General features: G+C 66.7%; 45 protein-coding genes, 1 tRNA gene and 1 other RNA gene (1 of these 47 only partly in view). 21 read left to right on the top strand and 26 right to left on the bottom strand.

Features of this window, described 5'->3' with window-relative positions:
• Positions 1-165: 165 nt before the first annotated feature.
• Positions 166-816 (top strand): TetR/AcrR family transcriptional regulator, encoded by a 651-nt coding sequence (locus tag ACFRAH_RS04950; RefSeq protein WP_377989801.1) that lies wholly within the window; start codon positions 166-168, stop codon positions 814-816.
• A 30-nt stretch (positions 817-846) separates the two neighbouring features.
• Here ACFRAH_RS04950 and ACFRAH_RS04945 read toward each other — a convergent pair whose 3' ends face one another.
• Complete coding sequence (locus ACFRAH_RS04945; protein WP_377989800.1) at positions 847-1,521, bottom strand: LytR C-terminal domain-containing protein; 675 nt, start codon at positions 1,519-1,521, stop codon at positions 847-849.
• On the bottom strand, positions 1,514-1,813 hold the full coding sequence (locus ACFRAH_RS04940; protein WP_377965349.1) for a type II toxin-antitoxin system VapB family antitoxin: 300 nt from the start codon (positions 1,811-1,813) through the stop codon (positions 1,514-1,516). The genes ACFRAH_RS04945 and ACFRAH_RS04940 overlap by 8 nt, the downstream gene beginning before the upstream one ends.
• A gap of 149 nt (positions 1,814-1,962) precedes the next feature.
• On the opposite strand from ACFRAH_RS04940, the gene ACFRAH_RS04935 reads away from it, so the two are divergent.
• Positions 1,963-2,892: a hypothetical protein gene (locus tag ACFRAH_RS04935; protein ID WP_377989799.1), complete on the top strand. Its 930-nt coding sequence runs from the start codon at positions 1,963-1,965 to the stop codon at positions 2,890-2,892.
• 98 nt (positions 2,893-2,990) lie between these two features.
• Complete coding sequence (locus ACFRAH_RS04930) at positions 2,991-4,577, top strand: stealth conserved region 3 domain-containing protein (RefSeq protein ID WP_377989798.1); 1,587 nt, start codon at positions 2,991-2,993, stop codon at positions 4,575-4,577.
• Positions 4,578-4,640: 63 nt separating this feature from the next.
• On the opposite strand, the gene ACFRAH_RS04925 is transcribed toward ACFRAH_RS04930, so the two are convergent.
• On the bottom strand, positions 4,641-5,552 hold the full coding sequence (locus ACFRAH_RS04925; RefSeq protein ID WP_377989797.1) for a phosphodiesterase: 912 nt from the start codon (positions 5,550-5,552) through the stop codon (positions 4,641-4,643).
• 614 nt (positions 5,553-6,166) lie between these two features.
• Complete coding sequence (locus ACFRAH_RS04920) at positions 6,167-7,666, bottom strand: M23 family metallopeptidase (RefSeq protein ID WP_377989796.1); 1,500 nt, start codon at positions 7,664-7,666, stop codon at positions 6,167-6,169.
• Positions 7,667-7,825: 159 nt separating this feature from the next.
• Between ACFRAH_RS04920 and ACFRAH_RS04915 the strand changes: the two genes are divergently transcribed.
• The gene (locus tag ACFRAH_RS04915; protein WP_377989795.1) at positions 7,826-8,734 is read left to right on the top strand and encodes an oxygenase MpaB family protein; all 909 of its coding nucleotides are present in this window, start codon (positions 7,826-7,828) and stop codon (positions 8,732-8,734) included.
• A 79-nt stretch (positions 8,735-8,813) separates the two neighbouring features.
• On the opposite strand, the gene ACFRAH_RS04910 is transcribed toward ACFRAH_RS04915, so the two are convergent.
• A tRNA-Ser gene (locus ACFRAH_RS04910) sits at positions 8,814-8,901 on the bottom strand.
• A 157-nt stretch (positions 8,902-9,058) separates the two neighbouring features.
• Between ACFRAH_RS04910 and ACFRAH_RS04905 the strand changes: the two genes are divergently transcribed.
• The 5 genes from ACFRAH_RS04905 to ACFRAH_RS04885 all read left to right on the top strand — a co-directional run bounded on the left by ACFRAH_RS04905 (position 9,059) and on the right by ACFRAH_RS04885 (position 15,244).
• Complete coding sequence (locus tag ACFRAH_RS04905; protein ID WP_377989794.1) at positions 9,059-9,382, top strand: hypothetical protein; 324 nt, start codon at positions 9,059-9,061, stop codon at positions 9,380-9,382.
• Between the two features lie 72 nt (positions 9,383-9,454).
• An RNA gene (gene ffs, locus ACFRAH_RS04900) (signal recognition particle sRNA small type) lies at positions 9,455-9,551 on the top strand.
• Positions 9,552-9,583: 32 nt separating this feature from the next.
• The gene (locus tag ACFRAH_RS04895; protein WP_377989793.1) at positions 9,584-13,102 is read left to right on the top strand and encodes a DNA polymerase III subunit gamma and tau; all 3,519 of its coding nucleotides are present in this window, start codon (positions 9,584-9,586) and stop codon (positions 13,100-13,102) included.
• A gap of 61 nt (positions 13,103-13,163) precedes the next feature.
• Positions 13,164-13,763: a recombination mediator RecR gene (gene recR / locus ACFRAH_RS04890; RefSeq protein ID WP_377989792.1), complete on the top strand. Its 600-nt coding sequence runs from the start codon at positions 13,164-13,166 to the stop codon at positions 13,761-13,763.
• Positions 13,764-13,885: 122 nt separating this feature from the next.
• A complete protein-coding gene (locus tag ACFRAH_RS04885) occupies positions 13,886-15,244 on the top strand; it encodes an aspartate kinase (protein WP_377989791.1) in 1,359 nt (452 codons plus the stop codon).
• An 83-nt stretch (positions 15,245-15,327) separates the two neighbouring features.
• On the opposite strand, the gene ACFRAH_RS04880 is transcribed toward ACFRAH_RS04885, so the two are convergent.
• The 3 genes from ACFRAH_RS04880 to ACFRAH_RS04870 form a co-directional block, all read right to left on the bottom strand.
• Positions 15,328-15,513: a hypothetical protein gene (locus ACFRAH_RS04880; protein WP_377989790.1), complete on the bottom strand. Its 186-nt coding sequence runs from the start codon at positions 15,511-15,513 to the stop codon at positions 15,328-15,330.
• A gap of 171 nt (positions 15,514-15,684) precedes the next feature.
• Positions 15,685-15,879: a hypothetical protein gene (locus tag ACFRAH_RS04875; RefSeq protein ID WP_194718022.1), complete on the bottom strand. Its 195-nt coding sequence runs from the start codon at positions 15,877-15,879 to the stop codon at positions 15,685-15,687.
• A 200-nt stretch (positions 15,880-16,079) separates the two neighbouring features.
• Positions 16,080-18,521, bottom strand: coding sequence for a S8 family peptidase (locus ACFRAH_RS04870; protein ID WP_377989789.1), 2,442 nt, complete (start codon positions 18,519-18,521; stop codon positions 16,080-16,082).
• Between the two features lie 241 nt (positions 18,522-18,762).
• Here ACFRAH_RS04870 and ACFRAH_RS04865 point away from each other — a divergent pair, with 241 nt between their 5' ends.
• Genes ACFRAH_RS04865 through ACFRAH_RS04855 form a run of 3 tightly spaced genes read left to right on the top strand, consistent with a single transcriptional unit; the run spans position 18,763 to position 20,718 of the window.
• On the top strand, positions 18,763-19,380 hold the full coding sequence (locus ACFRAH_RS04865) for an SSI family serine proteinase inhibitor (protein ID WP_377989788.1): 618 nt from the start codon (positions 18,763-18,765) through the stop codon (positions 19,378-19,380).
• 4 nt (positions 19,381-19,384) lie between these two features.
• Positions 19,385-20,341, top strand: a complete 957-nt coding sequence (locus ACFRAH_RS04860) for a 3-methyladenine DNA glycosylase (RefSeq protein ID WP_377989787.1) — start codon at positions 19,385-19,387, stop codon at positions 20,339-20,341.
• The gene (locus ACFRAH_RS04855) at positions 20,338-20,718 is read left to right on the top strand and encodes a serine protease inhibitor (protein WP_377989786.1); all 381 of its coding nucleotides are present in this window, start codon (positions 20,338-20,340) and stop codon (positions 20,716-20,718) included. Before ACFRAH_RS04860 ends, ACFRAH_RS04855 begins: the two co-directional genes overlap by 4 nt.
• A 227-nt stretch (positions 20,719-20,945) precedes the next feature.
• Here ACFRAH_RS04855 and ACFRAH_RS04850 read toward each other — a convergent pair whose 3' ends face one another.
• Complete coding sequence (locus ACFRAH_RS04850; RefSeq protein WP_377989811.1) at positions 20,946-24,026, bottom strand: S8 family serine peptidase; 3,081 nt, start codon at positions 24,024-24,026, stop codon at positions 20,946-20,948.
• 344 nt (positions 24,027-24,370) lie between these two features.
• Positions 24,371-24,586 (bottom strand): hypothetical protein, encoded by a 216-nt coding sequence (locus tag ACFRAH_RS04845; protein WP_377989785.1) that lies wholly within the window; start codon positions 24,584-24,586, stop codon positions 24,371-24,373.
• Positions 24,587-24,842: 256 nt separating this feature from the next.
• Between ACFRAH_RS04845 and purS the strand changes: the two genes are divergently transcribed.
• Genes purS through purL form a run of 3 tightly spaced genes read left to right on the top strand, consistent with a single transcriptional unit; the run spans position 24,843 to position 28,193 of the window.
• On the top strand, positions 24,843-25,094 hold the full coding sequence (gene purS, locus ACFRAH_RS04840) for a phosphoribosylformylglycinamidine synthase subunit PurS (RefSeq protein WP_003798434.1): 252 nt from the start codon (positions 24,843-24,845) through the stop codon (positions 25,092-25,094).
• Position 25,095: 1 nt separating this feature from the next.
• The gene (gene purQ / locus ACFRAH_RS04835; RefSeq protein WP_377989784.1) at positions 25,096-25,869 is read left to right on the top strand and encodes a phosphoribosylformylglycinamidine synthase subunit PurQ; all 774 of its coding nucleotides are present in this window, start codon (positions 25,096-25,098) and stop codon (positions 25,867-25,869) included.
• Positions 25,866-28,193 carry a phosphoribosylformylglycinamidine synthase subunit PurL gene (purL, locus tag ACFRAH_RS04830; protein ID WP_377989783.1) on the top strand — a complete coding sequence of 776 codons (2,328 nt, stop codon included), beginning with the start codon at positions 25,866-25,868 and terminating at the stop codon, positions 28,191-28,193. The genes purQ and purL overlap by 4 nt, the downstream gene beginning before the upstream one ends.
• Before the next feature lie 82 nt (positions 28,194-28,275).
• Here the strand turns inward: purL and ACFRAH_RS04825 are convergent, their stop codons facing one another.
• From ACFRAH_RS04825 to ACFRAH_RS04805, 5 genes are read right to left on the bottom strand one after another with little or no spacing between them, the layout of a single operon-like run.
• On the bottom strand, positions 28,276-28,569 hold the full coding sequence (locus ACFRAH_RS04825) for a DUF503 domain-containing protein (RefSeq protein WP_377989782.1): 294 nt from the start codon (positions 28,567-28,569) through the stop codon (positions 28,276-28,278).
• A 23-nt stretch (positions 28,570-28,592) separates the two neighbouring features.
• A complete protein-coding gene (locus ACFRAH_RS04820; RefSeq protein WP_377989781.1) occupies positions 28,593-28,910 on the bottom strand; it encodes a putative quinol monooxygenase in 318 nt (105 codons plus the stop codon).
• 31 nt (positions 28,911-28,941) lie between these two features.
• On the bottom strand, positions 28,942-29,565 hold the full coding sequence (locus ACFRAH_RS04815; protein WP_377989780.1) for a hypothetical protein: 624 nt from the start codon (positions 29,563-29,565) through the stop codon (positions 28,942-28,944).
• Between the two features lie 13 nt (positions 29,566-29,578).
• Positions 29,579-30,127, bottom strand: coding sequence for a DUF1990 family protein (locus tag ACFRAH_RS04810; RefSeq protein ID WP_377989779.1), 549 nt, complete (start codon positions 30,125-30,127; stop codon positions 29,579-29,581).
• On the bottom strand, positions 30,120-30,572 hold the full coding sequence (locus ACFRAH_RS04805; protein ID WP_377989778.1) for an MmcQ/YjbR family DNA-binding protein: 453 nt from the start codon (positions 30,570-30,572) through the stop codon (positions 30,120-30,122). Before ACFRAH_RS04805 ends, ACFRAH_RS04810 begins: the two co-directional genes overlap by 8 nt.
• Positions 30,573-30,617: 45 nt before the next feature.
• On the opposite strand from ACFRAH_RS04805, the gene ACFRAH_RS04800 reads away from it, so the two are divergent.
• Entirely contained in the window at positions 30,618-31,643 is a 1,026-nt protein-coding gene (locus ACFRAH_RS04800) for an isopenicillin N synthase family dioxygenase (RefSeq protein ID WP_377989777.1), read from the top strand.
• A 44-nt stretch (positions 31,644-31,687) separates the two neighbouring features.
• Here ACFRAH_RS04800 and ACFRAH_RS04795 read toward each other — a convergent pair whose 3' ends face one another.
• The gene (locus tag ACFRAH_RS04795; RefSeq protein ID WP_377989776.1) at positions 31,688-32,113 is read right to left on the bottom strand and encodes a CoA-binding protein; all 426 of its coding nucleotides are present in this window, start codon (positions 32,111-32,113) and stop codon (positions 31,688-31,690) included.
• A gap of 284 nt (positions 32,114-32,397) precedes the next feature.
• Between ACFRAH_RS04795 and acs the strand changes: the two genes are divergently transcribed.
• Genes acs through ACFRAH_RS04775 form a run of 4 tightly spaced genes read left to right on the top strand, consistent with a single transcriptional unit; the run spans position 32,398 to position 37,664 of the window.
• Positions 32,398-34,617: an acetate--CoA ligase gene (acs, locus tag ACFRAH_RS04790; RefSeq protein WP_377989775.1), complete on the top strand. Its 2,220-nt coding sequence runs from the start codon at positions 32,398-32,400 to the stop codon at positions 34,615-34,617.
• 10 nt (positions 34,618-34,627) lie between these two features.
• Positions 34,628-35,821: a dimethylsulfone monooxygenase SfnG gene (sfnG, locus tag ACFRAH_RS04785; protein WP_377989774.1), complete on the top strand. Its 1,194-nt coding sequence runs from the start codon at positions 34,628-34,630 to the stop codon at positions 35,819-35,821.
• Positions 35,821-37,173, top strand: coding sequence for an O-acetylhomoserine aminocarboxypropyltransferase/cysteine synthase family protein (locus tag ACFRAH_RS04780; protein WP_377989773.1), 1,353 nt, complete (start codon positions 35,821-35,823; stop codon positions 37,171-37,173). Before sfnG ends, ACFRAH_RS04780 begins: the two co-directional genes overlap by 1 nt.
• Positions 37,170-37,664 (top strand): CoA-binding protein, encoded by a 495-nt coding sequence (locus ACFRAH_RS04775; protein WP_377989772.1) that lies wholly within the window; start codon positions 37,170-37,172, stop codon positions 37,662-37,664. The genes ACFRAH_RS04780 and ACFRAH_RS04775 overlap by 4 nt, the downstream gene beginning before the upstream one ends.
• Positions 37,665-37,982: 318 nt before the next feature.
• On the opposite strand, the gene ACFRAH_RS04770 is transcribed toward ACFRAH_RS04775, so the two are convergent.
• From ACFRAH_RS04770 to ACFRAH_RS04735, 8 genes are all read right to left on the bottom strand, one after another.
• Positions 37,983-38,735 (bottom strand): hypothetical protein, encoded by a 753-nt coding sequence (locus tag ACFRAH_RS04770; protein ID WP_377989771.1) that lies wholly within the window; start codon positions 38,733-38,735, stop codon positions 37,983-37,985.
• Complete coding sequence (locus ACFRAH_RS04765) at positions 38,732-39,280, bottom strand: RNA polymerase sigma factor (protein ID WP_377989770.1); 549 nt, start codon at positions 39,278-39,280, stop codon at positions 38,732-38,734. Before ACFRAH_RS04765 ends, ACFRAH_RS04770 begins: the two co-directional genes overlap by 4 nt.
• A 103-nt stretch (positions 39,281-39,383) precedes the next feature.
• Positions 39,384-39,923 carry a hypothetical protein gene (locus tag ACFRAH_RS04760; protein ID WP_377989769.1) on the bottom strand — a complete coding sequence of 180 codons (540 nt, stop codon included), beginning with the start codon at positions 39,921-39,923 and terminating at the stop codon, positions 39,384-39,386.
• A gap of 273 nt (positions 39,924-40,196) precedes the next feature.
• A complete protein-coding gene (locus ACFRAH_RS04755; RefSeq protein WP_377989768.1) occupies positions 40,197-41,486 on the bottom strand; it encodes an adenylosuccinate synthase in 1,290 nt (429 codons plus the stop codon).
• A gap of 199 nt (positions 41,487-41,685) precedes the next feature.
• The gene (locus ACFRAH_RS04750; RefSeq protein WP_377989767.1) at positions 41,686-43,425 is read right to left on the bottom strand and encodes a choice-of-anchor G family protein; all 1,740 of its coding nucleotides are present in this window, start codon (positions 43,423-43,425) and stop codon (positions 41,686-41,688) included.
• The gene (locus ACFRAH_RS04745; RefSeq protein WP_377989766.1) at positions 43,422-44,159 is read right to left on the bottom strand and encodes a hypothetical protein; all 738 of its coding nucleotides are present in this window, start codon (positions 44,157-44,159) and stop codon (positions 43,422-43,424) included. Before ACFRAH_RS04745 ends, ACFRAH_RS04750 begins: the two co-directional genes overlap by 4 nt.
• Before the next feature lie 168 nt (positions 44,160-44,327).
• The gene (locus ACFRAH_RS04740; RefSeq protein WP_377989765.1) at positions 44,328-44,915 is read right to left on the bottom strand and encodes a signal peptidase I; all 588 of its coding nucleotides are present in this window, start codon (positions 44,913-44,915) and stop codon (positions 44,328-44,330) included.
• Positions 44,916-44,924: 9 nt separating this feature from the next.
• The gene (locus tag ACFRAH_RS04735; RefSeq protein ID WP_377989764.1) at positions 44,925-45,614 is read right to left on the bottom strand and encodes a SipW-dependent-type signal peptide-containing protein; all 690 of its coding nucleotides are present in this window, start codon (positions 45,612-45,614) and stop codon (positions 44,925-44,927) included.
• 446 nt (positions 45,615-46,060) lie between these two features.
• Here ACFRAH_RS04735 and ACFRAH_RS04730 point away from each other — a divergent pair, with 446 nt between their 5' ends.
• Positions 46,061-46,696 (top strand): uracil-DNA glycosylase, encoded by a 636-nt coding sequence (locus tag ACFRAH_RS04730; RefSeq protein WP_377989763.1) that lies wholly within the window; start codon positions 46,061-46,063, stop codon positions 46,694-46,696.
• A gap of 81 nt (positions 46,697-46,777) precedes the next feature.
• On the opposite strand, the gene ACFRAH_RS04725 is transcribed toward ACFRAH_RS04730, so the two are convergent.
• Together ACFRAH_RS04725 and fbaA are read right to left on the bottom strand one after the other, a co-directional pair.
• A complete protein-coding gene (locus ACFRAH_RS04725) occupies positions 46,778-47,209 on the bottom strand; it encodes a DUF3151 domain-containing protein (protein ID WP_377989762.1) in 432 nt (143 codons plus the stop codon).
• A gap of 2 nt (positions 47,210-47,211) precedes the next feature.
• Positions 47,212-47,830, bottom strand: the 3' portion of a protein-coding gene (fbaA, locus tag ACFRAH_RS04720) for a class II fructose-bisphosphate aldolase (RefSeq protein ID WP_377989761.1). The gene runs 401 nt beyond the window's last position; the window shows 619 of its 1,020 coding nt (coding positions 402-1,020); its start codon lies off the right edge, out of view; its stop codon occupies positions 47,212-47,214.

Raw genomic sequence — 47,830 nt, 5'->3', positions numbered from 1 at the left:
AAATCGAGGAAATCACCACGGGCATCGCGGGCAAACAACTTGGGCATCGCACGCTCCATCTGTCAGAGCGTTGCTACGACCATATGACTTTGCCGGCGTTTAGCGGCCATTATCTGTACAAAAACTCGGAAGCGGTTTGGTGACAGATCACGGTAAAGTGTCCCTATGCCCCGGATTTCGGCCCCCAGCAACGCTGCACAACGCGCCGAGACCCAGCGCCGCATCCTGAACGCCTTCGGTGAGCTTCTCTTCTCGCACGGGCTGCCCGGTCTCACCATGACGGACGTTGCCCGGCATGCAGGGATCGGCCGCACGGCTGTCTACAACTACTACGCCGATATCGAAGAGCTCCTGATCGCCTACGCGCTCGTGGAGACGGAACGGTTCATGACGGGGCTGCGCGAATCGCTGTCCCGGCTGGACAATCCGGTGGACCGGCTGGCCCTGTACGTGCGGGCCCAGGTGGAGGACCTCAGCCGCCGCCACCTGCCGCCCGGGCCGGCCATGGGCGCCGTTCTCTCGCCGGCGTCATTCGCCAAACTGGCCGATCATGTGGACGGGCTCAGCGACATGCTGCAGGAGATTCTCCGCGACGGCATGGACCAGGGCTACTTCCCGTCGGCTGATCCGCTCCAGCAGGCGCAGCTGATCCACGGCACGCTCTCCTCCAGCGCCGCCCGCGGCGGCGACGCCTCCGGGGACCTGGAGGAAAGGATTTCCCGGACGGTCCGCTTTATCCAGCTGGGTGCCGGGGCAAGGTTCGACGACGGCGGCCGCCCCGTACGCCTGCAGCCGCCGGCCGCTGCGGCCGGCTAAGGATCATCCGGCCGGCTAAGAGGCAAAGGGTCAGCGCTTGGTGCCCTGGGTGGGCATGACCGGCCACTGCGAATCGTCGGCGACACGCCGGCTTTCCCGCGGGCAGCTGAGCTGGCCCGGCGTCTGGTCTACCAGCTGCGGCTTGACCAGGCCGCGGTAGTCGCTGGTCAGGATCACATCCACGCTGGCGTCTTTGCGCCCGTCCTGGAAGTAGTCGGAGCCCGGCAGATTCCGCTGGACGGTGAAGGCCGCCGACTGTCCGGCAGCACCCGAGACGATAGCCGCCACGCCGCGGTACCCGGTCTCCGTGTTGGCCACGTTGCCAACAACAAATTTCCGGGCCTTGAATTCGTTGGCTGCCGCCTTGGCCAGGCCGTTGCGGCTCGTGGCGTTGAGGACGTTTACCTTCACTTTGGCGGGCGGCGTGTAGTCGAAGGTGGTGGCGGGGCAGACGGAGGAGTTTTCCTGGGCCTGGATGGCGGACGGAAACTTGATCTGCCCGCTCATCACGCCCATTGCCCCCATGATTCCCGCGACAATGAGGCCCAGCAGCAGCACGAGGACCACGCCGTGCAGGATCCGGCGGCGCAGCCGGCCGGGGTTTTCCGCGTTCTCGTCGTCGTCGACGAACGTTGCCCTGAGCTCCGGGCCCGTAATCACGCGGTGACCGTGCAGGACGGTCAGGTCCTTGGGTTTTCTAGCCATCGATCACGAGCACCCTTGCATGTATAGCGGTGCGCTGGTGCAGTGCCGTCCTTACCGCCCGGTGCAGGCCGTCCTCCAGGTAGAGGGTGCCCTGGTACTGCACCACATGGGGAAAAAGGTCGCCAAAGAAAGTGGAGTCCTCGGCAAGGAGCGCTTCAAGGTCCAGGGTCCGCTTGGTGGTCACAAGTTCATCCAGCCGCACGGGACGGGGCGGAAGCGCCGCCCAGTCTTTGGGGCTACTGAAACCATGGTCGGGGTAAGGGCGTCCCTCGCCCACAGCTTTGAATATCACCCTGCAAGCGTAAGCAACCGGCCGGTTCAAGGGAATGTGGAATCAGCGCGCCGTGGGAGGTTGTGGCCAAACAGTAACTATGTGTCACATCCGGGCGGCCACCCCCGGACCGGAGCGGGTTCGCCGTGGCCGGCTGACAGAATGGGACCATGACTGCACCCTCTGCGAACGCTGCCCCGCGCTTCGGCACCCACAGGCCGTCGGAACCGGCGCTGGCCCTCCTCCTGGACGTTGACGGACCGATCGCCAGCCCGGTGACCAGGGATGTGAAACCGGAGATCATTGCCGATCTGGTGGCGCTCGCGGACGCCGGAGTGCCGGTCATCTTCAACACCGGACGCTCGGACGCGTTCATCCGCGAGCAGGTCATGGAGCCCATGATCGCGGCCGGCATGCCGGGCGGTACGCTGATCCACGCCATCTGCGAAAAGGGCGCCGTGTGGTTCAGCTACACCGCGGCCGGTCCGGGGCCCGTCCACGTGGACCGCGAGCTCGCCATGCCCGCGGCATTCGGCGATGACGTCCGGCGCATGGTGGCTGAGGACTATTCCTCCCACATGTTCTTCGATGAAACCAAGCGCGCCATGGTGTCCGTGGAGCAGCACATTGAAGTGCCCAACAGTGAATACCTCGCCGAGCAGAAGCTGTTTGATGCCGAGGCCATGGGACTGATGGAGCGCCACGGCCTGGGCGTCGTGCGGCTGGATCACCACGCCCCGAATTCCGACGACGAGATCGACTACCGGGTGGATCCCACCATCATCTCCACGGACATTGAATCTGTCCGGCTGGGCAAGGACCTCGGCGCCAGCCGCGCGGTGGAGATGCTGGCGGCCCAGGGCATCACGCCGCAGGCCTGGCGGACGGTCGGGGACTCCCGCACGGACTACGCCATGGCGGACTGGCTGCACCACAACGACCACGCCGTGAAGCACGTCGACGTCCGGCCCGCGGATGGTGTGCCGGCCAAGCCTTACGACGTTCTCACCGCAGCTGACCTGGGCCTGCCGGAAACGGTGATCCACGACGACGCCGGGGCGGCGTTCCTGTCCAGCTGGCGGCAGGCGCTGCTCGGCTAGGCCCGCTGCCGCGGCCTGCCCTGTATGTTTTCCGGGCAGGACTATCATGCAAGTAAGACTTCCCCCCCAACCAGCATGGGAGAAACACCATTACGGACGTGACGGTTCAGGACGATATCTACTACGGCGCCCAGGCATCCGAGGACGCACCAGCACTCGCGGAAGCAACGTCGCCGGCGGCTGTGGCGCGCCTCAAGCACCGCCCCGACGTCATTCGCCGATCGGGCCGGTATGCGCTCATCAACGACACCCGGACGCCCTACCAGGCCATGGTGGAGGACCTGCTCTTCCTGCGGAACGTGCTGGACGGGGCCGGGCTGGATTACCTGCTGGTCCGGGGCAACAACGACCGCCCGGTGATCGCCCTTGACTGGAAGGACCGGAAGAAGCTGCGGTCCGCCCTCGTGGACGCCTGCCGGAACGAGCCGTTCTACTCCATGACCGTGGACGCGAAGAAGAAAACGTCCGTCCTGGTTGCCGACGGCGAACTGTCCGTCAACCGGCAGGCCCGCATCTTCCGGCTGTACCGCCCGCGCGTCGAGCCCGAGGGCGGCTTCGAATTCGGCGCCTCCGCCGGCGTCCAGGTGGAGCTGTGGAGCTTCCTGGGCAACGAAGTGATCCTGCCCATCGAAAACTCCCTCACCCGGCGCACCATGATGGCCCACGAGGCCGTCCGCGGAACGGTTGAGCGCTACGGCCACACCTGGCCCACCATCGAGAACATGTTCGCTGACCACGCCAGCGACATCAGCTTCGACATCGACATCGTCTTCTCCTGGGTGGACGGCACCTCCCCGGAGTACATCGCCGCCCGCCGGGCCCGCCAGGCGGGGGCTGTCCTGGGCTCGGGCGACGACCACGAGGCGCGCTACCGGCAGATCAATGAGCTCAAGTACGCGCTCCGGTCGGTGTACATGTTCGCACCCTGGATCCGCCGCATCTTCATCGCCACGGACTCCCCCGCGCCGGAATGGCTGAACGACCACCCGTCGGTCACCATCGTCCGCAGCGAGGAGTTCTTCGCCGACCCGTCGGTGCTGCCCACCCACAACTCACAGGCCGTGGAGTGCCAGCTGCATCACATCGAGGGGCTCTCCGAGCATTTCCTCTACTCCAACGATGACATGTTCCTGGGCCGGCCCGTGGGCCCGGACATGTTCTTCACACCGGGCGGGATCACCAAGTTCATCGAGGCGGAAACCCGCATCGGCCTCGGCGAGAACGACGCCGAACGCAGCGGCTTTGAGAACGCGGCCCGGGTCAACCGGAAGCTGCTCTGGAACCGCTTTGGCCGGATCACCACACGCCACCTGGAGCACACGGCCGCCCCCCTGCGGCGGAGCCTCGTGGCCCAGATGGAGCAGGAATTCCCGGCGGAGTTCGCGAGCACAGCCGCCAGCACCTTCCGGGCGGCGGACAACATCTCCGTCACGAATTCCTTCTACCACTACTACGCGCTGCTGACGGGCCGGGCCGTGACCCAGACGGCGGCCAAGGTGCGCTACGTGGACACCACGCTCCGCGCGGGGCTGAAGTACCTGCCCAAGCTGCTGAACAAGCGCAACATGGACTTCTTCTGCCTCAATGATGGAAGCTTCCCGGAGGTTCCGGCCGACGAACGCGCCGAGCTGGTCACCCACTTCCTGGAGAAGTACTACCCCATCAAGGCGCCCTGGGAGAAGTAAGCCCCGAACTCACGGAAGAAGCCTCCGCCGGACCGGCGGAGGCTTCTTCCGTGGAGCGCAATCCTACTTCCGCGTGAGCATCGGGCGTTTGCGGCCCTCGGGGAAGCGGATTCCGGCTGCCGCCAGGCGGCGTTCCGTTTCGTCGGGGCTGACGTACTCGCCCACGGTCGGTGCGGCACCCAGCGGCACCACTGAATGCACCACCGTGTGCTCGTAAACGTGCACCATGTTGAAGGCCTGCCCTCCGTCGCGGCCGCGCGTGCCGCCCACCGGAACGTTCAGGTCCTGGGTGTAGCACGTGGCGGAGGCCACGGACACCGGGATGCCGGCGAAGCTCGCCGTCGTGGAGTAATGCAGGTGGCCGGCGAGGATGCTGCGAACATCCGAATTCCGGACCACTGCGGCAAGGGACGCCTGGTCGCGGAGTTCAACCAGCACGGCCAGGTCCAGGACCGACGGCACCGGCGGATGATGCAGCGCCAGGATGGTGCCGTCCGGAGCGGGGGTCTCCAGCTGTCCTGCAAGCCAGTCGAGCTGGTTATCGCTGAGTTCGCCGTGGTGGTAGCCGGGCACGGACGTGTCCATGGTGATGACCCGCAGACCGTTGACGTAGTAGCTGTGGTCCACGGGATCGTCGTTGCCGTGCTGGTCGAAAAGACCCGCCCGGAAGTTGGCCCGGTTGTCGTGATTGCCCATGGCCCAGATGACTTGCGCACCGAGGTCCCGGCATGCGGGCTCCACGATCGCGCGCAGCTTGGCGTAGGCCTCGGGCTCGCCCATGTCGGCCAGGTCGCCGGTAAAAATCACGGCTTCCGGGCGCGCGCCGGAGGCCTGAACCTCATCGAAGAGCTGGATCAGGCGGGCTTCGCTGTCAACTGCGCCGTATAGGGGGTCCGGACCTCCCAACAGGTGGGGGTCACTCAGGTGGAGTAGAAAATGGCGTGGCCGGGGGTGTTCGGCCTCGATGAGCTCCATTGCAGCCTTCGTGGTAGTGAGGAAGCCGGGCGCCTCCTGTGTTCCCTCCCAGTACGCTCCATCCAATCAGATAAAAAGCGAACTATGGGGAAACGGGAGTTGGCATGTTGAAAAATTACGACACACCGCCGCCGCTTCCAGGCTACCTTCCTCGCTTTCGTTTCCTCTGACGGCCTTCAACCGATGGCCGCTTCGTTATTTTGCCGCGCGTTGTTGGGATTGCAGTTACATTGGGGGCCCTACTGTTCCGGGCGGGATGCTCTTCCGGAATGTGCCCGGCTCACCTGGCGTGGATCTGCCTGTGCGGAGGACGACGGCGCGCGGCGGCGCCGGGCGGACCAGCCGCCCGGCAAGTCCGGTACAGCCCGTACATGCGGGGTCGGCGGACGCGTCAGACTCGGGCACCATATCGCCAGTGAGGCAGCCGAAACCCGGGCGGCTTCCGTCGAGTGTCGGCGGAATCGTTTGGAGGGAAGTCACATCGTGCTCTCTCGCCGGGTGCATGGCTGTCATTAATGACAACGGCTTTGGCCCCCGTTGCATTCCCTGGACCTCCTCACCAATTGATTTCACCCGGTCAGCGAACAGCCCGACGGAGGCTGCTCCCTGACCGGTTAGGGCGCCGCCGGCGCCGCCGGAGCAGCTACCGCCGCGGCAGCTGCTTCCGTTGGCGCAACACTGGGCGCAACTGCCGGCGCGGTCGCGGTTGCCGGCTCCGACGTGGGAACCGGCGCCGGGGCCGTTTCTGTGGCCGTCGGAGTGGGGACCGGGTCCGGCGCGGGTACCGGAGCAGGGTCTGCAGGCGCGGTTTCTGTTGGGGCAGGTTCGGAACTCGTGATTGGCACGGATGGCGCAACCGGATCGCTGGGTGCCGGCGGTGCGGGGTCGGCCGGGACCGCGGGCTCTGTGGGGGTCGGGTCAACCGGAGCCGGGGTCGGCGTCGTGGGCGCCGGCGTCGGAGTGGGTGTCGGGGTTGGGGTAGGCGTCGGCGTGGGAGTCGGCGTCGGTGTCGGGGTCGGCTTGGGCTTCGTGGTGGTCGGCGGCTTGGGCGCCGTCGGCTTTGGGGTGGCCGTGACAGTCGGAGTTGCAGGCGGCTGGGTGGTCTGCGAACCGGACGAGGTGGAACCGGAGCTCGACGAGCTGGGGACCAGGTTGGCTCCCGCAGTATTCGATTTGCCGCCACGCGGGTTGGCCACTGCGGCTGCGGTGGCGGGCGTCAGGCCGTCGTCGGTGTTGCCCGGTCCGCTGTTGCCGGGGATGTTGGGAATGGCCCACCCGTAGGTGGTGGCCGAACCGCTTTCGAAGCTGGTAAACACGGCCGGCGTCAGCTGATCGGTCTGCCGGATCGGCAGCAGGGTCCACTTCATCGGGTCCTCGTGCTGGCCGTCCTTGATCACCTCGAAGTGCAGGTGGCAGCCGGTGGAGGATCCGGTGGTCCCCACCTCCGCGATGATCTCGCCAACGCGTACGTGGTCGCCCTTTTTGACGGCGATGCCCTGCAGGTGGTTGTAGGTGGTGATCAGGCCGTTGCCGTGGTCAATTTCCACCCTGTTGCCGCCGCCCCAGGGGTGCCATCCGGCGGCCCGGACCACGCCGGCGTCGGCCGCATAGACACGCGTGCCGCAGGCAGCAGCGAAGTCCTGGCCCCAGTGGAATTCGCCCACTTCGCCGGTGATCGGGCTGCGCCGCAGGCCGAACGGAGAGCTGGGAGTGAGGACTTCCAGGGGCGCCATCAGGAAGCCGGCGGCGGGCCGCTTCAACGCGGTGGAGGCCACACCGGGAGACTTGGCAGCGACTGTCCTGGTTGCCTTGACGGTGGAGTTCGACACCGTGCGTCCGGTGGGAGCTTTCGCCGGCGCGGCGATGCCGGACCCGCTGATCGGGTAACCGGGCGGGGTGGTGTCGGGATCCAGTAGCTCCGGGCCGACGACGCCCGAGGCAGGCGCGACCGGAACAGCAGCACCCACGGGCTGCTGGATTGGGGCGGCTGGCCCCTGGAATCCGAAGGCAAAGACGGAGAAGCCGACAACCACCGCCGCGGACAGGCTCCGAAGGGCGATCCGGCCAGGGCCTATCACCGCCGGTGCGTGCTTGTGTCCCCCATGATTTGCCACAGAATTCTCCTGGATCGGTACCCGCCAAACTCCTGTCTCGACGAGCGTGTCCTCCATTGTGGCCACAGCCAAAAGCACGGCGGTACCCCTAAAACTGGGGGGCCAACGGGCACGGTCTTATAGGCTTAACCGGGCCGCTTCGGCGCGCGAGAATGAAATATGCGGACTTTCGTAAGGGAGTGGCAAGCGGAACTGAAGCGCACGCTGACGGGCAGCCCGGACGCGCTGCCGGACTGGGCCCGGAAGTTTGCCCAAGGCGACGACCGCGGGTATTTCCTCCCCGGTTCTGCGGTCTGGACCGTCCATGCGGGCATGCCGACAATCATCGGCGGCATCCGGGCGCTGCTGATGCAAAGCCTCCATCCCGGTGTCCTCGCCGGAGTCCACGACCATTCAAATTTCCGCGAGGACACGCTGGGCAGGCTGGCCCGGACCACGGCGTGGATCCACGCCCTCACCTACGGATCCACGGCCGAGGCCCGGGCGGCAACGGCGAGGGTGGTCCGGCTCCACGAGTCCGTGTCCGGAAAGTATGTCGACGGCGATGGCACGGTCAAGGATTACTCCGCCAACGATCCTGAATTGCTCCGCTGGGTGCACGTCACGTTCACGGACTCGTTTCTCCGGGCGCACGAGCTGTGGGACGGACCCATCCCCGGCGGCCCGGATGCGTACGTGCGCGAATGGGCGCAGGCAGGCAGGCTCATGGGCGTGGAGTTTCCGCCGGAGTGCAAGGCCGACCTCGACCGGGAACTCGGAGAATGGCTTGCCGCCGGCACCCTCCGCTGCGACGATCGGGTCGCCGAAACTGTTGCCTTCATCCGGCATCCTCCCCTGCATCCCCTCCTGAAGCCGGGCTACCGGGTGCTCTTCGAGGCCGCCGTGTTGAGCCTGCAGCCCGAATACCGCCGGCTGCTCGGACTGCGGACGGCCCGCCTGGGTCCCCTGCCGCTGCCGGTGAGGGTGCCCGCCTGGGTGACTCTCGCCGTCGTACGTTTTGCTTTGGGCCGGGCCAGCCCCAGCGAACTGGCCGCCCGCAGGCGGCTCCGGAGGCTGGGGTTGGCCTAGCAGCCCCGCCATCAGTCCGGGGATCCTTTGGAGGAAACAGAAAACCCGGTCCTGACGGGGTCAGGACCGGGTTTTCCGATGGCGGAGAATGGGGGATTTGAACCCCCGAGGGCGTTAACCCAACACGCGTTCCAGGCGTGCGCCATAGGCCGCTAGGCGAATTCTCCAGCTGCTCTTGAACCAAAAGCAGATACTAGAATACCTGAACTTTCCGGCATCTCCCAATCGGCCGGATCGGCCACTGCGGCATGCCCGTTTTGGGGCAGTCGTGGCGCCGCCCCCCGGGGCGCCAGTGAGGCCTGAATCGGGTGGCAGGATGGTGCCATGGTCCCGCTTCATGCGCTCGTGGTTTACGTTCCCGATTCCCACGCGGAAGCTGTGCTCACCGCGATCGGCGACGCCGGCGCCGGCCGGCTGGGCAAATATTCGCACTGCTCCTTCACATCCCCGGGGACGGGACGCTTCACCCCCATGGCTGGTGCGCGGCCCTTCATCGGCACCGCCGGCGAGCCGGAGGAAGTTTCCGAGGTCAGGATCGAATGCATTGTGGAAGAGGAGGTGCTCGATGCCGTCGTGAAGGCATTGCGGCAGGCCCACCCGTACGAGGAGCCGGCGTTCCTGAGCTGGCCTGTGGACGGGCACCGGTGAGGCCCCGGCGACGCCGGCCGCCGGCCCGCCGGAGCCGATTCGGGCCACGCCCAAAGTTCGGGTAAAGTATCTGACGGCCCCTCATGTGGCGTCATCCTGTTGAACTCCCCCAGGACCGGAAGGTAGCAAGGGTAGATGGGCTCTGGCGGGTGCATGAGGGGTCTCTTATTTAATGTCAGTCCCTATAGGTAGGTTTCCCCTGTGACTGTTACAACTGCCCTTTACCGCAGGTACCGCCCGGACTCGTTCGCGGACGTTATCGGGCAGGAACATGTCACCGAGCCGCTGATGACGGCCCTGCGCAAGAACCGCGTGAACCACGCCTACCTTTTCTCCGGCCCGCGCGGCTGCGGCAAGACCACCTCTGCGCGCATCCTGGCCCGTTGCCTCAACTGCGCGAAGGGCCCCACGGACACCCCGTGCGGCGTCTGCCCCAGCTGTGTCGAACTTGCCCGCGGCGGGGCAGGTTCCCTCGACGTCATCGAAATCGACGCCGCCAGCCACGGCGGCGTGGACGACGCCCGCGACCTCCGCGAGCGCGCCACCTATGCTCCGGTGCGGGACCGCTACAAGATCTTCATCATTGACGAGGCCCACATGGTCACCTCGGCGGGCTTCAACGCCCTGCTGAAAATCGTCGAAGAGCCGCCGGAACACATCAAGTTCATCTTTGCCACCACGGAGCCGGACAAGGTCATCGGGACCATCCGCTCGCGCACGCACCACTACCCGTTCCGGCTCGTGCCGCCGGAACCGCTGATGGCGTACCTCGAGCAGTTGTGCCACCAGGAAAACGTTCCGGTGGCCCCCGGGGTGCTGTCGCTGGTGATCCGCGCAGGTGCCGGATCCGTCCGCGACTCGCTGTCCGTGCTGGACCAGCTCATGGCCGGCGCCGGGCCCAACGGCCTCGACTACGAGCTCGCGGTCGCACTGCTCGGCTACACGCACGCCTCGCTGCTGGACGACGTCGTCGAAGCAATCGCCGCTTCCGATGCCGCCACCGTCTTCCGTGCCGTGGACCGTGTCATCCAGACGGGCCACGATCCGCGCCGCTTCGTGGAGGACCTCCTGGAGCGCTTCCGCGACCTCATCATCGTGCAGGCCATGCCCGAAAGCGCCCAGGCCATACTCCGCGGCATGCCCGCCGACCAGATCGCCCGGATGCAGAACCAGGCACACAATCTCGGCGCAGCCGAGCTTTCGCGGGCGGCCGACGTCACCAACACCGCACTGACGGAGATGACTGGTGCCACGTCGCCGCGGCTGCACCTGGAACTGCTCTGCGCCCGTATCCTGCTGCCCAGCGCCGAGCAGACCGAGCGCGGCATCGCCGCCCGGATCGACCGCGTGGAGCGGCGCCTGAACTACACAGGGTCCGACGCCGGTGCTCCCACCGCCGTTCCGGCAACGCCGGCTGTGCCGGTTCTGGACTCGGCTCCGGCTCCCGCGCCTGCGGCAGGTCCGGCTGCTCCCCCGCCCGCGGCAGTTCCGGCTGCTGCCACGCCCGCTGCAGTTCCGGCCGCTGCGGCTCCCGCGGCCGCTCCTGCTCCTGCTCCTGCTCCTGCAGCGAACGCGCAGCAGGAGCCTGGACCGCCCAGCATCCAGGCCCCGCCCGAAGCCCAAGGCGCTCCCAACATCCAGGCCACACCCGCGGCGCAGGAAGCGTCCGGCAGGGAAGCGCTGGCTGCGCCGCGCATCACCACGGGTGACTGGCCCATGGATGACGTTGCCGCACGTGACCGGCGGGCCGCCCCGGGCGGTGACAACCGGGAACCTGCTTCCCAGCATTCAGCCGCCCCGTCGGCGCCGGAACCCATCGCGCGTGAACAGGCCGCGCGCCCCGAGCACACCCATCGTCCTGAGCCGGCGGCGGCACAGGCCCCGCCTTCCCCCGCCGGCACATCTCCCGCCGGGGGGCACGCCGACGTGGAAGTATTCCGCCGCGCGTGGCCGGAGGTCCTGCAGACCCTGACAAGGATCAAGCGGAGCACCTGGGCGCTCGTGGAGCCCAACGCCCAGGTCGGCCAGTTCGACGGCCAAGTCCTGACCCTCGTCTTCACCACCTCGGGTCTGGCCGGCGCGTTCGGCCGAGCGGACCACTCCGAGAATCTGCGCCAGGCCATCCATAAAACGATCGGCATTGACTGCCAGATCACCGCCGTGGCCGGCGCCGGCAGCTCAGCGAGCTCTGAACCAAACCCAAAAGCGCCTACTAGCCGGGACATTCCGGCTGCCACCACCGACGCGGATTGGGGCATTGCCCCGGCCGCGGGTGGCTCCGCACAGCCGGAACCCGCCACGGCCCGCCCTGCGGCAACGGGTCCGACGCCCGGATCGGCAGACCCGTCCGCCGCGAGCGCTACTCCGTCTTCGCCGGAGGCCCCGGCGGTCTCCGCGCCGCAATGGTCGGGACCCAACATCACGGCCTCACCGTCGGACACGGCCGCCGCTGCCACTGGGAGCGCTACTGGCGCAGCCAGCAACGCCGCACCAGCAGCCCACCCCGCGGACTACGACGCCCGCAGCGCAGGCGCTGAATCCAGTAGTGGACCGTCCGCATCCACCCGGCAGCCCGCCCCGCCAAGCGGTGCTGTCCAGCCGGTTGCCACGCGCCCCGCTCCCGAGCCGACCGCCCCGCAGGACGCGGCACGCGGCGCCCAGCCGCAGACCGGCGACTATTCCTATCCGGATGACGACTGGGGCCCGCCGCTGGACGAGGACGCCCCTCCGCTGGACGAAGAGCCTCCCATGGACTGGGAGCCGTCACGCCAGGGGCAGGCCAGCCATGCGCCGGCAACCGAAGCAGACCGGGCTGGCGGGCCCGCACCGTCGGCACCGCAGATCCGCACCGCCACTGCCGATTCGGCACCACCGCCGCGCCAGCCGGGTCCCGGCACCTCAGCTGATCCGTGGTCCCGCGCGGTGGAGCAAACGCCTGGCGTGTGGCTACTCGGCGCCGACAGCAACGTGGGCAAATACACAGGCGCGCCCGACACTCAAGGCGACGAGGAGCCAACCGGGTCCGCTGCGCCGGATTACCCACCGGCAGCCGCCCAGCCGCCGCACGGCGGCGGCGTCACGGCCGCGGGTAACCAGCCGTCCACCGGGTGGGGTGAAAGCGACCGGGGCGAAAGCGTCCAGGGTGAGAGCACCAACCAGCCTGAGAGTGCCCCGGCGGAGGATGCGTCCGTTGCGAACGCGCCGGAGACCGGCGACCGGGGTGTGCCCGCGTTCGCTCCTGCCTACGCCATGGCATCCGCCCCGGCAGCTGCCAGCCACGAGTACGGGGCACCCACCCCACGACAGGGCGTCCGCGCACCCGCCGTGACCCCGGCCAGCGACGCCGGCCAGGTTCGGGTTCCCGTGTTCGCGGCCGGCTCCGGACCGTCCATCCAGGCAGGACCCGCCATCCAGGCAGGACCCGGTGTTGCCGCCGCCCGCACCGCGGCGCCCGAGCCGGCAACCGAGACTCCAGCCAGGGGCAAACTGAGCCTCTACCAGCGGCTCTCCAACAGTCCGGAGGCAGAAGCGGGGCGGGCCAAGGCGCCTGCGCGGACCGCCGAGGAACCAGCCCCATATGTCCAGGACATTCCCAGCGCGGATGACGAAACCATCGAGGAGTCGGGCGTCTTTGGGCGTGCCGCCGTCGAGCGTATTCTGGGCGGAAAGCTGATCGAGGAACGGTCGCTGGACGGCAGCCCCCTGATGCCGCGGTACTGACCGGCGGCACCCGCCATCCTTCAACCAAGCAACGAGTTTCAACCAAGCAATCGAGGAAATAGTGTACGAGGGTGCAGTTCAGGAGCTGATCGACGAGCTCGGACGCCTTCCCGGCGTCGGGCCGAAGTCCGCGCAGCGCCTGGCGTTCCACATTCTGGAGGCAGACCCCCAGGACATGAAGCGGTTGGTGGAGGCCATCACCACGGTCAAGGAACGGGTCAAATTCTGTACCTCCTGCGGCAACGTGACCGAGCAGGAACTGTGCAACATCTGCCGCGACCCGAGGCGCGACCCCTCGATCATCTGCGTCGTGGAGGAGTCCAAGGACGTGCTGGCGGTGGAGCGCACGCGCTCGTTCCGGGGCCGGTACCACGTGCTCGGAGGCGCCATCAACCCGATCGCCGGGGTCGGCCCCGAGCAGCTGAGGATCCGCGAACTCCTCAACCGGCTCAGCGACGGCGCCGTCCAGGAGATCATCATCGCCACCGACCCCAACCTTGAGGGCGAGGCCACGGCCACGTACCTGGCGCGCATGCTGCAGTCCATCGGGGTCGCCGTCACCCGGCTCGCTTCCGGGCTGCCCGTGGGCGGCGACCTCGAGTACGCGGACGAAGTCACCCTCGGCAGGGCCTTCGAGGGCCGCCGGAATGCGCTCAGCTGACTGCAAGGGTCACAATTCCACAGCGGGCGGACCGCGGCGATAAACTGTTGAAATCAAAATGCCGCCGTGCCGCAAGGCCGCCTGGCCTCCAGAACCCAATTTGATCCAGTGAGGGTGCACGCATGAGTATGCCCAGTACCGATGTGAAAACCGAACCGCGGCCGCAGGAGCTGCCCGCAGATGCTGCTGTCACCAAACAGCTGATTGTGCAGAAGTTCGGCGGCTCCTCGGTGGCTGACGCTGACGGCATCAAGCGCGTGGCCAAGCGCGTGGTCGACGCCCAGAAGGCCGGCAACGAAGTCGTCGTCGTGGTCTCCGCGATGGGTGACACCACCGACGAGCTCCTTGACCTTGCCGCCCAGGTCACCGACTCGGCCCCGGCCCGCGAGATGGACATGCTCCTCTCCGCCGGTGAGCGCATCTCCATGGCACTGCTGGCCATGGCCATCAACAAGTTCGGGGCATCCGCCCAGTCCTTCACGGGTTCCCAGGCCGGCATGATCACGGACGGCATCCACGGCAAGGCCCGGATCATCGACGTCGACCCGCACCGCATCCGCACCGCCCTGGACAAGGGGCACATCGCGATCGTCGCCGGCTTCCAGGGCATGAGCCGTTCCACCAACGAGATCACCACCCTCGGCCGTGGCGGTTCGGACACCACGGCAGTGGCCCTCGCCGCCGCGCTTGAGGCTGACGTCTGCGAGATCTACACGGACGTTGACGGCATCTACACCGCGGACCCCCGCGTTGTTCCGTCGGCCCAGAAGATCGACCGCATCTCCAGCGAGGAGATGCTGGAACTGGCCGCCTCCGGGGCCAAGATCCTCCACCTCCGGTGCGTCGAATACGCCCGGCGGTTCGGCGTGCCTCTGCATGTCCGTTCCTCATTCAGCCAGAACGAAGGCACCTGGGTCCTGCCCGGCGCCGATGACAAGATCACGACTCAAGAGGGAGTTGCCTTGGAGCAGCCAATCATCTCCGGTGTTGCACACGACCGCTCGGAAGCAAAGGTCACCGTTGTGGGTGTTCCGGACATCCCGGGCAAGGCAGCCGCGATCTTCCAGGTCATCGCGGACGCGCACTCGAACATTGACATGATCGTCCAGAACGTCTCCACGCACGGCACCGGCAGGACCGATATCTCCTTCACCCTGCCCATCGTCGAGGGTGCCGACGCCCTTGCCGCCCTCCGCGCCGCGCAGACCGAGATCGGCTTCGAAAGCATCGAGTACAACGAGCAGATCGGCAAGCTGTCGCTGATCGGCGCCGGCATGCGCTCCCACCCGGGCGTTTCGGCCACGTTCTTCAAGGCCCTGTCCGCCGCAGGCATCAACATCAACATGATCTCCACGTCGGAGATCCGCATTTCCGTGGTGACGCATGCTGACCTGCTCGATGACGCCGTGCGCGCCATCCACAAGGCATTCGACCTGGACAGCGAAGCCGTCGCCACCGTCTACGGCGGCACCGGCCGCTAAGGTGCCTGCTGGCCCGTTGCCAGCGCAGACAGAAGCCCGGTGCGCTCATGCGCACCGGGCTTCTGTAGTTTATGAGGGCTTTGTCACTTATCCAGCTCGCTCTTGCGGACGGCGTAGTGGTGCCCCTCCGAGTCGGTCTCGACCTCGAACTGGGCCAAATCCTCTTCCGAAGCATGCTCGTAATCGTCATGCAGGTGAACCACCGGTGCAGCTGCATCGCCTACGGCGGCAGGGCCGAATACGAACCGGAGCCTGTCCGTCAGGTTCATAAAGCCAGTGAGCACATGTGCCACAAGTCCCACCCCCTTCCCTGCTTGAAGGCGTCGGAGCGTCTGCCCTTCGACTGTGCCCTTATTTTACGCCGGGACACCGGAAAAGAACCCCGGCGGGCCAAGGTTCAGCGGCCCGCGTGGTTCAGGAACTTGGCTGTTCAGCGACTGCTAGCGCAGGGACTTGTCGTCGGGGTTGCGGGGCACAACGTACGTGCTGCCGTCCGGGCGGCGGACGGTTTCCCACTGCTGCGTCTCCGCCTCGCGCTGGGCGAGCAGTTTGCGGTTTTCCTCGGTCATGTCGTGCACCAGCGAACTCCTGTTCGCGGGGCCAAAGACCGCCCTAAGCTTGCCGGTTGCCCGCATGAACCGCTGTACGGCGTTCTCTTTTGCCACGGTATCCACTCCATTTCAGGACTACTGCCACCATCAAGGATACACCGATTGTTAGTGCACTAACTATCTGCCGGTTCCGGCTCGCCGCCGGCTCTACGGCAGTTAATGCACGACGCCGGGACCCACCACGGGTGGTGAGTCCCGGCGTCGTCCGTCCTGGGAAGTGCGCACTACTTCACGGGACGCACCGCCACCGGCGAACGCACCGTATTGTCACCCGAGGTCCACGTCAGGGATCCGGTGGAATACGCGTTCAGCGGAGCCCCGGCGGTGGTGAACGTGATCGTGAACGTAGCGCTCTCGCCCTCGGCCAGCGTGACCTCTGCCGGGCTGACGGTCGCGGTGATGCCCGGAACGCTGATGGCCGCCCGGTACGTTCCCGCCGTCACGGCGGTAACCGTGCGGGTGACCGTCGCACTGCCGGACATGGCACCAAGCGCCACGGAGGGAAGGTTCACGTCCTTGGCTGCGATGGGGGCCACACCAAGGTCAATTCCCTGTCCCTGCAGGAAGCCCATCCAGTCGCTGATCCCGGCGTCGTAGACGAGCCCCGGGGAATCAAAACGCGCTGGATCAACATGGCCCGCGCCCTGGGCGAAGACGTCATGCACATCGGCGCCGTCAGCGTTGACCAGGTCGTAGGCCGTGGTCATGATGGCGGATTTCACGGCCGCCGGGGACCACTGCGGGTTCTTGCCCAGCAGCAGCGCGCCCGAACCGGCGATGTGCGGTGACGCCATGGACGTGCCGGACAGGAAGCCGAAGTTCTCGCCGTTGAAGCCTATGGGCGAAACAGCGGCCAGCACTGCAACGCCAGGAGCCGCAACGTCCGGCTTGAGCAGGTCACCGTCGGAGGCCAGGGTCGGCCCGCGGGAGGAGAACTCCGCAATCTGGGGCACCGGCGGGGGCGTGGCTCCGGTCGTGTCGGTTGCCTTGAGGCTTGCCGTCATGCCCGGCGTCGCCGCCACCACATCCTTGATCTTCGGGTCAGCCACGTGGACCGTGGGCACGCTGTGCAGGTCGGCGTCGAGCGAGCCCGGCGTCAGGTTGACCAGGACCATGCCCACGCCGCCCGCGCGCTTGACCTCGGCGCTCTTGTCAACGCGTGCCACCACACCGCGGTCGCAGACAACGATCTTGTCGGCCACCTTGGCGGGGTCCAGGGAGTTCGGCGCACAGAGTGCCGCGTCGGCAGCTGCGGCCGCGGCCGCCTTCACGTCCACCGCCAGCACGATCGGCTTGGAGTCCACCTCGCTGCCCATGACGCTTGCGCCGGCGAACTTGCTGCCGTCCGACAGTTCCGCGGTGCCGCGCAGCGTGTTGTCGAACGTCGAGGCCGCCACGCTGGTGATCCAAGGGCCGGCATGGTTGACCGTGGAGGCCGTCGGGCCGGAGTTGCCGGCCGAGGCGGCCACGAAGATCCCTGCTGCCGCTGCGTTGAGGAACGCGAGCGAAACGGCGTCGGTGGTGGAGTTGTTGTTACCCGAAATGGAGAAGTTCAGCACGTCCACGCCGTCGAGGACTGCATCCTGGATGGCGTTAAGAATGTCCGACTCAACGCACCCGGTCGCCTCGGGAATGGTCCCCTCCCAGCAGACCTTGTACACGGCGATCTTGGCGGCCGGCGCAACGCCCGAGCTCTTTCCGAAATCACGGCCGCCAGCCGTCTGGGTGACGTCGCTGTTTCCCGCCGCGGTGCTGGACGTGTGGGATCCATGGCCGTCAACGTCAAGCGGGGAGAACTTCTCATTCGGGGAAATGAATTCGGGCGGAACTGCTGCCCTGTAGGCCTTGTCGTAGAACCTGGCACCGATGACCTTGCTGTTGCACTCCGTGCCGTCGAATCCGTCACCGGCCACGCAGTCACCCACGAAGGTTCCGCCGTTGGCCTTGCGCATCGCGATCACGTTGTCCTGAAGGTGGTACGGCTCACCGACTTTCGGTGTGCCGGACAGCGGATCAACAGGGTCCCCGGCGAAGAACGGGTTGTCCGGCGTGTAGCCGGTGTCAATCATGCCCACGACGATGCCCTTGCCAGCCTCATCCGTGCCGCCGAACTGCTGGTCCCATACGCCGTCGCCGCCGGGCAGTCCAAGGAAATCGGTGCTCGAGTAGTCCGGCTTGCGCATGCTGTCCGGGACCACGGCCAGCACGTCCCCGTCACCCGCGAGCGCCTTGGCCTGCGCCGCAGACAGGACTGCGCTGAAGCCGTTGAGGGCCAGGGTGTAGCTCCTGTTGATGGTCACACCCTTGGACGCTGCCTCCTGCCGCTGCTTGGCCTTCAGGTGGGCATCGTATCTTCGTGAGTTGGGGCCCGAGGGGTTCAGCTTCTTTCCCTTCGGCACCGCCGTACCCGGGATGCCGGGCACGCCGCCGGAGTAGGTGGCCAGCGGTTTGTCCTTGAGCATCACGATGTAGTGCCCGTCGTCGAGCGGTGAGGAGGCCGGCTGCAAGGCTGCCGGCAGGGCTGCGGCGGGGTGGACTGCGGCGGGGACCGGAGCGGCGGCCGGAGCTGCGATGCCCTGGCCAATGACCATGGCAAGGGCTGCGGTCAAAATGGCCGGCAGCCTCCTGCTGTGTCCGGGGCGGGTAGTGGATTGCTGGGGGATCATGGGGGATGCCTTCCTTTGTTCAGGACCTGTAGACCTTCGGTCCCACGAACTGGACGCTCTGCCCCCCATGGGCGTCATCACTATATGGTTTTGCCGCGCACCCGTTGATGTCAGAAAGATACCGCGGACGCACCGAAGAATCGATACCCTTCCGTTAGCAATTGCCGGGCACCGTTATCGCCCCGTTCCGGACCGTGCGGCGCCCCGACGGTAGAATGGGAAAAACTTGAGGAGACCCGGCATGCGCAAGCAACTGATTTCTGTGCTGCTCACCCTCGCAGCGATGGGCGGTGTCGCGGCCTGCACCCCAAACACCGGAACCGGCCAGCCTTCGGCCACCCCCGGCGCCACTACAGGCTCGCCCGGGACCTCATCTCCCGGCACCCGGGCCCCTGGCACGGAGTCACCCGGCAGTCCCACTACTCCTGCCCCCGGCACCACACCGCCCGACGCCGAGACGACGGTCCCTGCCCCCGCTCCGCCTTCCGCTGCTCCCCTGCCGTCCGGGCCCGGCGCCGGCGACGCCGAACTGTCCATCACGGTCAAGGCCTCGAAGGATGGAAAGACCGTCAACTACACGCTGGTCTGCAAGGGCGGTGCCCCGATGGCAGAGAGCCAGCACCCCCGGGCTGCCGCAGCCTGCTCGGCCTTGAAGAACAATGCAGCCATCCTGAACCCCGCTGCGCCACCCAAAGGCATCTCCTGCACCCAGCAGTATGGTGGCCCGCAGGTGGCCAGCGTGACCGGCGAGGTCAATGGCACCCCGGTGGAGACCTCCTTCGCCCTGCGGGACGGCTGCCAGATCGGAGCCTGGAACGCCGCCAAGGACATCCTCGGCGCCGCAGGCGGAGCGCTTTAGCACCGTGGCAGGCACAGCTTTGACCATCCCCGCTGCCCAGGTCCTCTCCCCCGCTGACTGGCAGGAACGGGAGGCGGCACATGCCCGCCGCGTGCGCCAATACGCCGACCCCTACCTGGCCCGCCGTTCTGCCGGGCGGAAGCATCCCGTGGAGGACTTCCTCTTCACCTACTACACCCAAAAGCCCGGTCAGCTGCTGCGCTGGCATCCCGGGGACGGAGTGGTGCTTTCAGGAACGGGGGCTGCCGTCCGCAAGGACTGGAAATACTACAAAACGCTCGACGGCGGCGAGCTGGGCCGTGCGGGCCTGCCGCCCGGAAGCGTGGCGGTGGCGTTCGACCGGGACTCTTTCCTGGCCGAACGGCGCGAGTCGCTCCTCTTTGCCCGGATCATCCTCGCGGGCACGGCCGCCCGGCCGGCACAGTTCGGGTGCTTCGGCCTGCACGAGTGGGCCATGGTCTACCGCCAGGAGAAGTTCGAGCTGCGCCACGAGTATCTCAAGCTGAGGCTCGGGGGTGCCGGAACTGACAAGGTGGTGGAGGACAACCGGATCCGCTGCTCGCACTTCGATGCGTTCCGCTTCTACACACCCGACGCCGTGCCGCTGAACGAGCTCGCCCCCAGCCGGGAGAACCAGCGGACCATGGAACAGCCCGGCTGCCTGCACGCCAACATGGACCTCTACAAATGGGCATACAAGCTCTCCCCTGCCCTGCCGAGCGAGCTGGTGATGGACTGCTTCGAACTGTCCTGGCGGGTGCGCGCCATGGACATGAAGGCCTCCCCGTATGACCTCACCGACTGGGGCTACCCGGCCATTCCGATTGAGACGCCGGACGGCAAGGCAGCGTACGTGGAGCAGCAGCGTGCGTTCTCCGCAGAGGCCCAGACGCTGCGCGGCCGGCTGATGGCCGCCCTGGCCCCGCTCCTCGACAGCCTCGGTTCGGAGGCCGAACGGTGAGCCTGACGCCTGAGTCTCCGAACCTTGACCTTAATCTGGACCTCACCGTCGCGCTGACGCATGCACCCGGCGGCCCGGAACACACCTTCGTCCTCGTCAGCCGTGCCGGCGAGATGATCGAATCAACACTGCCGGACCCGGCGGCGGCGATTGCCGCCGTCGGACGCTTCGGCGAACGGATCTTTTTCCCCGAACCCGGCCCGCCCAAACTCTGCACGCAGCAGTACGGCGGCCCACAGGTGGCCGTGGTGACAGGTACTTTCAACGGCCGCGATGTGAACTCCCGGTTTTCCCTGACGGACGGCTGTGAAATCGCCCGCTGGCGGGCGCTGTCCCCGCTGCTGGGCGGAGTGGCCGGGTCAACGGGCGCCATCTGAGCTGCCGGGTCCATACCTGGGCCCCCTCCTCCACCCCCTCAAGGAGGAGTTTTTGTCCACTTGTCGCGACTTCCGGGGCGTTTAGCGGCCATTATCTGTACAAAAACTCCTGAGCGGAGGAACTTCACCCATGGCACGGCGAAGGCCGGCGGGACCATGGCTTTTTGAGCCACGCCCGCCGGCCTTCGCTGTGGGGGCCCTTTCGGGAGCCCGGTTCCGGGACCTTCCTAGATGGAGTTATCCGGTGACCGCGTCAGATCCTCGTTCTGGACCTTCCCCTGTTCCTTCATTTTCTTCGGATCTTCCGAAGCCGGTGCAACCGCGACGGCGCCGCCCTCCGCCACCACAACGTTCACGAACGTCGGGGAACTGGCCCCGTCGAAGGTGATCCGTCCGATGTAGGAGCCGGGAGCCAGGTCCTTCCAGGCGAGGACGAGCTCCCCGCCAAGGCCGTTCGCAAGGCGGACGGGATCAGGAGTCACGGTGGCGTTGCCCTCATTGGCCCCCAAGACCGCCGCGTCCACGGACGCCTTGGTTGCCTGCCCATTGGGGCTGTCGTAAAGGTTCACGAACATCTGGTACGTGCCTGCAGCAGGATTCGGAATCGAAACAGACTCACTCGCCGCTCCGGTGGCGGCCACGATCCCCTGCCCGTCCGGGGTGATGACCACCATGTCGAAGTCGGCGTTCTCATCCGCGGAAATCACGGACAGCTTGGCCAGGGGCGAGCCGGCCGGAACTTCCACGGTCTTGACGAAGTTCGAGGCGTCTGCCGCGTACTGGAAGGGCCCGGGCACGAGTTCGATGGCCGAGGAATCCGCCTTCGACAGGCCATCGAGCGTTACGTTCGTGGGCGAGTTTGAACCAGAGACGATCCCGATGTTCCCGGAACCGTTGGGTCCTTGCGACGTGAAGGCGATGTTCTTCGGGGCCACCACCGACTGAGGCCGGACCGCAACCGGTGAGGTCACGGTCTTGTTGGCTCCCTGCCATGTCAGCGAACCCATGGCGAACTGGCCCAACTGTGCGCTCTGGTTTTCGAAGGCAACCTTGAACGTGCGCTTCTCGCCGGCCGCGCCGAAGGTAAGGATGGACGGGGTTACCGTGACCTTCACACCGGGCACGCTGGCCTTGGCGCTGTAGGTGCCTGGCGTCAGCGCGGTCACCGTGCGCGTGACCTCGGTCCTGCCCGCCAGGTTTCCGAGCGAGAAGGAGGGGACGTTCATGTTCCGCGGCTGCGTGCTGCCGAGTCCGGGGATGCCCAGGTCCATACCGGTTCCCTGGATGAAGCGCAGGTAGTCGTCGCTGCTGGCGTCATACACGAGACCCGGATCCAGGACACGGGCAGGATCCACCTGGCCTGCGCCGGTGGCGAGGACGTCGGTGTTCTTGCTGCCGTCTGCGAGCTTGACGTCGCTGGCGGTGGTCATCATGGCGGACTTCACTGCGGCCGGGGACCACGTGGGGTTCTTGCCCAGGATGAGGGCGCCGAAACCGGCCACGTGCGGTGAGGCCATGGAGGTGCCGGACATGAATCCGAACTGGTCGCCGCCCGAACCGATCGGGGAAACGCCGGCCAGGACCGCCACGCCCGGAGCGGCGACGTCCGGCTTCAGGAGGTCAGAGTCCGTGGCAAGCAGCGGCCCGCGGGAGGAGAAGCCGGCGATCTGCGGCTGCGCCTCTAGGGGCAGTCCCGTGGTGTCCTTGTTGACCAGTGAAACCGTGATGGCCGGGTTGGCCGCCACCTTGGTCTTGATGGTCTGCGTGGCAGGCGGATTCACGTGCACGGTGGGGACGGAGTGCTTGTCGGCGTCCAGCGATGACGTGGCCAGGTTGACGAGAATCATGCCCACCCCGCCGCCGCGCGCAACCTCGGCGCTCTTGGCCACCCGGTCGTAGACGCCGCGGTCGCAGACCACCACCTTGCCGGAGATCTTGGCCGGATCGAGCGAGCCGGGGGCGCACAGCGCCGGGTCCTTGGCCTGAACGGATGCCGCATTGGCTGCGAGCACAACGCCTGCGCCGGAAACTTCCTTGTTCATGATGCTGGCGCCGCGGAACTTGCTGCCGTCGGAGAACTCCACGGTGCCCTGCAGCTCCTGCGAAAAGGTGCTGGCCGCAACGGTGGTGACCCACGGCTCGCCATGGTTCACGGTGCTGGCTTCCGGGCCCGAGTTGCCCGCGGAGGCGGCCACGAAAATGCCCGCCGACGCCGCGGAGAGGAAGGCCATGGACACCGGATCCGTGGTGGTGGAGGTGGTGCCCGAGATGGAGTAGTTCAGGACGTCGACGCCGTCCAGTACGGCCTGGTTGATGGCGTCGACGGCGGCGGAGGTGTAGCAGCCGCCGGTGTTGGGATCTTTGTCCTCCCAACAGATCTTGTAGATGGATAGCTTGGCGGCCGGTGCGACCCCGCCGGTCAGGCCGAAACTGCGCCCGTCAACGAAGGTTTCCACACCGGCGTTGCCGGCCGCGGTACTTGCCGTATGCGTTCCGTGGCTTCCCACGTCCACCGGTGAAATCAGTTCCTCCGGTGCCCTGTCCCCCTTGGCCACGGAGTCCTCGAAGGCGTCAGAGAAGTACCTGGCACTCAGGACCTTGGAGTTGCAGGCCGTTCCGTTGAATTTTTCGCCCTTCTGGCACTCGCCCTCGAAGGTGCTGCCGTCCGCTTTCAGCATGGCAATCTTGCCGTCGGCTGTGCGGTAGGGAACGCCAACCTGCGGATTGCCCTTGAGCGGCGCGACCGCTTTGCCGGCGAAGAACTCGCTGCCCGGCGTGTAGCCGGAGTCGATGACGCCCACCACAACGCCCTTGCCTGCCCCGGCCGTGCCTCCGAACTGCCTGTTCCACGTGCCGTTGGCGCCGCTGAGCTTGAGGAAGTCCGTGGTGGAGTAGTCGGGCTTCTGCTGGGTGTCGGGTGCCACCGCGAGGACCTCAGGGTTCTTGGCCAGGTTCACGGCCTGGTCTGCGGTGAGCGTGGCGCTGAAGCCGTTGAGCGCCGCCGTGTACGTGCGGCGGATCTGCACGTTTTCCTTTTCGGCCAGCGCAGTCTGCTTTGCCTCCAGGTGGGACCGGTACTTGCGGACCTCGGCGCGGTTGGCGTCGAGCTTACGGCCGGAGCGCGGCTTCGTGGCCTGCAGGCCAGGCGTGCCGCCCTCGTAGGTGGCGGCGGGCTTCTCGGTCAGGACCACGATGTAGCGTCCGGCCGAGTAGTCCTTGGAGTCGACGTTCTTTTGCTGTGCGGCCGGAGCCGCATTTTGCGACGGCGCCGCCGTTGCAGGCAGTGCGCCGACGGACGAAAGGAGCAAAGGCAAGCCGACAACCAGTGCCGCTGCTTTCCGGGCCCCCCGGCTTCGGAAGAAGCTTTTTCCTGCTGATTTCACGAGTGGTTTGAACCTTTCAATAAGGAACAGCCCCGGCTACATTGCCGGGCGCAGGCGGCAACGACACGTGAAGATGACAGGTCCTGTCGATCCCAGCAATCGCGACCGATCCCCAGAGTACCTACTGAGAGCCCCATATGACATAGGGCACAAAGCCGAACTTTACTTTTTTGTCATTCCCTTCGACACCGGCATCAAAAAAGCGGCGGGCACCTGGAAGGGCACCGCCGCCGGAGAGTGAAAGTTGGTTCTGCCGTCCTGCCGGGGAGCTACTGCCGGGGCGTGCGGACCACCTCGCTGATCCACTGGCGCGTCTTCTCGTCCACGGGACCGGCCACCCGGTCCTGCCCGGCGCCGCCCCTGACAGCACCCTTCTTGCGGGCTGCACGGTCCGCCCGGATCTTCTGGACCACCATTCTTCCGAGGCCGGCGAACACCGCCACGGCCATCACCGGCAACAGGACGGATCTCGGTTTCTCAGCCATTCAGCAATCCTACTGAGCGTGCCCGCAGCGGGCCAGAGCCGGCGTCGTTCTTCCCGGGTTCCGGCGTCCGCCGCACCGAATACGGAGTGGGGCGCCGCGGCCGGTAGAATAGGGCATGCAAGCTCGCGGAGCGCCCGTCCACGCCGTGCCAAATGAATGTCGTGCCATTTGAACCAGCCAGGCAACTTGAGGAATGGCGTGAGACGGCACCACTCCGCTGCGCCCTTACCCAATGCTCACGCACAGGAGTTACCGGATGCCCCGGATCGTTGTCGACGTCATGCCCAAGCCCGAGATTCTGGACCCCCAGGGGAAGGCCATCGTGGGTGCACTCCCCCGCCTGGGCTTCACCAGCTTTAGCTCTGTCCGCCAGGGCAAGCGTTTCGAACTGACCGTTGACGGCGAGGTGACCGAGGACATCCTGGCCCAGGCCCGCGATGCCGCCGAAACCCTGCTGTCCAACCCCGTGATCGAAGACGTCGTGAACGTCGAGGTCGTCGAGGCCTGAGATGACTGAACTTCCCCTGATCGGCGAGGCAGTCGCCGTCGCCGCCGAGCCGCGCCTCGCCGGCGCAAAGATCGGCGTCGTCACTTTCCCCGGCACCCTGGATGACCGCGACGCCGCCCGCGCGGTGCGCCTGGCAGGCGGCACGCCCGTGGCGCTCTGGCACGCGGACACCGAACTGGGTGACGTGGACGCCGTCGTGATCCCCGGCGGATTCTCCTACGGCGATTACCTCCGTGCCGGCGCCATTTCGCGTTTCGCCCCGCTGATGTCCAAGATCATCGACGCCGCCAACTCAGATGCGAAGCTTCCGGTGCTGGGCATCTGCAACGGTTTCCAGATCCTGACCGAGTCGCACCTGCTGCCCGGGTCCATGATCAAGAACGACCATCTGAAGTTCATCTGCCGCGACCAGGTGCTGCGTGTCGAGAACAACAGCACCGACTGGACCCTTGACTACGCGGCCGGCCAGGAAATCACCGTGCCGCTGAAGAACCAGGACGGCCAGTACATCGCCGACGAAAAGATCCTGGACGCGCTCGAGGCCGAGGGCCGCGTGGTGTTCCGCTACGTGGGCTTCAACCCGAACGGCTCCCGCCGCGACATCGCGGGCATCTCCAACGCCGCGGGCAACGTGGTGGGCCTCATGCCGCACCCGGAGCACGCCGTGGAAGTTGGCTTCGGCCCCGAATCCCTGGACGGCATCGGCGGGACGGACACCGACGGCCTGGGCTTCTTCACCTCCGTGCTGAACAAGATTGTGGGAGCGAACAAATGACCGAGATCTCAACCAGCTCGATCACCGAGGCCAAGAAGTTCAACATAGACACCGTCGAGAACGCGGCCAAGACGCCGGACACCGAACTCCCCTGGGCCGAACTGGGCCTGAAGCGCAACGAGTTCGACGAGATCGTCAAGGTCCTGGGCCGCCGCCCGACCGGCGCCGAGCTCGCCATGTACTCCGTGATGTGGAGCGAGCACTGCTCCTACAAGTCCTCGAAGAACCACCTGCGCCAGTTCGGCGAAAAGGTGACCGACGAGATGAAGAAGGACATGCTGGTGGGCATCGGCGAAAACGCCGGCGTCACCAACCTGGGGGACGGCTGGGCCGTGACCTTCAAGATCGAGTCCCACAACTCGCCGTCGTTCGTTGAGCCGTACCAGGGTGCCGCCACCGGCATCGGCGGCATCGTCCGCGACATCATCTCCATGGGCGCCCGCCCGGTAGCCGTGATGGACCCGCTGCGCTTCGGCGCCATCGACCACCCGGACACCGCCCGCGTCATGCACGGCGCGGTCGCGGGCATCGGCGGCTACGGCAACTCCCTGGGCCTGCCGAACATCGGTGGCGAGATGGTGTTCGACTCGGTTTACCAGGGCAACCCGCTGGTCAACGCCCTGGCCGTGGGCGTCATGCGCCACGAGGACATCCGCCTGGCCAACGCCTCCGGCAAGGGCAACAAGGTGGTCCTGTTCGGTGCACGCACCGGCGGCGACGGCATCGGCGGCGCCTCGGTGCTCGCGTCCGAGTCCTTCGACGACACCAAGCCGTCCAAGCGGCCTGCTGTCCAGGTGGGCGACCCGTTCGCCGAGAAGGTCCTCATCGAGTGCTGCCTGGAACTGTTCAAGGGTTCGCTGGTTGAGGGCATCCAGGACCTCGGCGCGGCAGGCATCTCCTGCGCCACGTCCGAGCTCGCCTCCAACGGCGACGGCGGCATGAACGTCGAGCTGACCTCTGTCCTGCTCCGCGACCCCACCCTGACCCCGGGCGAGATCCTGATGTCCGAGTCGCAGGAACGCATGATGGCCGTGGTGACGCCGGAGAACGTCGAAGCCTTCGAAGCCGTCATGGACAAGTGGGCAGTGGAGTACGCCTGGCTGGGTGAGGTCACTGACAGCGGCCGCCTGATCATCACGTGGGAAGGCGAAGTCATTGTCGACGTCGACCCGCGCACCGTGGCGCACGACGGCCCGGTCTACGACCGCCCGTTTGCCCGCCCGGAGTGGCAGGACGCCGTCCAGGCCGACAAGTTCACCGGTTCCGTGCAGGACGCCGGCCGCCCGTCGGCCCCGGCGGAACTGGCCGCCGCGGTCACCGAGCTCGTTGCCTCGCCGAACATGTGCGACAAGTCCTGGATCACCAACCAGTACGACCGGTACGTCGGCGGCAACACCGCCATGGCGTTCCCGGACGACGCCGGTGTGGTCCGCGTGGACGAGGAATCCGGGCTGGGCGTGGCCCTGGCCACCGACGCCAACGGCCGCTACACCTACCTGGACCCGTACCACGGCGCGCAGCTGGCGCTGGCCGAGGCCTACCGCAACGTGGCCACCTCCGGCGCCGTGCCGATGGCCGTCAGCGACTGCCTGAACTTCGGCTCCCCCGAGGACCCGGATGTCATGTGGCAGCTGGCCGAGGCCATCCGCGGCCTGTCCGACGCCTGCATGGTGCTGGGCATCCCGGTCACCGGCGGCAACGTCTCGCTTTACAACCAGACCGGCACCACGCCGATCCACCCCTCCCCCGTGGTGGCAGTTCTGGGCAAGCTCGACGACGTCGCCCGCCGCACGCCGTCGGGCTGGCGGGAGGATGGCGCAGCCATTTACCTGCTGGGCAGCACGGCAGCCGAGCTGGACGGTTCGGAATGGTCCAACCTGCGCGGCCACCTCGGCGGCCTGCCGCCCAAGGTTGACCTCGAGGCCGAACGTGCGCTGGGCGAGATCCTGATCAACGCCTCCCGTGACGGCATGGTGGACTCGGCCCACGACCTCTCCGAGGGCGGCCTTGCCGCGGCCCTCGTGGAGTCGTCGCTGCGCTACGGCGTTGGTGCCCGGATCGCACTGCAGGACGTCCTGGACCGCGACGGCGTTGACCTCTTCACCGCGCTGTTCTCCGAGTCCCAGGGCCGCGCCGTCGTCTCGGTGCCCCGCTCGGAGGAAGTCCGCTTCAAGGACATGTGCACCGCCCGCGGCTTCGAGCACCTGCGCATCGGCGTGGTGGACGCGGCCAGCGGACAGCTGGAGATCAACGGTGTGGACGCCCTCGCGCTGGACTCCCTCCGCGAAGCCCACGAGGCCACCCTGCCGAAGTACTTCGGCTAGAGAGGCCCGGCCCAAACGAACGCGGGGTCACTTCCCGCCCAATAATCCTCCGGGATTGGGCGGGAAGTGACCCCGCGTTGCTTTAATCCTCACTGTGGAGCTCACGCTGCCGGGCGCTCAGCAGCTCCAGTTCGGGGCGGAAGGCCACAAAGCGTTCGACGGCGGTGAGCACCTCCACGAGGTGCGCCCGGTCGGCGGCCACCAGGCCGGCGCCGATCCTGGTGCGCCGGTACTGGTCGTGGTCCCCGACCTCGGCCACGGAGACCTCGTAGCGCCGTTTGACCTCGGCCAGCAACGGCCGGACCACGGACCGCTTCTCCTTGAGGCTGTGCACGTCGCCGAGGAGGATGTCGAACTCAATCCAGCCGATCCACATGCCCTTAATGCTAGCGACGGGGCCTAGATGGTGAGCTCGCCCATCGCATCCCAGCCTTCGCCGTCGAGCTGGCGGCTGATGATCCGCGGGGTTTCGGCGAGGGCCTGCGGCATGTCCGCCATGGCCTTCTTGAAGTGGGCGCTGTTGACGTGGTCGCCGGCGGCGTCGTCCTTGAAGGCTTCAACCAGGACGAATTCGTTGGGGTCGTCCACGCTCCGGGACCAGTCGAACCACAGGTTGCCGGGCTCCTGGCGGGTTGCCTCGGTAAAGTCCGCCACGAGGCCGAGCCATTTCTCGGACCAGTCCGGCTTGACCTTGAATTTTACGACGATGAGGATCACGGGGTTATGCCTTTCGTTGGGTTGATGGGGGTCAGTGGGCGGCGAGCGCCTGTTCGCACTCTTCGATGGCTTCGCGCGCGTACTTCTGCTGGGCCGGCGTTCCGACGCGCTCAGCCCACTGCTCGGCCAGCTGGAATTCCACCAGCGCCTCGGTGAGCCGGCCCGCGCCGTGCAGGGTCCAGCCCAGATTGTTGTGCAGGGCCACCATCCAGCGTTTGGTGCGCTCATCGTGCACCGTGGAGGCGTACTCCAGCGCGCTGCGGGTCCACAGTTCGGTGTGCGCAGTGTCGGCGATGGCCAGCATGTGGAGGGCGTCGACGGCCAGGTACTCCTCACCGAGATGGTCCCCCAGTTCAGCCGCCTGCTCGAACAGGGGCACCGCCATGGCCGCGTGACCGCCCGAGTTCAGGACCCTTCCGCGCTCCAGCAGGATGCGGACACCGACCGTCGGTTCGTCCCCGTCAATTGAGTCGAGGAGGGCGTCTGCCTCTTCGAAGCGGCTCTGCAGGCCGATGGCCCGTCCGAGCTGCGTGGTGAGTTCGGCGCGCTCGTCGGCGTCGTAGCGCGGGTCAGCCAGGGCCTCCCGGAAGCGCTGCTCGGACAGCTTGGGATCCTCGAAGTTCCACAACAGGTCAAGGGTCTTTTGGTCCAGCATGTATCTCTCCTGATCAGCTTTCACCGGCGGCGAGTTGGCGTGCACCTTCAATGTATCGGGAAGTCATGAGCCGCTGCGCACGGCGGGCCAGCGCTCCGCCCGCCGCGTAAAACCAGTTGGACGGCCTGCTGAACGCCGTGATGCTGACAAACACCCGGCCCTGCGCGTCGATCTCGGCCACGAACGACTCCTCGCCGCGCACCGGATGGCCCGGCAGCGAGCCATAGCCGAACCCCGCGGACTGCGGCCCGCCACCCGGCGCGGGCGGGCGCACCCACACCACCTCACAGGGTGCGTTGAGGCGGAAAGGGCCGACGCCGAAACCGCTCACCACGCGTGCGCCGGGAACAACGACGTCGGACTCGGTCCTGACACGCAGGCCGGACCGCCGCTGCAGCTCCCAGGCCAGGATTCCTTCGGCCAGCCGATGGTAGGCAGCGACCCCTTCCCCGAGATAGGTCCGGGACGCCACCTTGCGGTAGCCCGCGGGCGACCCGCCGCGCTCGGTAGCGCCGACCTCCGCGTAGGTCAGCCCGCCGCGGGCCAGCCGTTTTTCAGTCAACGGACCGGCTCCGTTCCGCGCCGGTACTGCCATGCTTCCGGCCCCGCGCCCCGGCAAGCCGCGCCCAGCCGAGCTGCTCCTGCTGCTTGCGGCTCAGCGAGGCAACCACCAGATCATAGGAGTCCTCCACCATGTCCCGGACCATGTCGTCGGGCAGGGCACCGTCCAAGCGGACGCCGTTCCAGTGCGTCTTGTTCATGTGCCACGCCCCGGTGATCTCCGGGTGCACAGCCCGCAGCTGTTCAGCCAGGGCGGGCTCGCATTTGAGGCTTACCGACCAGTCCTCAGGATCCATGGCCGAGGCCGCGAACATCTTGGCCTCCTGGCGCGCGCCTCCGGACACCGCAGCCCTGACCTTGAAGACCGATGTTTCGGGGCCGAAAGGGAAGTCCTCGAAGGCGCCAGGAAATGACAGGCAGATTTTTCGCAGTGCGGCTGGATCCATGCAGCGAGCCTACAAACCCTTTCCGGGCGGTGCTAGTCTGCGAAGATGGCAGCTGCCCAGGAGACCATACCTGTACTGGATCTCGGCTCCGCACGCCGGGCCGACGGCTCGTTCAGCCCCGAATTCATAGAGCAGCTCCGCGACGCCACCCACCGGGTGGGCTTCTTCCAGGTCATCGGCTACGGAGGCGCCCCCGGGCAGGCGACGGAGCTGCTGGCAACCATCCGGAGGTTCTTCGACCTCCCCCTCGACGAGCGGATGAAGCTCGACAACCGGCTGTCTCCGCATTTCCGCGGCTACACCCGGATGGGCACGGAGGTCACGCAGGGACGGGCGGATGCGCGCGAGCAGATCGATTACTCCCCCGACCGTGAACCTGTGACGGACTATCCGGCCGACCAGCCGTACTGGCTCCTGCAGGGCCCCAACCTGTGGCCGCACGAGGCAATGCCGGAGCTGGAGCAGGCGGCGATGGCCTGGGCCGGGCTCATGTCCGGGGTGGGCGCGGAACTGATGCGGGCCATCGCCGTGTCCCTCCGGCTGCCGGAGGACTACTTCGAGGAGCCCTTCCGGGACGCGCCGGCCTGGATGGGCAAACTGGTCCACTACGTCGGCGGGGTTGTGGAAGCGGCCGGTGACCAGGGCGTCGGATCGCACGCGGACTACGGCTTCGTCACCCTCCTGCTTCAGGATGACGTGGGCGGGCTGGAAGTACTGCCGCCGGGAACCAGCGAATGGGTCCCTGTGGAACCCATTCCCGAAGCACTGGTGGTGAACCTCGGCGAAATGCTGGAGGTGGCCACCGAGGGCTATCTCGCGGCCACGATCCACCGCGTGCAGGCCCCGCCGCCCGGCGTGGACCGTTACTCCGTCCCCTTCTTCTGGTCCCCGCGCCTCGACGCGGTGATCGACCCGGTGCCCCTGCCGCCGGACCTCAAGGACGCGGCCCGCGGCATCTCCGACGACCCCTCCAACCCGTTGCTCGCCTCGTTCGGCCGGAACATGCTGAAAGGCCGGATGCGCGCCCACCCGGACGTCACGGAACGCCATTACCCGGGGCTTATGGGCTGAGCCGGGCACTGAAGCCGGCGCCCGCGCACCGGGACCTTGCCGGACTAGATGCCCACGCGCCAACCCTCGCGGGCTGGGCAGGAATTCACCACAACATCGAGTCCCGCGGCTTTGGCCCGCTCCACCGCGGCGTCGTCGAAAACACCCAGCTGCAGCCACACTGCCTTGGCGCCGACGGCGATGGCCTGGTCGATGACAGCCCCGACCTTCTGCGAATTGACGAAGCAGTCCACGACGTCAATCGGGTGCTTTTCCGCCGGGATCTCCGCGAGGGTGCGGTAGCCCTTCTCCCCGTGGACGTCGTCGCCCGGCAGGTTGACCGGGATGATCTCCATGCCCATTCGGTCGCGGACGAACAGGGAAACGTCGTACGCCGAGCGCCACTCATTCCGGGTTAGGCCAACAATCGCCCACGTCCCTTTGGTTCGCATGAGCCGGTCAATGACAGCCTGATCGTTTTTGTGGGCCATGCTTCCACTCTACTCCTGCGGCGTTTTCACACCATTTCCGAATATCTGAATGGCCTGCGAGCAACCGGCGACCAATGAACGAATATTACGGCTCCAAAGACGCAGATTTTGTGAAATTCTGCATCTCCGCTTGAGTAGGTAATGACCATCCCGAGCGGCCGAGAGACCTGGATCGATGAAGCCGCAGCAACCTCCAGTGACGTGAGACGACCATTCCCACGCCACTGTTCTTCCGCGCCGCGAGGAACCGGGGGTGCTACTGCCAGGACCGATGGAGTGCTGCAATGACCCCAGAGAATACTTTTGCCCTGCCCACCCTTGCCCGGATTCCGTCCGAGGCATCCCCACATACCACTTCGGACGCGACGGCGGTCGAAGCAGGGCTGCGTGACGCGCCCGGCTCCTCTTCCGGCTCTTCGGGATGGTCCTCGACCGAGCCTACGGACGGCGCAGTGCACGGCGTCCCCACCGACGGGCCGGCGCGTCACAGCGGTACCACCTCCATTGTCGACCCCGGCAACGTGGCCTTCTGGGAGGAACAGGCCCTCCGTCTCGACTGGGCAGACACTGACCGGGCCGCGCTGCCCGGCAGCCAAAAATCCGGCAGCAACAAGCCATGGCACACCGCACACAGCTGGGTGCCCGCCGACGTCGAAGCCGGCCGCGGACCCGGGATCAAGTGGTTCGACGGCGGCATGCTGAACGTTGCGTACAACTGCGTGGACCGGCATGTCGAGGCCGGACGCGGCGACAAGGTGGCCCTGTTCTTCGAAGGCGAACCGGGCGACCGCCGTGCCATCACCTACTCCGACCTCCAGAGTGAAGTGTCCAAGGCCGCAAACGCGCTGCTGGACCTCGGCATCACCAAAGGCGACCGCGTGGTCATCTACCTTCCCGTGATCCCCGAAACGGTCATCATCACCCTCGCCGTAGCCCGGATCGGAGCCGTCCACTCCCTGGTGTTCGGCGGGTTCTCCGCCGAGGCCCTGCGGTTCCGCGTCGAGGACACGGGCGCGAAGCTGCTGGTGACCACCGACGGCCAGTTCCGCCGCGGCGCCGCAGTCCCGGTCAAGGACAACGCCGATGCCGCCGTCGCCGGGGACAATGCCATCGAACATGTCCTGGTCATCAACCGCACCACGGCCCCCGAAGATCTCTCCACTGTCCCCATGGCCGCGGGCCGCGACGTCTGGTGGCACGACGTCGTCGAACCCGCCTCCGATGTCCACGAACCGGAGGCGTTCGACGCCGAGACTCCCCTGTTCATCATGTACACCTCCGGCACCACCGGTAAGCCCAAGGGCCTGGTGCACACCTCGGGCGGCTACCTCACCCAGGCGTCATGGAGCTTCGAGTACCTGTTCAGCAACCCGGATCCCGCGCTGCGGGACCGCGATGTGCACTGGTGCACCGCGGACCTCGCCTGGGTCACCGCCCACACGTACGAGATCTACGGCCCGCTCTCCAACGGCGTCACGCAGGTGATCTTCGAGGGCACGCCGAACACCCCGCATCCGGGCCGGCACTTCGAGATCATCGAACGCTACGGCGTCACCCAGTACTACACCGCGCCCACCCTGGTCCGCTCGCTCATGGGATGGTTCCCGGACGGCGTGCCGGACAGCTATGACTTCTCCTCCATCCGCCTGCTGGGAACCGTGGGTGAGGCAGTGAACCCGGAGGCGTGGCGCTGGCTCCGCGACAACCTCGGCGCAGGCACCGCCCCTGTGGTGGACACCTGGTGGCAGTCCGAAACCGGAGCCACCATCATGTCCCCCGCGCCCACCGACACCGAGTTCAAGCCCGGCTGCGCCGCCCGTCCCCTTCCGGGCGTCAGCACCCGCGTGGTGGACGAGGCCGGAAACCGCACCGCTCCGGGCGCGCAGGGCTTCATCGTGGTGGACCAGCCAGGCCCTGCCATCGCCCGGACCGTGTGGGGCAACCCGCGCCGCTACTTCGACTCCTACTGGAGCCAGTACGCGGAGCAGGGCTGGTTCCTCGCCGGCGACGGCGCCAAGTACGACGACGACGGCGACATCTGGATCCTGGGGCGGGTGGATGACACGCTCAACGTCTCGGGCCACCTGCTCTCCACGATCGAGATCGAGTCCGCCCTGGTCACGCACCCGGACGTGGTGGAGGCCGGGGTCTGTCCGGTGGCCGACACCACGACCGGGCACGCCGTCGTCGCGTTTGTGGTCTTGAAGGGCGGCGCTTCAACGGGAGCAACCACAGACGAACTCCGGAACCACGTCGCGAAGGAGATCGGCCCGATCGCCAAGCCACGCGACGTCGTCGTTGTCCCTGACGTACCCAAGACCCGCAGCGGCAAGATCATGCGCCGGCTGCTGACCCAACTCTTTGAGGGAAGCGCGCTGGGCGACACCACCTCACTCCAGAACGAACCGGCCATTGCCGGCATCCAGGAGGCGCTGCGCCGCCGCGCCACCGCCGTCCCCGGAAACCCCAACACCGGACATCCCAACACCGGACAGAAGAAGTAAAGGAACGATCATGAACGACATCAGCAACGTAGCCCGTCTTTCCGAACCGCTGAAGTTCGCCTACTGGGTGCCGAACGTGTCCGGCGGCCTGGTGGTCTCCACCATTGAGCAGCGCACCGGCTGGGACTTCGACTACAACAAGAAGCTGGCCCGCATCGCTGAGGAATCCGGCTTTGAGTACGCCCTGACCCAGACGCGCTACGCCGCGTCCTACGGCGCCGACAAGCAGCATGAAGCGACCTCCTTCAGCCTCGCCCTGCTGGCCGCAACCGAACGCCTCAAGGTGATTGCCGCCGTCCACCCGGGCATGTGGCACCCCGGCGTGCTGGCCAAGTACATCATCACCGCCGACCACATCTCCGCCGGCCGCGCCGCCGTGAACATCGTCTCCGGCTGGCTCAAGAACGAGTTCACCAACTTCGGCCTCGAATGGCTGGAGCACGACGAACGCTACGTCCGGACCGAGGAATTCATCAAGGTGCTCCGCGGCCTGTGGACCGAAAAGGACTACAGCCAGGCCGGCAAGTACTACAACATCACCGATTTCACCCTGAACCCCGCCCCCGTGGACGTTCCGGGCCGTGCGCACCCGGAGATCTTCTTCGGCGGTAACTCGACGGCGGCCCAGGCCACCGCGGGCCGCGTCGCCGACTGGTACTTCTCTAACGGCAAGGACCTCGAAGGCTTCAGGGAAAACATCGCCGGCGTAGTCGCCGCGTCCGGCGAAACCAAGCGTGGCACCGAAGGCCAGCTGGCGTCACCGCGTTTCGGCCTCAACGGCTTCGTCATCGCCCGCGACTCCGAAAAGGAAGCCCGCGACACGCTCCGCGAGATCGTGGAGAAGGCGCACAAGCCGGCCGTCCAGGGCTTCCGCGACGCCGTGCAGGAAGCCGGACCGTCAACCAAGGACGGCAAGGGCATGTGGGCGGACTCCACGTTCGAGGACCTGGTCCAGTACAACGACGGCTTCAAGACCCAGCTGATCGGCACCCCGGAGCAAATCGCCGAGCGGATCGTGGAGTACAAGAAGATCGGCGTGAACCTCTTCCTGACCGGCTACCTGCACTTCCAGGAGGAAATCGCAGCGTTCGGCCGCGACGTCCTGCCCATCGTCCGGGAACTCGAAGCCGACCTCGCCCGCAGGAACGGCACCGAGCTGGATTTGTCCGGGGTTCCGGCCCAGGCCGAGGCGGTGGCTGTCTGATGGCTGACCGCAAGTTCGGGTTCCGCACCCGCGCCCTGCACGCCGGCGGCACTCCCGACGCCGAGCACGGCGCCCGGGCCGTGCCCATCTACCAGTCGACGTCGTTCGTATTCAAGGACACCCAGGACGCAGCCAACCTGTTCGCCCTGCAGAAGTACGGCAACATCTACTCCCGCATCGGCAACCCCACCGTGGCCGCGTTCGAGGAGCGCATCGCCTCGCTTGAGGGCGGCATCGGAGCGGTTGCGACGTCGTCGGGCATGGCCGCCGAGTTCATCACCTTTGCCGCCCTCACCCAGGCCGGCGACCACATCGTTGCGGCGTCACAGCTCTACGGCGGCACGGTCACCCAGCTGGACGTGACCCTGCGCCGCTTCGGCGTGGACACCACCTTCGTCCCCGGCACGGACCCCGCCGACTACGCCGCCGCCGTCAGGGAGAACACCAAGGCGATCTTCGTCGAGGTGGTGGCCAACCCGTCGTCGGAGGTCCAGGACCTTGCGGCCCTGGCAAAAGTGGCGCACGACGCCGGCATCCCCCTGGTCGTCGACGCCACCTTGAGCACGCCGTACCTCGTGCGTCCGATCGAGCACGGGGCAGACATCGTGATCCACTCCGCCACCAAGTTCATCGGCGGCCACGGCACCACCCTCGGCGGCGTCATCGTCGAGAGCGGCCGCTTCAACTGGGGCAACGGCAAGTTCCCCAGCATGACTGAGCCGGTGGCCTCCTACGGCAACGTCTCCTGGTGGGGAAACTTCGGCGAATACGGATTCCTGACCAAGCTGCGCTGCGAGCAGCTGCGCGACATCGGCCCGGCGCTGACCCCGCTGGCCGCGTTCCAGCTGCTGCAGGGCGTGGAAACCCTCCCCCAGCGACTGGACGAGCACCTGAAAAACGCGCAGGCCGTGGCCGAATGGCTGGAAGCCGACCCGCGCGTGGCCTACGTGAACTTCTCGGGCCTGCCGTCCCACCCGCACTTCGACCGGGCCAGGAAGTACCTGCCCCTGGGGCCGGGCTCCGTGTTCTCCTTCGGCGTGAAGGGCGGCCGCGCGGCCGGGCAGAAGTTCATCGAATCCCTGCAGCTGGCCTCGCACCTGGCCAACGTGGGCGACGCCCGCACCCTGGTGATCCACCCCGGGTCCACGACGCACCAGCAGCTCAGCGATGAGCAGCTGGCATCCGCCGGAGTTCCGGAGGACCTGGTCCGCATCTCAGTGGGCCTGGAAGACCTGGAGGACATCCTCTGGGACCTGGACCAGGCACTCACGGAAGCGCAGAACGCGGCAGCGGATGACGCCGTCGGCCTCGCAGAACCTGCTGACAGCTGCACGATTGGAGCACGGGCATGAGCACCGCTGATGGAACCTGGACCGGCCCGTCTGCGCCTGAGCGCCTGGACCTGCTGCGGCAGGCGAAATCGATCGCGATCGTGGGCGCCTCGGACAAGCCGTCCCGCGCGAGCTACTTCGTGGCCACGTACCTGCAGTCCTCGACCCGGTACAAGGTGTACTTCGTGAACCCGGTGGTCAAGGAGATTCTCGGCCAGCCCACGTACGCCTCGCTGGCGGACCTGCCCGAGAGCCCGGACATCGTTGACGTGTTCCGCAAGCACGACGACCTGCCGGGCGTCCTGGACGAGGCCGTGGCCGCAGGCGCCAAGACGCTGTGGCTGCAGCTCGGTTCCTGGCACGAGGGCGTGGCCGGAGATGCCGAAGCCGCGGGACTTAACGTGGTGATGGACCGCTGCGTCAAGATCGAGCACGCACGCTTCCATGGCGGGCTGCATCTGGCCGGCTTCGACACGGGAGTGATCTCCTCGAAGCGGCAGGTCCTGGCCTAGCAGGCCTGGCCTTTAAGGGGCCGCCGGACTGAAGGCATAAAAAATGCCGGGCTGGAAATCGATGGGGGACAAGATCCAGCCCGGCACTTTCACTTTGGTAATCGATGTGGAACCCCGAAGGGTTACGCGGATTCCAAAACTTTTTCAAAAAATTTTTTGCGGCCGGTGACAACCGTTCAGGGGCGGCCCGTTGAGGCCAACGCATCCGCTGCCCCTCCCTTGGAGTTTTTGTCCACGTCTCGCGACTTCAGAGGCCGTTAGGGGCCAATAAGTGTACAAAAACTCGAGGCGCCGCCGGGAGGGTCTGCCTCCAGGAGCCTACGGTGCGCCGGGGACCGGTCTGGCCGGGACGGTGGGCACGCCGCCCGGCAGCGTGGGAACCGGCAGCGGCTTGGACGGAAGCTTGGGCACGACCCCCGATCCGGGGACCGTGGGCAGCTGGCTGGGACGGGCCGGCGTCGGCGCTTGGCCCTTCGCCGTTCCGCCGGCAGCCGCTGAACCGGCAGACGAGTTTGACGAACCGTTCGCAGCGGCCGCTCCCGTCTGGGCTGGCGTAGGGCCCGACGGCGAAGCAGCAGTTCCGCTAACAGAGGGCTTGGGTGCCGCAAACGTCGGGGACGGGGCCGCGGGAATGTCCGCGGGCGACGTGACAGTCGGGGCCGGAGCGGTTGTCTCGCTGGCCGGCTGGAAGATCCGGACCACGGTGTGGCCTACGCTGTTGCGGAAGTCCTCGCTGGAGGCTGCGACTGCGCCGGCACCAAGTCCCATGGCACCGACCACCGCCGCGCCCACCACCATGCCCATCCGGCGCTGACGGTTACGGCGGTGCTGCTCAAGGCTGGCCACGTCCGGAGTGGAGGCCCGTCGCATCGCCTGGGTGGGTAAGGCCGAAGCGGGTGCCCCGTGGGCGAGCAGTGCGGCGAGGTCGGCGCGCGGCTGCGGTGCGGGGTCCTGCGCGAACGTTCGCAGCTCTTCGAGGGACCTGCGGAGATCGGCGTCGTCTTCGAGCCCGGAATCCAGGAGGATCGCCTGGATCTCTCCTTCTTCGCGGCCTGCCGGCGTGACACTCATGATGCTGCGTGGTCCTTTTCCTTGACGAGTTCGCGCAGGGCGAGGAGCCCGCGGCGCTGGAGCTGTTTGATAGCCCCTGGGGTCTTGTTCATAATGCCGGCCACCTGATCGACCGAAAGGTCCGCAACAATCCGCAGGAGCAGGACCTCACGCTGGTCGTCGTTGAGCATGGCAAGTGAAGAAGCGATTCCGCCGAGCGAACCGAGCACCTCGTCCTCGGCGGAATTGGACCGCCGCTCATCCTGGAGCGGGTCGAATTCGGTGAGCTGAGGCGTCCTGGCGGACCGGCGGCGGTAGTCGACAAGCCGGGCGTGCGCCACCGAGAAAATGAAGGTCCGCAGCCCGGAATGGCCGCCCCGGACATTGCTGAGCTTGGGCAGAATGTCGACGAAGACGTCCTGCGTCAGGGCTTCGGCGTCATCCACGCCGCGGGCCCGGAAGTAACCCAGGACGGCGGGCGAAATGGTGCTGTAGACAGCGCTGAAGCCGGAGGGGTCGCCAGAAAGGGCTGCTGACAATTCGTCATCGGTCAGCTGAGCTGCCAAGGAGCGGTCCTTCCCTTTACTGCAGGTGTGCGGCGGTAGTAAGCCTAGCCGCCGCACACCTCACGCCCCTATTCGGGGAACGCCCTGTTTCGCGTGCTGTGTACTAGTTGCCTGCGGGCAGGTCGGCAGCAGAGTCAGCCTTGACGTCAGCGTCTGCGGCGACGGACGGGGCGGCCGGCTTGGCCACGTGGTCCGCAACGTTCGGCACAGCCGGGGTGGCGGGAACGGCCGGGGTGGCCGGAACACCGGCGCCGCCGGGAACAGCGGGGGTGGCGGGGATTGCTGCGGTCACGTTGGCACCGGCGGCCTTGTCACCGGCGGAGACGTTGGCGTCGGCGTCGGCGTTGTCCTTGTCGGCTTCCACGGCGGCATCGGCGGCGTCTGCAGCTTCGCCGGCGGCCTTGGCCTTGGCGGACGGGACGACAGGAACCTTCGGGGTGGCCGGCGTCGCCGGGACGGCGGGCACTGCCGGAACCGTCGGGGTGGCGGGAACGGCCGGGGTGGCGGGCGTAGCGGGGGTCACCTCTGCGTGCTGCGAGCTGGAAACCTGGGCGGCGTTGGCCAATCCGATGCCGGAGAAACCTCCAACGGCGACGATGGCGGCTGCAACAGCAATCTTGGTGGTCTTGCTAACACTCTTCATCAGAAAAAAGTCCTTTGGTTGATTGAAGGCCGGGCAGGAGGCCGATGGGGGACAGCCTCCGGCCCGGCGCTTACATAGAGGTAATCGCCGCTGCGGCCCGGAAGGTTACGCGGTCCCGGAAACTTTTTTTCTGGCGACTTGTTTTCGCCCGTAAACCCGGGAATTTTCCTCCCGGAACGCACGACGGCGGCGGGCCACCGTAAGGTGACCCGCCGCCGTCGGGAACTGCTTGCTTGAGTTGTTGTTGCCGGACGCCTCCGGCGTCAGTCGGTTTTAGTCAAGGATCAAATCGTTGACCACGATCGTCTGGTCGCGGTCCGGTCCCACGCCGATCGCGGAGAAGCGGGTGCCGGACAGCTTCTCGAGGGCCAGCACGTAGTTGCGGGCGTTCTCGGGCAGGTCAGCCAGCGCGCGGGCGCCGGTGATGTCCTCGGTCCAGCCGTCGAAGTACTCGAAGATCGGCTTCGCGTGGTGGAATTCGGTCTGGGTCATGGGCATTTCGTCGTGCCGGACGCCGTCCACATCGTAGGCCACGCACACCGGAATCTGTTCGATGCCGGTGAGGACGTCAAGCTTGGTGACGAAGTAGTCGGTGAAGCCGTTCACGCGGGAGGCGTGGCGGGCCAGGACGGCGTCGTACCAGCCGCAGCGGCGCGGGCGCCCGGTGTTGACGCCGAATTCGCCGCCGGTCTTCTGCAGGTACATGCCCATCTCGTCGAAGAGCTCGGTGGGGAACGGGCCTGCACCGACGCGCGTGGTGTAGGCCTTGATGATGCCGATGGACCGCGTGATGCGGGTGGGGCCGATGCCCGACCCCACGGACGCGCCGCCGGCCGTGGGGTTGGAGGACGTGACGAACGGGTAGGTGCCGTGGTCGACGTCGAGGAACGTGGCCTGGCCTCCCTCCATGAGCACCACCTTGCCCTCATCCAGGGCGGCGTTCAGCACGAGGGTGCTGTCGATGACCAGCGGGCGCAGGCGCTCGGCGAAGGAGAGGAAGTAGTTGACCACTTCTTCCACCTCGATGCTGCGGCGGTTGTAGATCTTGACCAGGAGTTCGTTCTTCTGGCGCAGCGAGCCTTCGACCTTCTGGCGCAGGATGGACTCGTCGAAGACGTCCTGGACGCGGATGCCCAAGCGGGCGACCTTGTCCATGTAGGTGGGCCCGATGCCGCGGCCGGTGGTGCCGATGGCGCGGCTGCCGAGGAAGCGTTCAGTGACCTTGTCCAGCACCTGGTGGTACGGGGCGACCAGGTGGGCGTTGGCGGAGACACGCAGCTTCGAGGTGTCAGCGCCGCGGGCCTCGAGGCCGTCGATCTCCTGGAACAGTGCCTCGAGGTTGACGACGCAGCCGTTGCCGATGATGGGGACGGCGTTGGGGCTGAGGATGCCGGCCGGAAGGAGCTTGAGCTCATACTTCTCACCGCCTACGACGACGGTGTGCCCGGCGTTGTTGCCGCCGTTCGGCTTCACGACGTAGTCGACGCGGCCGCCAAGCAGGTCGGTGGCCTTACCTTTTCCTTCGTCGCCCCACTGGGCTCCGACGATCACGATTGCTGGCATGGGATCCTCCCCCATTCGTTCGGGCCTAGCCCGGCTGGATCACCGAGGTGCTTCAACCGGAGGTCGGCGCCGTTCATGAGAATGCCCCGAACATACGAGCCTTCGCCGGCCGCGGGGCGGCACAGCGACGCAAGAGTTCCGGGGCTCTTACCACCCAAGTTTAGCGGATTGAACCGGTTTCTCCCCTGTCGCGGCGCGCTCACGGGACACGCAGCGCCACAGGGCCGGCGGAGGAGTTGCCAAGGGACAGGCTGAGAAGCCCTGCGTTGTCGATCAGCCCCACTCTTACCGCCGATACCTTGTACTGTCCTGCAGCGGCAGTGACATCAGCAGGCCTGGTGCCGGGCCAGGGCTGGTCGGGCTGGACGTTGACGTGAATGGCGACGAGGGTGCCGACGCCGGCCAGGACGGATCCGACGGCGTTGACGGCCGGGGTGATGAGTGCCTGCAGGTTGGTGCCCAGGGCAGGAATCAGGCCGGCATTGAAGACAGTGGCGTTCAAGGCATCCTTCATCACCGAGTTGGCGCCGCTGGTGAGGGCTGTTGTGATGGGCCCCAACAGCGCACCGACCACGCCCCCAACGTCGAGGCCAAGTACCTTGGCCGTTACAACCGGAGGCGCGGCTGTTCCGTCGAGGAACTGGCCCAGCGTTGACGGCCCGGTTTTGACCGCCACGGTCGCCGCGTTGACACCAGCCAGCGTAAGCGTGACGTTCGTGGTGGCGTCTACCGTGACACCGCGCAGGGCGGTGGTGAGCGCGGCCAGGACCCGGTTCTTCCAGGCGTCCAGGAGAGCCGTGACCCTGCCGTTGACCTTGGCAGTCATGGCCGCATCCAGCACGACGGCGTGGTTCGGTCCCTTGCCATTGAGCCCGGTGGTGCCTCCGGTCAAGCTGGCGAGGTCCACCATCACGGTTCCGGTGCCGAGGTCCATCGTGACAGTGCCGTCGGGATCCGTTAAGGTCCCTGTCATCAGGGCCCGTACGGGTGACAGGTCCGGGGCAGATACCGTGACTGTCGTGACTGGCGTGGACATCCCCAGCGTGCCCAAAAGCGGCTTCACGATATCGGAAATGCCGTTGGAAATGGCCGTGGCCAGTCCGCCAGTCCCGGTCAAGGCGTTCAGTTGGTCCGGCACCGCGCCCACAAGGGCGCCACCTTGGGTGGACAATGACCCAATGGCAGGCACCTCGGCGTTCAGGTCCAGGCTGGCGATGCCATAGTCGCGCTCGACGGCGGGGGTGGGATCCGGCGTCGGCCAACCGTTGATCATCGCGCAACTGTCCACCACGGCAGACGAGGCGACCGCGCCGACGTCGAGCGTTACGCCGGCCAACGACGTCGGGACAATTGCCCCGAGCGAGATGCTCGCCGCTTTGGGTGCAGTGGCCGCGCCGCTGGCCGTCCCGGCCACGTCCATGGCGCCCGACTGATCCGACACCAGGCCGGAGGCGCCCTTTGCCTGCCCGCTGTTCTTCGACTGCGCCCATTGCGTGTAACTGCCAATCCCGCCAACCGGGGCCCCGAGCCCCAATCCGGCTTCAACAATGGTGCCGCCCAGGGCGGTGACGGGCAGCTTGCTGATGAAGGCGTCGGTGGTGCCGGGCACCGGGGTGGCGGTGACTGGCACCGGCGATGCTTTGATGCCGTTGTTCGTCACAGTCAGGCCCTCGACGCCGGTGATTGAGTCCAGGCTCGTATTCAGGACGGTGCCAGTCAGCTGCCGGGCCCGGGACTGGCTGGTGAAGAGGGTGTTGGTGGCGCAGTCGCCGGGTGACGCGACGCCGACGGCGCTGCTTACCCATTCGTCGTCGGTCCAGGCGGCGCTGGTGATGGTGCTCGCCGCCGCAACGGAGATAGCTGCGACGGCAGCTACCAGCAGGGAACGGCGCGGCCTATCGACGACGCCGCGCGTTGCCCCTTTCAGAATGGCCCTCATCGGGTGGTCCTGGCGGATGGGCGCGATCCGCGGAAGGCGGCAACAACGGCTGCGCCAAGCAGCACCAGGGCGCCGCCGGCCAAGAGCGCCGGCAGGATGGCTGCACCGGTGTCACCCAGGCTGGTGTCATCCGGGCCCATGTCCGCGCGGTGGGCGTCCCCCGGCGGGCTGGCGTCCCCCGAGGGGCCGGGCGCCGACGACTGGCCTGGTCCTGACGGTTGGCTTGGCTCCGGTGATTGGTCCGGGTCCGGCGACTGGCCAGGATCCGGAAACCCGACCCCGCCGGTGTCCTCCCCCATGGCGCTGACACCAATCCCCAGCGTCAGTGAAGTGCCACCGGATTCTGCAGAGCCGGCGGGCCGGGCAAGGGTAAACCGCAGAAAGGATGTCGTCCCGGCGCGAAGGTTCCTGAGCGGAACCTGGACATCCTGCCGAAGCGCCGCCAGTGCGGTGGATGGAATCCTGGAGATGGCGCCGGACGGGCAGCTCAGGCTTCCGTTGCGTCCGCTGGAACCCTGCCACTGCACGGCGCACTCCTCCACCGCGACCACGTACCTGTCGGTTCCGGCGATTTCCCCTGCTGCGGTTACCTGCAGCAGGGATGCTGCCGCCGGTTCCGTCATTGTCAGGCCGATCTGCCAGCTGAAGGACTCGTCCGGCTCAAGGACGGGCAGCGTCAGCGGATAGACAGAGGACGAGAGTGACAGCAATCCCGGAGCCCCGGTTTCAGGCACTTGAATCAAGTCTTCGGCGGCAACGGCAGTATTTTGGGCTGTGGCCACAGCCAACAGGACAGCCGCGCATGTGCCGCTGGCACGCATCATGAACATCTTCCACGATGGCATTCCGTACACCTCCTCTTTGAGCGGTCGCACAGGTCTCCAAGAGACCGCAGAGCTTCGTCAGTGGCCAGGGCTGCGAGGCTGCCGCTTCGGCCAGTACGCCCAGAGCACCAGCGCGGCCAGGGCTAGCGTGGCACCACCGATGAACGCAGGGCCTCTCGCGGTCATTACCCACGAGCCGACCACCGGCACTGTCACCAGCGCTTTCTGGGCGGCAGCCACCTCGTAGGGCAGGGGGTCCTGCGAGCTGTTCGCATCGCCCTTGAGAATCAGCGACGGATTACCTCCGTCCGATTCCGGCGGTGTCACCGAGACCACGCGGTGGGTGATCAGCACGCTTGAGCCCTCCCGCCTGACGGACACGACGTCGCCCGGCGCGAGATCTTCTGCCTTTACTTGGACAGTCAGGGACAAAGCTCCTACCGGAAATTCGGGCTCCATGGAACCCGTCCGGAAAACGACAAAGGACGCTTTGAAGACGAAGCCGAGGATCAAGGCCAGAATGCACATCAGCCCCAAAAAAGCGACGCATGTCAGGGCAACTTCGCGAACGGCTCTAAGGAAGCGGAAAACCGGCCGCACCCCCGTCCCGCGCGGCACCGCGGCCGCACGGGACGGGGGTGTGTCGCCGATCATTACGTCCGGCACAGCCAGTGGCTACGAGCCGACGCTGCTCGTGAACTTCCAGAGCGGAACGGTCTTGAGCCCCTGGAGCGAACTTACAGCGCTGGACGGCAGCGTAAGTGCAAAGCAGATGTCGGCGGCGGCACCGTCGTTCACGGTGTCACCTGCCGGGAGGGTGATTCCGGTCCCGGAGATGGTGGCCAACGGGGATCCCACGGGAACGATGTTGGTGCCAGCGCCGCCAAAGCCTGCGGCATTGCATGACGCCTTGTCCACACCCTGCTTCGCCTCGTACCGAAGGGCACTGTAGAGAACTGACGAGTTGGTAACCGGATCTGTGGGAGTGGACTGCACAGCCTCCGTCAGGCTGGCGACGAGCGCTTCAGAGCCGGCTGCGGCCCTCAGCTGCATCGGAGCGTAAACGGTGCTGCCCGGCACCAGGTCATCGGCGTCGACGCTGAACGTCAGCGCACCACCGGGGGGCGTGTCCTGATCACTCCAGGAAGCCGTCCCTCCTGCACCCGTCCAGGTGTTTTGCTGCATGTGGTAGGTCTTGGTGCCCGGGCCACCGCCGTTGTCGCTTTGGCCGAAGACCCACTCGTTGTCCGTCCAGGCGGCGAGCGTGAAGGCTGCACCGACTCCCAGGACGAGTCCGGCGGCCAGAATAGCCCGGACCTTTGTAGATTTTGTGGAGCGCGGCTCCGTGCTGGTTGATGCAACCAAAGTTTCCCCCAGATTTAGATGTGGACCGAATGATTAAAATCGGATACGCGTATTGGGGGAGCATCGGCGTTTCCCCCAAAAAACCGATGAGTAAAACTCACCATTTGCGCAGGTCAAAGTCAAGTCAATGGATTTACTGGGTTTCCGAAGGTTGCTGGACCGGCAGTTGCAGGGCGAGATGGACCGGTGCCAGCTTGCCCGGCAAAAATGCATCCAGATAGAAGTGATTTAGCCCTCATTTGCTGCGTTGCGGGCCCTTCGCCGCGCGGCTCGGGCACGGGGGCGCGCGGGGGCGGGGCCCGGCGGTTCGCATGCCTTGCTAAACTGGGGAGGACCGGTCAGGTACCGGTCCACCTCATTTTCACACCACGCCGCATCGGCATGCCTGCGGCGTGCCGGCCCTGCGGCGCGGCGGCGCGACCCACCTGCAGGAGACACAGCACCATATGACCGCCCTGGCTACCGAATCCTTCCATGAACAGCTTCTGATGCGCCGTTACGAGCCCAACGTTGCCGCTGTCAATGAGCTTTGCGACACGCTGCAGAGCTCCAAGCCGGGCACCCAGGTGCCGTACGTCGATCCCGCGCACGACGTCGAGGAATGCCGGATCATCAGCCTCTACTCCAACATCGGCACGGCATCGCCCACCGGCTTCATCATGCCGGGCGATGACGACGCCGCCACCCGGATGCTGGGCATCCAGTGGAAGCTGGGCCTGCGGCCGGAGTACATCATGCCGTGGAACGTCCACCCGTGGCACATGCCGGGTGAGCCGAACGGCAAGTTCACGCCCGACCAGATCCAGGCCGGCCTCAAGCCGCTGCTGAAGGTCCTGGCCCTGGTGCCCCGCGCCTCCGTCATCGTGGCCCACGGCACGGAGGCCAACCGCCTCGCCGGCCTGCTGCTGAAGACCGAAGTTCCGCTGCTGTGGCGCCGTGGACTGAAGACCTACAAGGTCCGGTCGCTGAGCGGCCGCTCCTTCGCCGGAACCCCGGAACGGCAGAAGCAGTACCTCGACGAGATGCACGTCGCCTACGCCGACGCCATGGCCCGCACCGGTCTCCGCAAAGCCGGCAGCTAAACGTCCTGCGGGCTGGGCCCACCACGACGGCGGGCGGTCACCTCTTCCAGGAGAAGGTGACCGCCCGCCGTCGTATTTAACTCAGTTGTGCTGCTTGGCTTCGATGGCTGCTTTGGCCGCGGGGTCCGAGTCGCTGAGGAACTTCTCGATGCGCTCCGGCTCCTCCGCCTCGTTGATGGCGGCCGAGGCGCGGCCCAGTGAGTACAGGGCCCGCAGGAAGCCGCGGTTTGGTTCGTGCTCCCACGGGATCGGCCCCACGCCGCGCCAGCCGTTGCGGCGGAGCGAGTCCAGGCCGCGGTGGTAGCCCACCCGCGCGTAGGCGTAGGAATCGACGGTGCGGCCTTCCGCCCACGCTTCCTCTGCCAGCACGGCCCACAAAAGCGACGACGTGGGATGCTTCGCCACGAGATCCACCGCTTCAGCGCCGAGCGCGAGGTGCTGGTACACCTCGGTCTCGGCAGGCAGAAGCGTGGGCTCGGGGCCCATCAGGTTCTTGCGGAACTCGTCGGACATGACTAGAAGGTCTTGCCCGCGGAACCCAGCTGCTGGGTTGCCTCAACGACGCGGGCGGCGAGGCCGGCCTCGGCGGAGGCGCCCCAGACGCGGGGGTCGTAGGTCTTCTTGTTGCCCACCTCGCCGTCGACCTTCAGCACACCGTCGTAGTTGCGGAACATATGGTCCACCACCGGACGCGTGTACGCGTACTGGGTGTCCGTGTCGATGTTCATCTTGATGGTGCCGTAGGACACCGCGTCCGCGATCTCCTGGTCCGAGGAACCCGACCCGCCGTGGAACACCAGGTCGAACGGGTTCTCCTTGCCGATCTTGGCACCGACCTGGGCCTGGATGTCCTTCAGGATCTCCGGACGCAGCTTCACCCCGCCCGGCTTGTACACACCATGCACGTTGCCGAACGTCAGCGCCGTGATATACCGGCCGTTCTCCCCGGCGCCCAGGGCATCGACGGTGGCCAAGGCGTCTTCGACCGTGGTGTACAGCTTTTCGTTGATCTCGTGCTCGACGCCGTCCTCCTCACCGCCGACCGTGCCGATCTCCACCTCGAGGATGATCTTGGCTGCAGCGGTGCGGGCCAGCAGTTCGCGGGCGATGCGCAGGTTCTCCTGCAGCGTCTCG

Origin of the sequence: Arthrobacter sp. NPDC056727 (assembly GCF_042790555.1) — a bacterium.
GTDB lineage: Bacteria > Actinomycetota > Actinomycetes > Actinomycetales > Micrococcaceae > Arthrobacter.
The sequence above is the reverse complement of the archived record's forward strand: the minus strand, read 5'-3'. Positions and strand labels throughout refer to the sequence as shown.

Excerpts from the sequence above, each read along its gene's own strand:
- ACFRAH_RS04780 (WP_377989773.1), top strand. The coding sequence starts at position 35,821 with ATGGCTGACCGCAAGTTCGGGTTCCGCACCCGCGCCCTGCACGCCGGC.
- ACFRAH_RS04885 (WP_377989791.1), top strand. The coding sequence starts at position 13,886 with ATGAGTATGCCCAGTACCGATGTGAAAACCGAACCGCGGCCGCAGGAG.
- ACFRAH_RS04880 (WP_377989790.1), bottom strand. The coding sequence starts at position 15,513 with ATGAACCTGACGGACAGGCTCCGGTTCGTATTCGGCCCTGCCGCCGTA.
- ACFRAH_RS04945 (WP_377989800.1), bottom strand. The coding sequence starts at position 1,521 with ATGGCTAGAAAACCCAAGGACCTGACCGTCCTGCACGGTCACCGCGTG.
- acs (WP_377989775.1), top strand. The coding sequence starts at position 32,398 with ATGACCCCAGAGAATACTTTTGCCCTGCCCACCCTTGCCCGGATTCCG.
- ACFRAH_RS04725 (WP_377989762.1), bottom strand. The coding sequence starts at position 47,209 with ATGTCCGACGAGTTCCGCAAGAACCTGATGGGCCCCGAGCCCACGCTT.
- ACFRAH_RS04935 (WP_377989799.1), top strand. The coding sequence starts at position 1,963 with ATGACTGCACCCTCTGCGAACGCTGCCCCGCGCTTCGGCACCCACAGG.
- ACFRAH_RS04875 (WP_194718022.1), bottom strand. The coding sequence starts at position 15,879 with ATGCGGGCAACCGGCAAGCTTAGGGCGGTCTTTGGCCCCGCGAACAGG.
- ACFRAH_RS04865 (WP_377989788.1), top strand. The coding sequence starts at position 18,763 with ATGCGCAAGCAACTGATTTCTGTGCTGCTCACCCTCGCAGCGATGGGC.
- ACFRAH_RS04925 (WP_377989797.1), bottom strand. The coding sequence starts at position 5,552 with ATGGAGCTCATCGAGGCCGAACACCCCCGGCCACGCCATTTTCTACTC.
- ACFRAH_RS04755 (WP_377989768.1), bottom strand. The coding sequence starts at position 41,486 with ATGCCAGCAATCGTGATCGTCGGAGCCCAGTGGGGCGACGAAGGAAAA.
- ACFRAH_RS04760 (WP_377989769.1), bottom strand. The coding sequence starts at position 39,923 with ATGAAGAGTGTTAGCAAGACCACCAAGATTGCTGTTGCAGCCGCCATC.
- ACFRAH_RS04775 (WP_377989772.1), top strand. The coding sequence starts at position 37,170 with ATGAGCACCGCTGATGGAACCTGGACCGGCCCGTCTGCGCCTGAGCGC.
- purL (WP_377989783.1), top strand. The coding sequence starts at position 25,866 with ATGACCGAGATCTCAACCAGCTCGATCACCGAGGCCAAGAAGTTCAAC.
- ACFRAH_RS04730 (WP_377989763.1), top strand. The coding sequence starts at position 46,061 with ATGACCGCCCTGGCTACCGAATCCTTCCATGAACAGCTTCTGATGCGC.
- ACFRAH_RS04905 (WP_377989794.1), top strand. The coding sequence starts at position 9,059 with ATGGTCCCGCTTCATGCGCTCGTGGTTTACGTTCCCGATTCCCACGCG.
- ACFRAH_RS04815 (WP_377989780.1), bottom strand. The coding sequence starts at position 29,565 with ATGCTGGACCAAAAGACCCTTGACCTGTTGTGGAACTTCGAGGATCCC.
- sfnG (WP_377989774.1), top strand. The coding sequence starts at position 34,628 with ATGAACGACATCAGCAACGTAGCCCGTCTTTCCGAACCGCTGAAGTTC.
- ACFRAH_RS04870 (WP_377989789.1), bottom strand. The coding sequence starts at position 18,521 with ATGATCCCCCAGCAATCCACTACCCGCCCCGGACACAGCAGGAGGCTG.
- ACFRAH_RS04845 (WP_377989785.1), bottom strand. The coding sequence starts at position 24,586 with ATGGCTGAGAAACCGAGATCCGTCCTGTTGCCGGTGATGGCCGTGGCG.
- ACFRAH_RS04825 (WP_377989782.1), bottom strand. The coding sequence starts at position 28,569 with ATGTGGATCGGCTGGATTGAGTTCGACATCCTCCTCGGCGACGTGCAC.
- purQ (WP_377989784.1), top strand. The coding sequence starts at position 25,096 with ATGACTGAACTTCCCCTGATCGGCGAGGCAGTCGCCGTCGCCGCCGAG.
- ACFRAH_RS04750 (WP_377989767.1), bottom strand. The coding sequence starts at position 43,425 with ATGAGGGCCATTCTGAAAGGGGCAACGCGCGGCGTCGTCGATAGGCCG.
- ACFRAH_RS04795 (WP_377989776.1), bottom strand. The coding sequence starts at position 32,113 with ATGGCCCACAAAAACGATCAGGCTGTCATTGACCGGCTCATGCGAACC.
- ACFRAH_RS04915 (WP_377989795.1), top strand. The coding sequence starts at position 7,826 with ATGCGGACTTTCGTAAGGGAGTGGCAAGCGGAACTGAAGCGCACGCTG.
- ACFRAH_RS04805 (WP_377989778.1), bottom strand. The coding sequence starts at position 30,572 with ATGGATCCAGCCGCACTGCGAAAAATCTGCCTGTCATTTCCTGGCGCC.
- ACFRAH_RS04800 (WP_377989777.1), top strand. The coding sequence starts at position 30,618 with ATGGCAGCTGCCCAGGAGACCATACCTGTACTGGATCTCGGCTCCGCA.
- ACFRAH_RS04770 (WP_377989771.1), bottom strand. The coding sequence starts at position 38,735 with ATGAGTGTCACGCCGGCAGGCCGCGAAGAAGGAGAGATCCAGGCGATC.
- ACFRAH_RS04950 (WP_377989801.1), top strand. The coding sequence starts at position 166 with ATGCCCCGGATTTCGGCCCCCAGCAACGCTGCACAACGCGCCGAGACC.
- purS (WP_003798434.1), top strand. The coding sequence starts at position 24,843 with ATGCCCCGGATCGTTGTCGACGTCATGCCCAAGCCCGAGATTCTGGAC.